The sequence below is a fragment of the Gemmatimonadota bacterium genome (assembly GCA_026706345.1).
Taxonomy (GTDB): domain Bacteria; phylum JAAXHH01; class JAAXHH01; order JAAXHH01; family JAAXHH01; genus JAAXHH01.
Genome location: JAPOYX010000173.1, coordinates 1 through 40,377, shown reverse-complemented (window position 1 = coordinate 40,377; position 40,377 = coordinate 1). Strand labels below are relative to the sequence as shown.

The following is a 40,377-nucleotide window of genomic DNA, read 5'->3' as shown; positions in this document are numbered from 1 at the left end:
CGCGCCCATGTGGGGTATGTCTGCGAGCGGGAAGCAGGTGGCGATCGATCCGCAGACGACCCCGGGCCTCGATTCGATTTCATGCAGATACTCAATCGCCTCCTTCATGGGCGAATGGGCAGTCACCTGGTTCATGCCCCATGCCATGGGGATCTGGTGCAGCGCCATGGTGGGACGCAGTCCCTCCCGCAGGATCCGGACGAGCACGTCGGCGCACTCCCGGCCCCGGGGCGCCATGTCCACCTCGGGGTAGGATTCCCGGCCGATCAGGATGTCGGCCTTTTCGATCATCAGCGGGGTCACGTTGGAGTGTATGTCCAACTGCCCTACGATGGGCAAGTCGCCCACGAGGTCGCGCACGGCCGTGAGGATGAACCCCTCGCCGTCGTCGATGCCTTCGGCCACCATGGCGCCGTGCAGTTCGAGCAGCACGCCGTCTATGGGCCCCGCGTTGCGAAACCCCTCCAGCATCTCGTCGACGATCTCGTCGAAAAGCGCCCGAGGCGTGGGACCGCTCGGATGGGGTTCGGCCACGATCGTGGGGATCAATTCGAACCCGTGTGCTTCCGCGCCTTCGATGAAGCCGCCCGTGGGCTTGTTCGCGCCCCTGAACGCCGACAGGATTTTACTGCCGCGAAGGTCGCCATACCGTTCCTGGTAATTCTTCCGGGTGGTTTCCACGGTCGTGAACGTGCTCGTCTCGTGAGCAATAAGGCCGGTTACTATGCGCATGTTTCTTTCCGTTTCAGGCCCGGTAAATTCCGTAGGCCAGGAGAAGCCAGCCGATAATGAAGGCCACGCCGCCCAGGGGGGGCACGGCGCCCAGCCACCGGATCCCTGCGAGACTCAGCACGTACAGACCTGCCGGAAAACAGCACGGTGCCCGCGATGAACGACCAGCCCGCCGCCGCCGGAATCGCCTCCGGCCAGCGCGTAACCGCCCAGGCCGCGAAAAGGAGGGCGAAGGCGTGGTACATCTGGTACCGGACGGCGGTTTCGAAGACCTCCAGCATTTCGGGGGAAAGCCGGTCCTTCAATCCGTGGGCGCCGAAGGCCCCGGCGACCACGCCCAGGAGCGCCGATACGCTTCCGGTTATCGCAAAGAGTTTGTCCATAGGTGCCTCGGAAGTTCCTTAGAGCCGCCTCATTCCCTACCAGATCGGCGCCAGCCAGCCTCCGTCCACGGGCAGGGCCGTGCCGGTAATCCACTCGGCGTCGTCCGACGCGAAAAAAACGCAGGCCCGGCCGATGTCCTTCGGCAGTCCCAGCCGGGGCAGGGGCGTCTTCTCCAGCGCTTCGGCGACCTGGGCCTCGGTCAGGTAGTCCTGGATGGGCGTTTCGATATAGCCCGGGCAGATCGTGTTGGCGGTTATGCCATGCGACGCCAGTTCGACCGCCGTGTCCCGCGTGAGGTTGACTACACCGGCCTTGGCCGGCGCGTACGCCGGTCCGCCGCCGCCGTGAAAGGCGTGCACGGAAGCGATATTGATGATGCGTCCCGCGCGGGATTCCTTCAAGTGGGGCACGGCCGCCCGCGTGGTCAGGAACAGGGCCCGCAGATTGATGCCCATGATGCGGTCCCAGGTCGCGACCGGGGTCGTCTGGCTGTCGCCCAGGGTGAAAATGCCCGCGTTGTTGACCAGTATGTCCAGGGCTCCGAAGACCTCCAGCGTCCGGTCGACCAGGCGGTTCACGGCCGCTTCGTCCGAGACGTCGGCCTGTACGAAGAGTCCTTCCGAACCCATCGCGTTCAGCTCATCCACGGTAGGCGTCGTCACGTCCTGATCGTGGAACTTGCCTGGCCTGGGCCGTTCGACGATATCGCAGACCACGACGCGGGCGCCTTCCCTGGCCAACTCAATGGATATACCCCGGCCAATTCCGGAACTGCCGCCCGTGACGATAGCGACCCGACTTTCGAGTTTCAAGATGTCCTCTGTTTTTTCTGGCAAGCGATCAGGAATCGTCCTGATTGGATTATAACCAGATCGAAAAACCGAGGCAAGGCCAGTGTTTATAAATGGATTGCATTTTTCAGCACCGGCCTTAGTAATATACCTCCACGCCTGTCCATACCATACCGTCCCATATCATCCCAGGAGGATTCCATGAAGATCACGCACGCCGAACGAACGGCCCTGAACGTGCCGTTCTACGCCCCGCACGTCGATCACGCCATGGCCCGGGCGAACACCCATAACGAGCGCGTCTGGGTGTACCGGCTGGAGACCGACAACGGCCTGGTCAGCATTACCGACGGCCATGGCCCCTCGGAAACCGCCGGCCTGGTCGGCAGGGATCCGTGGACCATCATGTGGGACGACGATATCGGTTTCGGACCGCAGATCGCCGCATTCGACCTGTGCGGGAAGGATGCCGGCGTGCCCGTGCACGCCCTGCTCGGCAACAAGCTGCGGGACCGCTGCCCCCTTTCCTGGTGGGACATCGACATGGCGCCCGAAGACTGGGTCAAAGAGGCGGAAGAGTCCCTTCGGCGCGGCTACACGTCCTTCAAGATGAAGGCGCGGCCATGGCGCGACATCATCGCCCAGATCGACGCAGTGAGCGAAGTCGTCCCGGCCGACTACCGGTTCGACGTGGACTTCAACGGGTTCCTCCTCACCCAGGCGAAAGCGGAACAGATCCTGTCGCAACTCGACCAACGCGTCAATGTCGGCATGTACGAGAGCCCCTTCTACCTGCGGAAAGACCTCAAAGGCGCGCAGATGCTCCGGGAGCGCATTCAGAAGCCCATCGTGGAGCACTTCGGCGACGACGTGTGGCAGACGGAGGTCAGCGACGGATTCGTGATCGGCGGCGGCGCCTCGGGGACGATGCGGCAGGCCGGGTTGACGACCACTTTCGCCGCCCATATCGGATCGGTGCTGTCCCACGCCCAGCTGCCCTACATCACCTGCCACGAACTCTGGCAGACCGACCTGCTGACCGAACGCATCGAGGTCGTGGACGGGTACATGGAGGTGCCGGACAAGCCCGGCCTCGGCGTGGAGGTCGACGAGAAGGCCATCGAGACCTACGCCGTCGACGATGATGAGCCCACGGCGGTCCAGCGCTACCGAAGCAAGAAGCGTATCCTGCGCGTCGTCTGGCCCGGTCTTGCGGGAAAGCAGCGCGTCTGGGAATTCACCGACGAGAGCATCTATCAGCCCGAATTCTATAAGGGGAACCTGCCGGGGTTCGAGACGGGGGTCCATCTCGAGGTGATTGAGGACGACCACAGCGCTGCTTTCGCGAAGAAGCACGAGGAATTGGCCCGGCGGGAGGACGCCGTGGCAAGAGCGCCCAAGGGCATCTAGGAGGGGTCGCGGAGCCGTATGGGCCAGCCAGAGCCGGGACTGGAGCGTTCAGGCGTCAGTCGCCGTTCGTGCGCGGCCGCCTGAACGTTTCCGGAATCACCCGCTGCACGGCCTCGACGACGCGTTCTTCCACTTCGTCCGCGAACCGATTGGGTAGTCCGAAATACACCGTGGCGTCGCCGGCTTCGTACCCTCCCTCCTTCCAGATCCGCCGGGAGGGTATGTAGCCTGGAAAGTCGTTGGCGTACGCGCCCACCCAGAGCTTCGCGGTGTCGTATATTCGCCGCAGCCTGAAGGCATAGTCCGCGACAACCTCCCCCGCCAGGAAGACGATGGCGAGTTCATCGCCGAACGACCAGCCCTGGACGGGGTAGCTCAGCGTTTCCGGGATTGCTTCGCCGTTATCCATGCGGGCGATCCACTTCCGGGCGTGGTATCCCTCGGCGCCTCGTTCCTCCGCCTTGGCCATCCATGCCTCGCGCGACGGGATAGTGTCGTAAGGAAGCGAGGCGTGGACCAGACGGCAGCGGATCCGATCCGAAAGGGGGCGGCCCGGGATGCCGAGCAGGCGGTCCACTTCCCAGGCGATATCTCCACCGTGCCGCCGGGCAAGGGAAAGTCCCGTGCGGGGAAAGGGATTCGCGTTGGCGGCGCACCCGATGGTGACCAGGGCAACGGCGCCCGGTTGGCTCTGGCTGATCCGGTCGGCCGCGAAGCCCGCCCAGTCGCCGCACATGAAGTTGTCCGCGGGACCGAAGGTCGTGCAGTGGCAGGCATAGCTGACCCACACGGCCCGCAGGTTTCCGTCCCGGTCATCGACCCGTATCATGGGCATCACGTGATCCACGGGGCCGATCTGCGCGCGACGGTTCACCGCGAACCCGGCGTGTCCCTCGCTGTAACTCAACCGGGACGGTCTCCGGTTCGACAACGCACGCAGTCCCACCTCCACGAGCCGTTCCATCACCTCTTCCGCGTAGCGGTCGATATGCCGCTGATGCGCGGCCGGAATATCCGTGCTGAACAGCATGGGAGCCGCGCCGGACAGCATGGGCGCGTTGTGGGTGTGGGTATAGCACAGGACGATGCGTTCCCGGTCAATCCCCGCCTGCCTGCGCAGTTCCCGCGCGACGGACTCCGTCATGGATGCGGTCACGCCGCAGTTGTCCAGGGCCAGCAGCAGAACCGGCCGCTCCGCGCCGATTGCCAGGGCGCGGGCGTACAGGGGTGACTTGGTTTTCGCCGTTTCTTCCCTGCGTGCGCCGTAACCGCTCAGGCGCACCGGATAGTCGGGAGTTACATCGACTTCGGACACGCCGACTGAAACCATCTCGCTCATTCGCCCTCCTTTCATTCTGTGCGCGCCGCGAACGTGTCGGCGCGTTAGTACCACTCCGTCCGGTGGGGCGTGCCCGGGAAGAAGACCGCGTCGACCACCAGGGACAGGGCAACACCCATGAGAAAACCGAGGATTACGCCTGTGAAAAACGGCTGGGCGGCGCGATACATCCGGACGCCGCCGATCCGAATCAGCACGATCTGCAGAAGCCAGGCGAGGAAAATCGGCAGAAAGGCGTTGCGGACCACGCCGCCCACGTCCCCGATGGCCATGCCGACCGGGTGAAAAGGCCACCAGGTGAACCAGGCCCGGCCGGCAATGACCAGGCCGTTGATCAACATGCCGGACAGGAGAAACAGCGCTTCCAGGCCGCCGATCTGCGATGCATTCGTCGCCCAGACGATGGTACGTCCGAAGAAGAAAGTGCCCAGGCCGCCGGGCTGGGTGTACAGGTTGTTGGCGCCCACCGTGTGGGCTGAGTGGACCAGGGAGACGACCGAAAGGACGGCGCTGATGCCGATCGCGGCGCAGACCCAGCCGAACAACCCGCGTCCACGCCCTTCCATCCGGCTCTTCAGCCAGGCGATGTGGGAGAATCCGACCATGGTGAAGGTGCGCCAGTTTCGCGCGAATCCGTTGGCCATGCCGAGCACGTTGATGTCGCGCATGGACAGGGACGCCGTTCCGATCATGCCGACCGTGAAGTAGTTGGGCTTCACCGTGAGTTCCGCCATGACCAGCCCCGATTCGGCGACCACCCGGGCCAGCACCAGGTAGAAGGTGAACATGACGACGAGAAAGAGGATGCCCACGGGTATGGAGAGCCCGGCGTTATACAACCACAGTACCGCGAAAGTGGATCCGCCCACGAGCCCGAATAAGGCCCAGCGGCAGGAGAACAACTCCTGTTCCTCGCTCTCGTCCCGGGCGGGCCGCCATGCCGTGCGCCACACCGAAGCCAGGTGCCGCCTCGCGGTCCAGACCAGCCACGCCGCGAAGACGATCACGCCGCCCATGTACTGCATGCCGGTCAGTCCTCCCTGCACTACGCTGCCGCTCGTCGAAAACATCCCCAACCGGCTGAGCAGTCCCTGCTCCAGCACGCCGAACAGCTGGAAGAACCAGAGGCTGAAAAGGATCTCCGCCGGCGCGAAGAAGGCGAAGGAAAGCGCGTAGAGATTCAGGTACAGGGGTATGCCGGGAAAGTAGGGCGCGATTTCCAGGGTGGCCCGCGCGCCCGGATGAATGGGCAGCATGGGCAGCGCGCCCCAGTATGCCGCGCAGTTCCAGGCCATGGCGGAAAAAGTCAGCAGGAGACCCGCCTGAAAGAGGCGGTTGCGGAACAGGCCCTGGGAATTTTGATCCGCGTGCTCTTCCGACACCCCGGTGAGCCGCAGGGCCGCCTCGGCCATGGGGAAGCGCAGGCGTTCATACTCCATCCACTGCCGGCGGAAGATCACCACGATACAGGCGCCGATCAGCAGGAGCGCGGCGAAGAGGCACAGCCACCAGAGGACGGGGGTCATCCAGACCGACCAGGGGATCTGCTGGCCCGGCTGCAGCCCCTCGTAGAATCTCCGGGCCGATTCGTAATCGCTCAGGTAGACCCAGTGGGGCAGGTGGGGCAGGATGAGTTCATCCCACCGGTTTTCCGGCGAGGCGAAGTAGGCGGGCGCCGCGATGGCGGAGACCATGTACCGGGTGACGCCCAGGTCGGGCATCATGGACGCCGCCCAGCCCATGGCGAAGACCGTCAGCAGTTCGGTGCGGGTCAACGCGCGCAGCGGCCAGCAGGCGCGGCAGATCAGGTTGGGGAGGAGAACGAGGGCGAGGAAGGGTACCAGGAAGCCGGACGGCAGGTGGGCGAACAGCATGAAATCGTACCCGCCGCGATCGGCCAGGTACTGCGTGCCGAACCCGATGACGCCCGACAGGAGGAGGCCGATGCCGGCCGCTCTGAGCGTTACCGTCTGGCGGACCGGGGATTCGCCGTCTCTATGGTTCAGGCGCCGTATCCAGCATCTCCTTGTAGATGTCCGCGTAGATCTTGTCCCGGGGCACGCACCCCACGGCGAACTGGCCGAGTTCGTTGTGCTTTCCGCGCATCAGGGCCGTACAGTAGCTGACGGTGATACAACTCTTCTTGCGGATCATTTCGCCGTGCTCGGCCACGTCCTTCGCGAAATCGGGATAGGCCAGCGCGCCTCTTCCGGATCCCATGATGGTCACCCGGTTATCGCGGATGTTGGCCGCGCCGGCATTGACCATGTATTTCTGCAGCCAGCTGTACCCGGTTCCCACGACATTGAGGTCCGGGTGCGCCTGGCTGATCGCCGCGGCCACGCGAAAATGCCTTGCGACGCCGAACAGGGGATGTTCCGGGGCGTCGTAACCGTCTACCGGCGACCTTTCGGCCGGCCGGCCCACGTGGGGATTGTAGTAGGGGCTTCCCATGGTGACGTTGATCATCTGAATCCCGGCGTCCCTGAGCATACCGGCAACCGCGACCGGTTCCGACAGATCCTCCTTCAGGGGATCATCCACATCCACGCCGAAACCGGAGAGAAAGGGAACGGGATAGGGTGACCGGGGTGTACCCGCACCGGTGTCGGGGTCGGTGGCATAGGGTATCCCGTCGTAGACGTTCATCCGGCTGGCCAGCAGCAACGCGTCCTTCGTCTCCTCCCGGATGCGGCCGATCACGTTCCTTACCAGCCGGGTCCTGTTCTCGAGACCGCCGCCGTAGGCGCCGTCCCGAAGCCGTGCGGCCAGCAGTTCGGAGAGCAGGTATCGATGGCACTGCTTGATGTCGACGAAGTCGAAGCCCAGCTTCCAGGCGAGGACCGCGGCGTCGACGAGGGCGTCCTCCACCCGGCCGAGATCGGCATCGGTCAGCACCGGATATTCCGGCGTAACGGGAATCTTCCGTTTTTTGTCCACGAGGGTGACCGGATCGGCGGCGGGATCGTGAAAGGCGATGAGGGGTTTCCGGTAACTGTAACGGCCCGAATGGGTCAGCTGCAGCCCGACCAGGAGATCGTCATCGCGGCCATGGACGGCCCGGTGGGCCTTGCGGGTCTGCGCAAGCAACGCTTCGAAGGACGCGGCGTTGCCGTCGTGCAGCCAGAGCTGGCGGGTATTCGCCCGGGCTTCTTCCAGCACGGCCGTCGCTTCGCCCCAGATCAGTTTTGCGCCACCCTCGCCGAAAAGCCGCCACCGACGGTATACGAGTTCATCGGGCGAACCGTCGAGGTGGCCGTCGCATCCTTCCATGGGGTGCACGGCCATGGAGTTCCCGATGGTGCGTCCGCCGAACCGGACGGGGCGCCAGAGCGGATCGAGGTTTTCGGTCAGCCGGATCTCGTCGTTCAATCCGAGGCGGTCGATATCCTGTTGCAGATCGTCGAGCGAACGGTAACGAAAGTACTTTGGCATGTATTCATCCAGATCTCTGAAATCACCGTGAATTTACGAAGTGGACCGGCGGCGTCATGGAGCGAGCAGGCGCCTGATGTTCAACCGGAGTAGCTTCATGGGACCGAGTACCATCGTTGCAATACCCGTTCCGCTTCCTTGTTTTGCGGGCTGAACTCAATTCTGTCCACGGTAATGCGGGTCGCGTTGGGGTACCATTTCCAGATAAACAACCCCCGGAACCAGGGCAATTGACCGACGGACCTGAACAGGGCCTCGTACGCATTGACCTGCTCGTCCTGGTCGGTCCGGTGGTTGTCCTGTTCTGTTTCTCCGCTCCAGCGCCGCCGCCTCGGCGGCCATTCCCAGGGCCGTATGGTCGACCCGGGCGCGTTTTTGTAGCCGACTTCGGTAAAAAGAACGGGCTTGTCGTGTTCTTCGGCCAACCGGCCGATGCTTTCGATATACGGCTTCCACCCCGCCATGATCTCCGGTACGCCGGGTCCGGACCGGTCCGTCAAGGGGAAATAGGCATTTACGCCGATGTAATCAAGGTGCGGCCACAGCTCGACCACATCATAGTCACGGTACCAGTTCGCCGCATAGGTCAGCCTGCCGGAATAGACCGTCCTAATTTCCTCGATCAGCGCCTTCCAGAAATGCGGCCGGGTCCGTACGGGATTGGACAGTTCGGTGGCGATGCACAGGATCGCCATGTCTTCGGCCTGGGCAAGTTCGGCGTAGTGCAGGATGAAGGTCCGGTAATCCGCTTCCCATTTCAGCCATTCTTCTTCCGAATCGAAATCGATCATGCCGATCCAGCCGTTGTCCACGGGCCTGGTCAGCCAGATGTGCGGCTTGAGCATCAACTGGAATCCCAGTTCCCGCGCCTTCCTGGCCGTAGTCCGCAGCCCATGGTCGGTTTCCCCCCAGAACCGTCCGCGCCGGTTCATCCGTACCGACGGAGTGTTGTGGTTTTCCATCCAGCCGAAGGGCGTGAGCGCGAGCCATTCGATGCCCAGTTCCCGTGCCGCCGGCAGGGCGTCTTCCGGCATTTCCCGGCGGCCGCCCACCCAGGATACGCCCTTGTAGACGTTCTCCAGCGCAAAGGGCGGATCTTGCGCCGCCTCAGGGCGGTTTTCAGCCGATTCGTCCGGGCGGTTTTCGTCTTGCGCCGCCTCAGGGCGGTTTTCGTCTGGTGCCTCCGCGGGATTTACGGACGATGCGACGTTCCCGTCGGCCAAGCCGGACCAGAGGAAGCCGCAGGCCAGCAGGACTGCTGTGGGGTGTCTGGATATCATGATGAAGGAACGACTGCGGTCAGGCGAATTCGTCCGATCCCCTTGTAATGAGGGTGCCGAGGTCCTCGCCCCGGCATATCCGCTCCATGGCGCCGGGGGAATTGAAGTCGAAAACATGTATCGGCAGTTTGTTGTCCCGGGCCAGCAGCACGGCCGTCTGGTCCATCACCTTGAGATCGTGCTGGATGACCGAATCGTAACTGATCACCTTGTATCTTCGGGCATCCGCATCTTCCTGCGGATCGCTCGTGTAGATCCCGTCGGTGCCGTTTTTGGCCGAAAGCAGGACTTCCGTCCGGAGTTCCAGTGCGCGCAGTACCGACGGATAGTCCGTGGTCACGTAAGGATTCCCGGTGCCTGCGGCCAGGAGGACGATGCATCCGTGCTCCAAGTGCCGTATGGCCCGGAGCCGGATGTACGGCTCGGCCACGGTATTGATGGGAATGGCCGTCATGACCCGGACGTCGGCCGCCCCGCGGGAGGTCAGTGCGCCGCGCAGCATCATGCTGTTGATCACGGTCGCGATCATGCCGATATTGTCGGCCTCCGCGCGTTCGATACCCCAGTCCTGGCCCAGTTCGCCCTTGAAGATGTTGCCGCCTCCGGACACGATCCCCACTTCGACCCCCGCGGCGTGCAGTTTCATGACCTCGCTGGCGATGTACTCGATGGCGGCAGGGTCGAATCCCCAGGGACTCTGCCCCGAAAGCGCGCCTCCGCTGAGCTTGACCAATACTCGTTTGTAACGCACGGGTCCTCCTTTACCGATTTGTCGAAATCCGGGAACTGAAGCGGACGGGATAGGCCACCCCGCCCTCCAACCGTTTGTATCGGTCCGGCAAGCTGTCAAGCTGTGATGATGCCCGCTGTCGAACCGAAGGCAGATCGGGCATCGGACCGGTAAGCCCGCCGTTCCGCATCACGCATTCGAGCAGGGGTTCCCATTCCCGGGGCTCGGTCGGTTCGCCGTCCCGTGCGACCCGGTCCTCCACGAACCTGCCCCCTTCATCGCGCCGCCGCCACACCTGCTTGGCGTAAGGCCGGGTCACCTTTCCCTCACTCAGCTTGAATACAGGCCGCGTGCCTGAGGGCGATTCCAGCGCGCATAGCTTGTAGACCCCGCTCAGGGCGGGGGCGTCCGGCGAATTGACCAGTTCGTTACCCACGCCGAAGACATCCGCGGGCACCCCGCGGTCGACCAGTGAAGCGATCTTGTATTCATTCAGGTCGCCGCTGAGCATGATCCTGGTTTCCGTCATTCCCGCCTCGTCCAGGATGTTCCGAACCCGCCTGGCCTGAGCGGCCAGATCGCCGCTGTCAAGACGCACGCCCTTCAGCGTGGGACCGATCCTGGTTGCCAGTCTGGCGGCTTCGACGGGGTCATAGGTGTCCAGCAACAACGTGGTGCTCTCGGGAAACACGCGATGATAGGCGCGGAAGGCCTCCATCTCGCTTTCAAACGTCATCATCCAGGAGTGTGCGGCGGTACCGTAGACGTTGATACCGAACTGCCGTCCCGCCTCCACGTTGGAAGTCCCGATACACCCGCCGATGACCGCCGCGCGCGCCGAAAGCAGGCCCGCCTCGGGGCCGTGGGCCCGGCGGCTGCCGAATTCAACGACCTCCCTGCCCGCCGCGGCTTCGACGATGCGCGCCGCTTTCGTCGCCACCAGAGTCTGGTGGTTTATCGTAGCCAGCAGAAAGGTCTCTACGATCTGGGCTTCGATGATCGGAGCCGTGATCCGCATCAGCGGCTCACCCGCGAAAACCACGGTTCCTTCGGGTACGGCCCAGACATCTCCCGAAAACCGGAACGACGACAGGAAATCGAAAAACGCGCCCGGAATGCGTTTGAACGGCGGCAAGGACTTCAGGTGAGCGATATCGTCCGCCGAAAACCGGAGCGCTGTCAGATAGTCGACAGCCTGACGCAACCCGGCGGCAACGAGCCAGGAACGCCGCGCCGGCAGGTTTCGTACGAATAATTCGAAAGTGGCTCTTTCCCGGCGATCGTTCGCGAAATAGCCGGCCGCCATCGTGAGTTCGTACAGATCGGTTGCCAGCGAAGGCGACCAGTGGATCGGGCAGGAACCCGTCTGGCGCATGTAGATCCGCCCTGAGAAACCCGGCGCCCGGTGCCATGGCGCCGCCCAATGCCGACCGCTATATCTCCGCTTCCAATTCTACTGGTTCGTCGTATGCCACGCCGTCCACTTCGAAGCCGAACAACTGCCGGAACCCCCGCTTGTAGGTATCGTAGTCGGTCAGGGCGCGGAAGTTGTCTGTCGTGATCGTCGGCCAGACCGATTCGACCTCCCGCTGTATCGACGCTTCGAGTTCCACGTCATCGAGGCGGATGCGGCCCTCATCGTCGACTGTCGGCATCCCACCCGGTCCGATATGGTCGTTGAACAACCGCGCCATCTGGTGGATCGGATCCTCGTGCAGGCCTCGTTCCCGCATGATCCGGTACAGCAGGCTGATGTACAGGGGGACGACCGGGATCGCGGCCGATGCCTGGGTAATCACGGCCTTGTTCACCGAAACCACGGCCTGCCCGCCGACGGTCGACTCCAGTTGGCGGCTGACCTCCCTCGTGGTTTCTTCGAGGTGCTCCTTGGCGCGGCCGATGGTCCCGCTCCGGTATATGGCCCAGGTCAGGGCGGGACCAATGTACGAAAAGGGAATGATCCGTGCGCCGTCCGCCAGCAACCCGGCTTCCAGCAGCGCTTTGCTCCAGAGGTGCAGGTCGTCCCCACCCATGACGCCGACGGTCCCCCGGATGCCCTCTTCCGTCGCCGGTTCCACGGTGACCTCGTTGACGATCTCCCGGTTCAGGTCGATGGATTTACCGACATAGGTATCCCCAATGGGCCTGAGTTCGGACTGGTAGGTTTCGCCGGTATCGGGATCCGTGCGTCTCGGAGAGGCCAGGCTGTATATCACCACGTCCACCTGGCCCATGCTGGATTCGATAAGCGCCAGGGTCTTCCGCTTGATATCGTGGGCGTACGCATCGCCGTTTATGTTGATCGACACGAGTGTGTTTTCCTGTGCGTACCGGTGGTATACCGCGGTGTTGTAGAACCCCGGCGTACCGCTTTTGGCACCGCTTCCCTCGCGTTCGTAGAACACACCCACGGTGTCGGCGCCGTACATCACGCCCGCCGCGATCCGCGCCGCCAGCCCGTATCCGGTCGAAGAGCCGATCACCAGAACGCGGAGCGGTCCGGCGCCGTCCTGCCTGCCGGCCTGGGCGGCCCGGGCGGTCCGGATCTGGGAATCGACGTTCGAGGCGCATCCGGCCGGATGCGCCGTGGTACAGATAAACCCGCGGATGCGCGGTTTGACTACGGCCATGGCCATGTGATCTGGTCCCTCCCTGGAGCGAAAACCTATTCGATGGGTACCGGCGTCGCGCGCCGACGGTCAAAAGACATGGCCTCGTCATAACCGCAGGCGCTTGCAAGGGACTTCACCTGGTCGAAATCCCTGCCGATGTCCTCCACGAAGTGGGCATCGGATGCCGTCGTGATGGAGATTCCGCGGCGGGCGCACGCTTCCAGCAGGGGGCGTTCCGGGTAGATTCGGCCCACGGGTTTTCGTATGCCCGCCGAGCTGATTTCGACGCAGAGACCCTCCTGGCCGCTCACCTGCTCGGCAAAGGTTTCGTACAGATCCGAGACATCGCCTTCGGGCATATGCCCCCTCAGCTTGATGAGATCCGGGTGGGACATGGAATCGAAACAGCCGGTCTGCACGGCCTGTCCCAGCAGGCGGAAGTAGTCCCGGTAGGCCTGGTCCACCGACCTCCGGTCCCACTCGTCCGCCATGGAAGCCAGGTCGAATCCCCAGTCGCCGATCCAGTGCACGGAGCCCAGTACGAAATCCCAGGGATACCCCTCGACGATCCGTTCGATTACAGGTTCCTTGCCTTCGATGTAATCCATCTCGATGCCGGTCTTGATGGGCAGTCCCTCACGGCGGGCGGACTGGAGCAGTTCCACGTAATAGTCCATGTCGTAGAAACACAACGCATCGGACCAGGGCCTGTCCACGATGTCCTTCGCCTGCACGAAGTGGTACACGTGTTCCGTGATGGTTATTTCCTGTACGCCATGGTCGGCCGCCGAGGCCGCAAACATATGCATGGTCTCCATGGGATCTGTCCCGTCGGGCCGGTCATCAGGCGACCGTCCGAAGGGATAGTAGTTCTCTACGTGCATGTGGTAGTCGAGCATGGCTCAGCCTCGGAGACGCAGGAAGTATCAAATGCGCAGAAACTGGTTGCGATCGCTGCTAATGATAACCAGTGGCCGGCGCAAAATCAAACCAATTCTGGGTACGGCGTATGGCTTGACAGGGCACCTCCGGTGTTCTAATTTGCCCGGTGGAGTGTCCAGTCAGCCACCCGCGTAACTCATGGCTTTTCCAATGGAACAAATGACCCTTTCCTCCGAATCGCGTCAACCTGCGGCAGTTGCCGGGGACGTGGAATTCCGCGTACGGGAAAACGAGGAACAGGTCCGATGGGACCGGTTGTTCGATAACGACAGTCCCGTGGAGGTCGAGATCGGATGCGGCAAAGGCCGTTTCCTCATCAATTCGGCCATGGCCTATCCGGGTATCAATTACATCGGCATCGAAAGAGCGTTGCGGTATTTCCGCATCATGAAGGAACGGGTGGTGCGGCGGGAACTTACCAACATCCGCCTGCTGCGGGATGACGCCGTGTATTTTGTGGAGAGATTCATACCCGATGAGGCCGTATCGGCCTACCACGTCTACTTCCCCGATCCCTGGCCGAAGAAGCGTCATCGGAAACGCCGTTTGTTCAACGCCCGGTTCCTCGAAGAGATCGTACGCACGCTGGCCGTGGGCGGAACCCTCGATTTCGCCACGGATTACGTCGAATACTACGAGGAGACCCTGGCCCTGCTCGAAACGTCCGACCGTTTGACGGCGCTGAAGGAAATCCCCGAGCGGGTGAGGGAACTGGGCGGCGACCTGACCAATTTCGAGACGAAGTATACAGCCGAGGGCCGGACCATACACCGTGGGGCATACGTAAAATCCTGACCGACCGGCCTACAGGGTCCTCCGGGGAGCCCCTGAAGAAAGGAAACCATCATGCTGCAGGCAGGAGATCCAGCGCCCGAGTTCACGATGGAGGCGGACAAGGGCGGAAGCGTTTCGCTCAAGGACCTCAGGGGAAAAACCGTGGTCCTATACTTCTATCCAAAGGACGACACCCCCGGATGTACCCGGGAGTCCTGCGCCTTCAGGGACCATTACCCGTCGTTTCAGAACCAGGATGTCCGGGTCTTCGGCGTCAGCTGCGACGATATTCCTTCCCACGAAAAGTTCAGCGCGAAGTTCAACCTGCCCTTCCCGCTGCTGAGCGACCCGGACACCTCCGTGTCCACGGCGTACGGCGTGTACAAGGAGAAGACGAACTACGGCCGGAAGTATATGGGGATCGAGCGATCGACTTTCGTCATCGACGGCGACGGCCGGATCTCCAGGATCTTCCGAAACGTGAAGGTGGACGGGCACGTCGAGAAGGTCCTGCACGAAGTGTCCGGCTGAAGGGCACGGACCCCCGCGTCCCGGGACGGACGGACGTGGCCTGGGCGCCGCGGCATGTACCACGGAAGCTGCAGCATGAACCGCTTTCAGGCGGGCCGCGACCTGTGTCATGGAAGCTACAGCATATAGCGTTTGAGGTGCGCCCGCGCCCGGACGAATCCCTCTTCCTCCAGCTCCCACGAACCATAGTACCGCCCGTCCTCGTGCTCGATGCTCAGTATGCCGTCGTAACCGAAATCCTCGAGCCGTTTGACGATGAGCGCCCAGTCGGCCAGCCCCTCGCCGGGTATGCAGTACCGCCAGTAGCCTTCGCCGAAGGCGACGGCAGAATCAAAGGAAGGTTTGATTCTGCCGTAAAGATAGAGCGCTTCCTCGTCGAACACGGTGTCCTTGGCGTGCACGTGGTGGGCCCTGTGGCCGAACTCATTCAGGAAGCGCATCGGATCCACGCCCAGCCTGATCAGGTGCGACGGATCGTAGTTGATGCCGAAAGCGGGCGACGGGCAGGCCTCGAACATGGCGCGAAGCATCTCGGGTGTTGCGCCGATTCGCTCATGGTGGGTCGACCCCCCGGGCCAACCCTCCAGGGCGATGGTCGCCCCCCGGGATTCGGCGAAATCCACGATGTCCGGCATGGTGCGCTTCCACTGCTGGAAGGTCGCATCCCGGCCCTGGGCGGGATCCACGGGGGCCGGCGCCACGTAGAACATGTTGGTTACGCCATGGTCCACCGCGCGCTGGATGGAATCCCGGGAGGCGCCCAGCGCCTGTTCGCGACGGCCGGAATCGTCGCTCAGCAGTTCCGTGCCCGCCACGAGGTCCACCTGGCCGATGGCCACACCGTGCGCTTCGGCGGTCCGGACCATGTCGCCGTCGATCCGGGACACGTCGATCGTATCGAACCCCTTTTCGGCCATCCACGCGCATACCGCTTCGAAGGGCGTATCGTTCAATCGGCCAGTCGTGCGTATACCCACTCTCATCGTGACACTCCTTCAGGTCGGTTAAAACGTCGTTGACACAACCGCCCGTCAATGTATATGAACCTGCTGGGGGGTGCAAGGCAAAGCAGCCCCGCGGATATCGCTGAAACCCGATTCGTTCGCATCGACAGAAAGGCATGTATTGTCCAGGAACGTACGGCTGGCCACGGCATCCCTGATGGCGGCGCTGACCGCCGTGAGCGCCTATATCAACATACCCATCGGCCCCGTGCCGATCACGATGCAGACCTTCTTCGTCATGCTTTCGGGCGCCGTACTGGGCGGCCGCTGGGGCGCCGGCAGCCAGATCGTCTACGTATGCCTCGGGCTGGCCGGCATCCCGGTATTCGCCGGTGGCATGAGCGGCCCGGCGGTCGTGCTCTCCCCCACCTTCGGCTACCTCGTAGGGTTCGTTCTTGGCGCATTCCTGACCGGAAGTTACGTGGATCGTTTCACCCGGAACAGCATCCCCCATCTCGCCGCCGGGATGCTGCTCGGCCATGTCGCCATCTTCGGATGCGGCCTGCTGCATCTGTACGCCTACTTCAACTTCTACGCGGGCGTGGAGACCACCTGGCCCGCCACGCTGGCCGTCGGCCTGCTCCCCTTTATCCCCTCCGGCCTGGTCAAACTCGTCCTCGCGGTGTCCGTCGCCCGCACCCTGTCGAGGTATGTCCGGCTGGAGAGACTGTAGGCTGACCACCCAGGCACTGGCTTTCCCGGACGTATTGATTTCCGTACCCTGCTGTTGACAGGTCATCCCCCGTTTTGTATAGTCTTTAGCCTGCCGGATCCTGCGTTCAGCGGCGGTCCCATCATGCACACATCAACCACAGGTACTGGAATGAAGAAATGGATACGACCGGTCCGGGCCGCACACAAGCGCTTCCCGGCCTTGTTCGCACAGGGCCGTTTCGTCGCCGTCGCGACCTGCCTGCTCGGGTTCTTCCTCTGCTTCCTGCCGGCTGCCGTATTGACCGGCGCCGTCCCCGTGGTCAACTCCATCGGAAAAGAGATGCCGGCGGACGCGGCGCCCCTGGAACAGCAGGTGTTCCGCTACACGCTGGTAGAACCACTGACCTTCGATGTCAGCATCAACATATACGAGGGCCAGGGAGCGCTGACCCTGTTCGAGCGCCTGGTCATGCTCGACAAGAACCTGGAACTGGTCGGGGCGGCGGCAACGTCGTGGAAACAGTCGGCGGACGGTCTGCGCTGGACGTTCAAACTTCGTCCCGACGGAAGATGGAGCGACGGACGCGCCGTAACGGCGCACGACTTCGAATATACCTACAAACGATTTCTCGATCCGGCCGTAGCAAGTCCTTACGCCTTCTTCTACTACGAAATCAAAGGCGCCCGCCCGTTCAACCAGGGCAGTGTGACCGACCCGTCGACCGTGGGCGTGCGGGCCCTGGACGACTTCACTTTGGAGATCGAAACAGAGAAGCCCTGTCCCTACCTGCCCTTCATCGTCGCGTTCACCGGGTCGGGACCGGTGCCCCGGTGGCAGGTGGAAAAACACGGGGTACGATGGAGCGAGGCCGGGAACCTGGTAGCCAACGCGAGCTACACCCTTTCCGAATGGCAGAAGGGCAGGCAGGCCACGCTGACCCTCAATCCCTACTATACCGGTCCCCACAAGGGTTATCTCGAGAAAATCGTCCAGATCTTCACCACCGGACATCCGGGCACCCCGCCCTACGAGAACGACGAGATCGACTACCTCAGGGTCCTGCTGACCGACCTCCCTTTCATTGAGAACCATCCGATCCTGAAATCCGAGCTTACCTACTACGCCTTTCCGGAGACCTGGTACCTGTTCTTCAAGACCCGCGAGCCGCCCTTCGACGATGTCCGGGTGCGGCGCGCGATCAGCCACGCCATCGACCGCGAGGCGATGTGCAAGGTCGTTCTGCGTAATACGGGCGTGCCCGCATACTCCATGTTGCCGCCCAAATTCCCGGGTAGTGCAGACGCGTCCATCCGGGACGTGCAGGCCTACGACACCGAGCGCGCCCGCGCCCTGCTGGCCGAAGCGGGCTACCCGGAAGGCAAGGGTTTTCCACTGATCGATTTCTGGATCGGCAAGACCAACCCACAGATCAGCTACACCGCCCAGGCTATACAGGCGATGCTTGGCAATGCGCTGGGCCTGCGACTCCGCATGCGGGGATCGGAAGACAAGGTATACCGGGACAACATGTACGAGTGGAACATCCCCATGGGCCTGGGGGGGTTCAACGCGGACTATCCCGATCCAAACAACCTGCTCGGCATGGTGTGGCGGTCGCAGCCGAGAGGATTCGGGCGGCAGGACTGGCGCAACGACGACTTCGACCGGCTGATCGACACGGCGGCGGACGAGATGGATCACGAAACACGCATGGGCATGTACCGTGAGGCGGAGCGGCTGCTCGTGGAAGACGTGGGTGGCGCGTTTCTGTACCACAACTTGACGGTGGATCTGCGGAAACCCTATCTCAAAGGGCTCGAAGTCAACAAGTTCGGATACGCCATGTTCTCCTGGATCGGTATCATGCATACGAAAATGTACATCGCCCAACACTGAAGACGCCAACACTGAAGACGCCGGCACTGAAGACGGTCGATCGGAAGGAGCGCGCGGGACTTGAGCGGGGATGGAGTCGTAACCGAAGACATGATACGGCGGTTCCGGGAAGACGGAGCGGTATGCATCCGCCAGGCCTTTGATCCGCACTGGGTGTCCGTCGTGGAAGCCGGCGTGTCGCGCAACCTGGCCGAGCCAAGCGACTACGCGGGCACTCTGAAGGCGGGCGAAGAAGACCGGGGCGGATTCTTCGACGACTACTGCAACTGGCAACGGATTCCCGAGTACCGCGACTTCGTGTTCCACTCGCCCGCGGGCGCCATGACGGCGCGGCTCATGGGATCCGGTAGTTCGGTGTTCTATCACGAGCACCTGCTGGTCAAGTGGCCCGGGACGCTTAAGCGGACGCCCTGGCACCACGACCAGCCCTATTACCCGGTGAACGGCCGCCAGAACGTCTCGCTGTGGATGCCGCTCGACCCGGTGACAGAAGCGGCCTGCGTACAGTTCGTCCGGGGATCGCACAACTGGAACCGCTGGTTCGTGCCCCGCAAGTTCGCCACGGAAAGCAACTACGCCCTCGAGGACGCCGCGGCGAAGCCCATGCTGGGAGACAGGCCATTCGAAGACGTGCCGCCCATCGACGAACACCCGGAGGACTACGATATCCTGGCGTGGGACATGGAGCCCGGCGACGTCATCGCCTTTCATATGTGTTCGCTTCACGGCGCGGCGGGCAACCAATCTCTTACCGGGGCGCGCCGCGTCCTGGCCACGCGCTGGCTCGGAGACGACGCCCGGTTCACCACCCGGCCCTGGGAGATTTCTCCCACGGTTACCGGCGGCCTGGTTCCGGGAGATCCCATGGCCTGTGAGCTGTTCCCACGGGTATGGCCGGTTTGACGGAGAGACGGCAATGAACCATCGATTGACGAGCGGGCAGATCAACTCCTACCGCAAAAACGGATTCCTCATCATCGAGGACTTTCTGGATGCCGGAGAACTGGAGACCTGGCGGACGGCGGTAGATGAAGCGGTCGCGCTGCGCGACCGGAACCGGTTGCCCGAAGGATCCTTTCACCTTGACAGGAAGGTAACGGCGAAGGACGAAGCCGTATTCCGGCAGCGGACCAACCTGTGGATGGATCATGACGGAGTCCGCGCACTGATGCTGGACAGCCGGCTGGGCAGGACGGCGGCCGACCTGGAAGGGATCGACGGCATTCGCATCTGGCACGATCAGGCCCTGATCAAGCTGCCCTGGGCGAATCCCACCACCTGGCACCAGGACAATACCAAGTGGTCCTTCGCGTCGGAACACGCCATCACCATCTGGGTCGCCCTGGACGATGTGACGATCCAGAATGGCTGCATGTTCTTCATGCCGGGTTCACACATAGCGCGGCGGGACGATTTCCCGGCGGCAGGGAACCAGGTGGGGGCCATGTTCGAAGCCTACCCCGATCTCGGCCGGCAGGAACCCGTGCCCGTCGTCATGCCTGCGGGCGGATGTTCCTTTCACAACGGACTGATCGTGCACGCCGCCAATGCGAACATGACGCCCTATCCCCGGCGGGCTTTTACCTGTGCCTACATGCCCGACCACAGCACGTTCAACGGCATACCCAACGTGCTTCCGAATCGGATCCTGGATACCATCGAAGTCGGAGACCCGCTGGATGATGAAGACCAGAATCCGCTTATTTACTCAAATGATGTTTCCTGAAAGAGCCGCCCAGACCGTGTGTGAGGAGGTATATTGATGAATAGGTACACCGTCCTGTCGCTCTTCTGCCTGGTTCTTCTTACGGCGATAGTCGCCGGCACGTCGAAGGCGCAGGACTTCGAATACTGGCCCGGTACCCAGTACGATGCTTCGGTTCCCACGGCGATGGAGATCCTGGGCTATCATATAGGCGATCGCATCACTTCCCACGCGGGACTGATGAAGTACCTGGAAGCGCTCGAGTCGGCCTTGCCCGGCCAGGTGCGCATACTGGAGTACGCCCGGTCCTGGGAAGGGCGCAAGCTCGTGTACGCCTTCGTGGGCTCGCCGGAACGAATAGGCGCGCTGGAGGATGTCAGCGACGGCATGAAGCGGCTGGCCGACCCCAGAATAACATCCCGCGCCAGCGCCGACAGCCTGATCGCTTCGCTGCCGGCGATCGTCAACCTGAGCTACAGTGTCCACGGGAACGAGATTTCCCCCGGGGATGCAGCGCTGTTCACGGCCTACCACCTGCTGGCGGCCCGTAACGACCCGGTCGTGGACCGTATTCTCGAAGAGACGATCGTGATGATCGACCCGGTCCAAAATCCGGACGGACGGGACCGGTTCGTCCATAATTTCGAGATCGCCGAAGGCCTGGAACCGAACGCCAGTCCGCTCGCGGCCGAGCACAACGAACCGTGGCCCGGGGGGCGTACCAACCATTACTACTTCGACCTGAATCGCGACTGGATCTCATTGAACCATCCCGAGACCCTGGGCAGGGTGAAGGTGCTGCAGGACTACTTCCCGCCCGTTTTCGTCGACCTCCACGAAATGGGTTCCAATACCACCTACTACTTCGCGCCCGAAGCGGTACCCTACAACCCGCACCTGGCCCGGGATCAGCGGGAGAGTCTCCAGTTGTTCGGCAGGAACAACGCTAAATGGTTCGATCACTACGGGTTCTCCTACTTCACTCGGGAGATTTTCGATGCATTCTACCCCGGTTACGGCGCCAGTTGGCCGTCCTACTACGGCAGCGTGGCCATGACCTACGAGCAGGCATCGGCCAGGGGACTCGTCGTCCGCAGAAGCGATGCGTCGGTGATGCACTTCAGGGACACGGTCCGGCATCACTTCGTCGCCTCCATCGCCACCAGCGAGACGGCCGCGATCAACCGGGAGAAACTCCTGGAGGACTTCTATGCCTACCGGGAGTCGGCCATCCGGGAAGGCCGCAGCGAGAACATCAAATCCTACGTCCTGCCACGCAGGCCGGACGGCAATACCTCGGGCGTGGACAAGCTCGCCTGGCTCATGGCCTATCACGGCGTGGAGGTACACCAGACCGGATCGGACTTCCGGTCGGGCGGCGAAACCTATCCCGCGGGCAGCTACGTCATTTCTCTCGCACAGCCCGCCAAGCGACTGGTGCGCACGCTCATGGACGTGCACGTACCCATGAGTGACGACTTCATCGAGGAACAGGAACGGCGCCGGAGCAAGGGCATGGGCGACCAGATCTACGACGTGACCGCGTGGTCCTTTCCGCTGATGTACAACGTGGAAGCCGTGGCCGTGGACAGGGCGGTCGAGGGAGATCTCACCCTGGTCGATCCCGTCATGATTCCGCCGGGATCGATCGACGGAGGCAGGGCGAAAGTCGCCTACCTGGTCCCGTGGGGCACTCAGGCCGCCGGACGATTGCTGGCTGCGTCGCTCAGGGCGGGACTTCGGGCGTTCAGCACCGACCTGCCCTTCGTGCAGGGCGACCGGCGCTATCCGTCCGGCACGTTGATCTTCAAGGTCAAGGAGAACCCGGATCACCTGCATGACACGTTGGCGGGAATCGCCGCGACTTCGGGTGCGGAGGTCATCGCGACAGACACCGGCTGGGTCGATGAAGGTCCCAATTTCGGCAGCAACAACGTGGTCTTCATGCGAGCGCCCCGCATCGCCCTCGCATGGGACCGGCCCACCCGCGCCTACAATGCCGGCGCCACCCGTTTCGTCGTCGAACGCCAGATCGGGTACCCGGTAACGGTCATCCGGACGCGCCAGCTTGCCTTCGCCGAACTGAGAGACTTCGACGTCCTGCTGCTGCCGGATCCCGGGTTCGGCGCCTCCTATGGCGACGCGCTCGGCGATCGGGGAACCCGGCGGATCAGGGACTGGGTGCGCGCGGGAGGCACGGTGGTCGGCCTGGGCGCCGGCGCCACGGCTTACCTTGCGGCCGAGACGACCGGCCTGCTGTCGACGACCCGGGAAGACGAGGCCGACGGCGAGAGTGATTCGGGCAATGACGATTCAGGCAATGGAGGTGCTTCCGGACGCATTTTCGAGACGGAAGATGAATACCTTCAGGCGTTGAATCCCGACGATTCCGCGCCGCCGTCCACCCAGGGCGTACTGCTCAGGGCCGGGCTCGATCCGGATCACTGGCTCGCGGCGGGGCGGGACGAGACCGTGCACGCCCTCGTCAGCGGCAGTTCGATCTTTGCTCCGCTCAAGCTGGACGAAGGCAGCAACGTGGCGGTTTACCTCGGACCGGAGGAAGTCCTGGCCAGCGGATTCGCCTGGGAAGGCAGTACGATGCAACTGGCCTACAAGCCCCTGCTCATGGCACAGCGAAACGGCCGCGGACTCGCCATCGGGTTCACGGCCGACCCGAATTTCAGGGCCTATATGGATGGCCTGAATATCCTGTTTATGAATGCGATCTTCCGCGGTCCGGCCCACGCTGGAGCGGCTGTGACGGAGTAGCCCGACCGGGACGGCCGCGAGGGTAGCAGCGCATCCGAAGCGACTGGTGCGACACGGGCGAACGCCACTTCGTGGCAACCGGCAGGTCTCCACGAAACAGAAAGGCGGTTGAAGGGATGTCTTCCATTCCCATGCGGAACACCCCGCCGGACCATGGCATAAGGGTTCCATACGAAACCCATTCGGCGTTTATTGCGAAACTGTTCGTCGCGGCCGGCATGGGCGGCGATGAAGCGGGACTGATGGGCAGGATTCTCGCTACGGCCGACAGGCGCTGCGTGTACAGTCACGGAACGCAGCAGGCGCTTGGATACCTGCCGAAGCTTCGCGCCGGCGAAGTCAATCCGTGTCCCAACGTGACCACGGTTCGCGAATCGGAGACCGTGGTGGTGCTCGACGGGGACGGGGGCATGGGGTACGGGCCGTCCCACCGGGGCATGGAGACCGCCATCCAAAAGGCGCTGGCCCATGGTCTCGGCGCGGCGGCCACGCGCAACCACTACCACTTCGGCGCGGCCGGAAACTACTCCCGCATGGCCCTCGAGCACGGGTGCGTGGGATGGGCGCTGTCCACCCACCGCGTCGCCCTCGACCCCGAAAACGTGATCATGTCCGCAAGCGGCGGCTCGCCCATGAGCCTGGCCTTCCCGACACGGAACCAGCCACCCCTGGTGCTCGACATGGCCGCGGTTTTCATGGGATACAAGGATGAGCTGTTCCAGGAGTACTACGCCCTGTTCGCCAAGAGCCTGGGCCTCGCGGTTGCTTTGCAGGCACTCGGGGGCATACTGGCCGGCATCTGGAGGCCCGAATTCCAACCTCCCCGTTCAAAATGGGAGTCCAACCAGGGCGCTTTCCTGTTGGCGATGAAAATCGATCACTTCATGGATCTGGACGAGTTCGAACGATCGCTGGACGACTTCGTATCGAAGGCCAGAAAAATGCGACCCTTCCCGGGCATGCCTCACGCGGAACTGCCCGGCGGCATGGAGTGGCGGTGGGAAAAGGAGAACGCGGAGAAAGGCGTGCCGCTGAGCGACGATCACCGCCTCAGGCTGGAGGAGATCGCACGCACGCTTGACGTAGAGCACCCCTACGAGACCTTCGAATCCACGCGATTCTGAATCGACTTCGAACGCGGGAACACCGTTCGAATCAGATCAACAGCCTGGACGTGCCCGCGAAACCTGACTTCAGGCGGGCGTCTAATCGAACCAGGTTTCGTGCACGCGAAGCCATTTCAGTCCGTTCGGCATGGCGTTGTCGCGCCGGAAGACCACGGTGCTGTGCCGCGCGGTAGTTTCCCCGCCCTCTTCCTGCCATTCCTCGTATTCGGCGACCACGAGCGCGTGGTCTTCTTCCAGTATCCGGACATGGTCGATCCAGATTCGAATGCCTGGCCGTCCGGCGTGGGCTTCGTAAAGGCCTTTCAATAGCGGCGCGCGCTCCACTTTCCTGCCCTGGGGCATGACGATTACAAAGCTTTCACCCAGCGCCGAACCGATGCGGCTGAAGGCTTCGTCCGTCCTGGGGGAGCGCCCGTTAAACCAGTCTTCGAAGCACCGGTGCATCGTATCGATTTCGTCTCGGCATGCTTTCTGAATCCCCATGAATGATCCCATCGTCCAGTTGCGCGGTAACTGTGGTATTTGTAAATAGCTGAAATTTATGAAATTATGTGTTTTACTTCGCCGGCAGGGATTCAGCGTCCCACCTTGAAGCCGACCATGACGTAGATCGCTGTCGTGCTCATGCCCTTGTCGAGCCGTATGTATCTTCCTTCAATGCCCACGAAGGCCAGGCCAAGGGGTACGCCGATCAATACACCCGGTTGCGCGTAATAGGTATTTGTCGTCCTGGTAATGACCGTCCTGGTATCGTCTTCCACGATCACCGTCTCCTCTGAATCCTGCGCCCGTCCTATTCCGGCCATGGCGCGGACGAGAATGGGAGACGACACGAGCGTCACGCCCACGTCCACCCCGTATAGCAGCAGGGATTTCTCACCGTCGTCTTCGGTTGTCGTAAGATGATAGGTCGCCCTCGCTCCGGCGTGAACCGTCCTGATTCCGGTCGGCAGGTTTAAGATAACACTGCCTCCCCCACCCCTTTCGTATTCTTCCAGGGCCTGACCGCCGTGAAAGCTGAACTCCGCGCCCTGGGCGCGGGCCGATTCCGCACCCGCAAGTACGAAGAGCACGCACAGGGCAAGGCCGATTGGTCGAGAAAACCCCATGTTCAATATCTCCAAATACAGCATCCCGAGAGCACGAAATGTCAACTCGTCAAACGATCCTGAATCAATCCGGAACTACGCAAGGTAGTACGTAACATCGGAACTTCTATAGGACCGACAGATAATAAAACCGATTTATCAGGTTGTCCACCGTTGTTGCACCCGGATTCTCATGGAATACGAACTGGAGTCATACTTCTGCAGATGCCATACACTTAGAACTCGTACGCCGTTTCCAGTGACTGTCCCTGCTCGATTGCGCGGCGCGACCTGGATTCCTTCTCACCGAGATCCCCTATCTTCTGAATGACGTCAGGCAGCGCCTCACTCGGAAAGGCCATCACGCCGTTTACGTCGGCGGCAACTACGTCGCCGGGGGTGATCTCGATCCCACCGCAGACCACGGGCACGTTTGCGGCCACGGGGCGGATCACCGAACCGGGCCCGTACAGGCAGGTTCCGGCCGCGTAGACGGGCAATCCGACCTCTTCCATTCCCTCAATATCCCGGCAACCGCCGTCGGTCACCAGGCCGGCCAGGCCCTGTTGTCGACAGGCCAGTACGATCACGTCGCCGAACATGCTGAGTACTTCCCGTGTGCCGCTGGCCGTCACCCAGATCGATCCGGGCTCCGCCTCGTCCACGGAACGAAAGACATAGGACCGGATATCGTCCCTCGTCGTGGGCAGGCTGCTCTCTTCGTACTTTGTCGTCACGGCCGGTCCAACGATCGTGCCCCTGGCAGGGATCATCGGACGGATGCCGCGAGACATGGCCAGGCTTGTGCGCTCGTAACCCAGCCTGATCAACGCGTCCATAATCAGGGGCGTAGGCGCTTCCTTAAGCGCCTGAAAAGGATCTTCCGCGCTCCCCCGATTCCGATTTTCCTCCTGCGCGGCTAAGACGCCGCCGAAGCCGCCGAGACTGCCCGCGGCGGTTACGGCCGCCCCGCTTCTCAAAAACCTTCTGCGAGACAGACTTCGGTTAATTGAAGACATCATGATCTCCTGTGCAATGCTTGAACGAATCGGTGACGGGGAACGATTCCAGTCTGTTCCCGCAGTCGATGCCATTACGCGATTAAACTGTTGATACCACGGAAATCCGCACCTATTATATCTCTGATTCCGAAACAGATGGAACGATTCTGCAGAAACCCTATGGTCTCCACACGGCTTGACTGAAACAACATGCTTTGCCTATTCGCAACGCGGAGTGCGCGATGAAATACCTTACCTATTCCGGGAATAACATCATCCAAGCCGAACTGCCGGAAGATGCGTCGGTGTTCTTTCCGCCGCCGCCGCTTCCCGGAATTCCGAACAAAGACATACCGAACCGGGTCCGGGCGGCCTTCGAATCCCCCCTTGACATGCCGCCCCTTGAAGAACTGGTCGACGTGAACAGCCGGATCCTGATCGCTTTCGACGACAACTGCCAGCCCTTTCCGGCTACCGCGCCGCCCGATATCCGCCAGCTCGCCATCGAGACCCTGCTGGAGATGCTCTACGGTTACGGGGTGAAGCAGGAGAATATCCAGCTCATGTGCGCGGTCGCGCTGCACCGCAAGATGAAGACATACGAAATGGCCACCATGCTGGGCAAGCGGATCATGAAGGCCTTCCATCCCCACCAACTGGTCAATTTCGACGCCGAAGACCCGGACGACATCGTCGTGCTGGGCACGACCGACCACGGCGAGCCGGTGGAGACGAGCCGAAAGGTCATCGAAAGCGACCTCGTCATCTACGTGGATTCCATCCAGATCCCGCTGAACGGGGGACACAAGTCCGTGGCCGTCGGCCTGGGCACCTACAACAGCATCGCGCCGCACCACGCGCCCCAGATGACCGCGGAGAATCCCCACGTCATGCAGCCGGAAGGTTCCGAGATGCACGGATCCATCGAGCGCATCAGCCGGGTCATCCTGAAACACACGCGCATCATGGTCCTCGAGGCGGCCATGAACAACGCGTCCTATCCTCCCATGATGCGCTATCTCAGCAAACCGCCGGATCGGTGCAACCTGGTCGAGAAAGTCCTGAAAGCGACGGCGCCGACGTCCATGAAACTGCTGCCCGAGGCGGTGCGCTTCCAGGTTTTCAAGGGCATCCGGAGCGCCTACAGTCCGGTAGAAATCAACGCTGGTTCCATAGACGCCGTCCACGAACCGACCCTGCAGACCCTGAAGGACCAGCTCCTGGTGACGACCGATCACCAGCACGACACGCTGGTTTTCGGCCTGCCTGATCTAAGCCCCTACTCCGTCGGTACGCGCATCAACCCTGTCCTGGTTCTGAGCGACGTGCTCGGTTACGTCTTCAACTGGTTCTACAACAAACCCTTCGTCAAGCCGGGCGGTGTGGTCATCATCCTGAACCCGGTCTTCGAGTTCTTCCATCCCGAGTACCACGTCGCCTATGAGAAGTTCTGGAACGAGGTGCTGCCCGAGACCCAGGATCCCTTCGAGATGCAATCGGCGTTCCAGGAGAAATTCGCCCGGGATCCGCATATGATCGACTGCTACCGGAACCGTTTCGCCCACCACGGTTTCCATCCCTTCACCGTGTGGTACTGGGCGACCTATCCGCTGAAATACCTGTCCAGGGTGATCCTGGCCGGACCGAAGACCGACTTTGCGGCCAAACGGCTGGGTGTTTCCTGGGCGCCCGACTTGGAACACGCCCTTGGACAAGCCCGCGAAGTCACCGGCGGCGACGACGTGGTGGCGCTCACCATCCCGCCCTTCATGTACATGCAGGTGAACGACGGGGCGCCGGGCTAAGACAGCGCGCTCCGCAGTTTTTCCACCAGGCCGGGCGGCGGCTTCGACGGCAGCCTGACGACCGCGCGGTTCAACGCGCTTTCGTAAATCCCCAGAATCACCCCGAAATCACTCAGCGCCGAACCGATGTTCAGCGGATGAATGGCGCCGTCATCCTCGATCCAATCGATCATGGCTTCGGTCATTGCCGCCTGGCCCAGGATGTCCTCCTCGGCGTAGACATGTTCTCCGCACGCGTATTTGCCGTCGATCCTGGACTCCCAGCCGTGCATGGTCCAGTGCAAAAAGCCCTTGTTCCCGTACACCGCGATCCGCTTGTGGACGTTTACGGGTCCATCCAGGACGCGCGGAGCGAGTCCGCCACAGCGAAGCAGGGCGCTCAGGCCGTTGTCATAGTTGATGACGGCCGTACATTGATCGGGCGCATAGTGATGTCTCGTCGTCTCCTGAAGTCCCCCGCTGCACGATACCTGCCCGAAGACATCGATGGGGACTGCGTCCGGGTTGAAGGCGCTGATCCCCTGCAATGCGTGGGTACCCTGGTAGGCCAGGTTCATGCCCGCGCTGGCCTCGATGAAGCGTAGCTTCCCGATGGCGCCGTCGCGTACCTGTTGCTGTAGCATGCTGCGGCGCGGATGGAAGTGCAACTGGTGGTTGACGGCGATCTTCACACGGGCGGACCGGGAGAAGGCCTGAATCGCCAGGAAGTCCTCGCCCTGAATGGCGAGGGGTTTTTCTACCAGTACGCCCGGCACGCCCGTCTCCTCCGCCGCTTCGAAGATCTCCAGGCGTACCGACGGCGGCGTGTTTACGTGGACCAGGTCCGGCTTCTCCTGTTTGAACATCTCGCGGTAGTCAGTGTACCTCGCGGGCACGGCGAACGCCGATCCGAAGGCATCGAGCTTGTCCCGCCGCCGGCTCGACACGGCGACGAGCCGGCCGCGGTTTACGTGTCGATAGGCCTCCGCCAGGCCCTTTGCCCGGCCGCCGCTGACCCCGATGATTGCGCTCTTGGTCATGTCAGTGCCGGCCTCGTCTGTACAATGATACGCTCCCAGGATCGATCATCCGCGCATACGTGTCCGAGATGAAACGCACCCTGGTTTGATCATCCGCGCATGCGCGCACCGTTTGGTACCCGCTCTGGATGGTACGCACCGCGGATGGTCGACCGGATGGTCCGCCGGACATCAGGACCAGGGGTGAATGACGACCTTTGCGCATTCGCCGGTTGCCTGCTTCTCCCATGCGCGCTGTATCTCCTCTATGGGAAACAGGTGGGTGATGAAACGATCCAGTTTCTTTGAATTTCGAGCGATAATGCCCATGATGTCGTGCGCGCCCTTCATGTTGTAATGCCAGGACCCCAGGAGCTCGATCCCCTTGCGGAGCATATCGGGACTGACAACCAGCCGCGTGTCTTCGCCGCTCTCGCCGACGAAGGCGAGGCTTCCTCTCCTGCGCAGGGCGTCGATACAAAGCCTGTGCGCGGCCGGTGAACCGGAACAGTCGATTGCCTTGTCCACGCCAATACCGGCGGTCAGATCGCGTATGCGTTCCATCGCGTGTTCGTCCCGGGGGTCGATGACATGTGAAGCGCCCAGTTCCTTCGCTTTCGCCGTCCTGTACGGATGGGATTCCACGGCGAGGACCTCGGCGCCCACGTGGCCTGCGCAGATCACCCCGCCCAGGCCTACCGGTCCCATGCCGGTTATCAAGACGGTCTCTCCGCCTCGCACCTTGAGGCGGTCCAGCGCGCCGTAGGTCGGTCCCAGTCCACAGCAGGCCATGGCGCCGTGCTCATAGGGCATGCCCTCGGGAATGGGCGTCAGCAGCCAGTCCGGTTTGAGCATGTACTGCGCCACGGTCGCACTGCCTTCGGCCGAACCGGTAAATTCCTCAAAGTCCACGGAGTTTTGACAATGTATGTAATCCCCGGACCGGCAAAGCGCGCAACCGCCGCAGGGATACCCGGGCATGACCACAACCCGGTCTCCTGCTTTCACCCGGCAGGGCTGCGCGACCTCGACCACCTCGCCGGACGCTTCGTGACCAAGGAAGCTCTCCGGGTTGCCTGCCGAAAATCCCTTGAACTCATTGCAGAGCGGCGCCGCATGAATCTTGATCAGTACCCAGTTTTCCTTCGGTTCGGGGACTGCGGCTTCCACGATTCCGCCCTGTTCTTTGCCGAGTATTACCGCTCTTTTCATGGGTCAACGTCTCTGGTGCGAAACCGGAAATCGAACGGAAGCCAGTGCTCGAACAGGGTATGTGATCCGTAAGCCGGAATATAACGCCCGTCCGATCTTGACGCAACAAAGCGCAGGTTGTTACTTGGTAAGTCAATGAGCAGACTCTACCACAACGAATCCGGGCGGGTTATACCTTCGCTATGCGAGGAACTCACACGGTACAGGCGGGTCCGCGCAATCCTGGACCTTCCGACAACCGAATCCGAAGGGATCCTGTTCGTGCTGGCCCGGCCCCATCGGACCGGCGACAATCCACTGAATTTAACCATCAACGGGGTTCGCCTGCAGGCCATCCATCCCAAATCCGATCTCCATTACCGCTGGTATGAACAGTCCTTAAAGGCCGAACACCTGCGCGAAGGGGACAACACGGTGGAACTGTGGACCGAAGACAGCGCGATGACGGGATGGTCGCTCGCGCTGGAGGCCGGCGGCGCCCCATCGCGCTGTGCGCTGACCGACGATGGAGGTGCGCACTGGCGCTCGAACCGCATGGGATACCTGAATGCGGTGCAGGGGAACTACTGCGTCCGCATCCGGCTGCGGGAAGGGCGGGACGACCCGGCGCCGGACATGACTTGGGAATCTGCCGATCATCCCAGGGCACAGTCGCTTCGCGATCTCATTCCCCGCCGGATAGGGAACGGCGTCGATCGGCTTACCCAGGTGCGCGAGCTGTCTTCCTGGCTGGCTTCGAGCTGGGAGCATTCGGGGTCCCGCCGTGCCACGGTATACGCGCCGTGGGACGCGGAGACCATACTCGCATGGGGCGCCGGCCAGCGCGGTCACAACGACGAACAGCCCATCACCATGTGCGTGCACTACGCCGTAGCCTTCGTCAGCGCCTGCCAGGTACTGCGTATTCCGGCGCGCTGCGCGGTTCTGATGGGCACGCCGAACGGATACGACGGCCATTTCGTGGCGGAGGTATGGTTCGAGGAATACCAGAAATGGGTGATGGTCGATCCGAATACCGACGCAATCCTGCTTCGCAACGGGCAGCCCCTTTCTATCGAGGAGATTCAGGAACTGGGAGACGGACTGGAACCCTATGTCGAATGGGGAAGAGGCACGCGGTACCAACGGACCTTTTCCCACATGCGGCACTTCATACGGAGTAACCTGCTGCGTGGCGTGTGTTTCCGACACAGGAGCGTCTGGCCGCGGACCGACTTCCTGTCCCGTCCCGAACATTCGCCGCCGGGCCACGGTTCCGTGTCCTACTGCGAGACCGATCTCGTGTGGAAGGAATCGGACCTGGAATCCGGTTTCGGGATGTTCCGGTTCTTCGCTCCGGCAGACTATTTTACCGCTCCGCCCGGCAGGGCCGCCTATGCCTGATCTGATTACGAGCGAGGAAATGCTCGTCGACCGCATGACGACTCCGTCGCAACCGGTTGTCCAGGCCGTATCGGAACTGGACGGCGATGTGCTGATCCTGGGCGTTGGCGGGAAGATGGGACCGACCCTCGCAGAACTCCTGGTTCGCGCCGGAGCCCGGCGCGTGATCGGGGTGTCCCGATTCAGTGACACGCGGGTCAGGACGCACCTCGAAAGCGTGGGGGTGGAAACCATCCGGGCGGACCTGCTCGACGAATCGGACCTGGAGCATCTGCCGGATGCGCCCAATGTCCTCTTTCTCGCAGGGTTCAAGTTTGGCGCCACGGGCAACGCCCCGGCGACCTGGGCTATGAACGCGTGGCTGCCCGGCCGGATCATGCAGCGCTATGCCCGGTCGCGCGTAATCTACGTCAGTTCCGGAAACGTTTACGCCTATACGCGGATCACGGCCGGCGGCGCCGACGAGGACGGCGAGACCGAACCGGTGGGCGAGTATGCCCAATCGCGTCTCGGCGGGGAACGCATCGCCGAACACCTGTGTCTCGAACAGGGTACTCCGCTGCTCATCGTCCGGCTGTTTTACGCGACGGAGTTGCGGTATGGCATCATTCACGATCTGGGCAGAAAGGTTCAGGCCGGCGCTCCGATCAATCTTTCCATGGGACACGTGAACCAGATCTGGCAGGGAGACGCGAACAGCTACCTGGCGCGCATGTTTCGCCTCTGCAGCAGTCCCGCCACGATCCTGAACATGACGGGACCCGACGTGCTTTCCGTCCGGGAACTGGCTGCTTCGCTGGGCCGAAGGCTGGACCGGGAGCCTCGTCTGGAAGGCAAGGAAAGCGACACAGCCCTGCTGGGTAACGCCGCCAGTTTGTTTGACAAGCTGGGCAGACCGGAAATAGCTGTTGATCAACTCGTGGACTGGGTAGCCCACTGGATCCGAATCGGGGGACGCAGCCTGGACAAGCCCACGGGATACGAATCGCGCACCGGGAGCTTCTGAGCAATGAATGAGGTTATGCCGCCGTCCGTCAGAAAAGCCCTGCGGCGGGGCGTGGTGATCCCCGCCCATCCCCTGGCGGTCACGGCGGAGCGGCAGTTGGATGAGCGCCGCCAACGAGCCCTTTCGCGCTACTACATCGCGGCCGGCGCCGGTGGACTTGCCGTGGGCGTTCACACGACGCAGTTTGAAATCCGGGATCCGGCGTACGGGCTCTACGAACCGGTGCTCGGATTGGCCGCGGATGTCATGGATCGGGAGGCGCCGTCGGACTTCATCCGAATCGCCGGGATCTGCGGCCGGACCGCGCAGGCGGTCACAGAGGCGGAGACGGCCCGATCCCTCGGCTACCATGTGGGCCTGCTCAGTCTGACCGCCATGAAGGGCGCGACAGACGACGAACTCATCTCGCACTGCCGGGCCGTGGCGGATATCATCCCCGTCATGGGTTTCTACCTGCAGCCCGCCGTCGGCGGACTCCTGCTGAGTTACGGATTCTGGCGACGGTTCGTCGAGCTGGAAGGCGTCGTAGCCATCAAGATCGCGGCGTTCAACCGGTACCACACGTTGGACGTCATACGGGCGCTGGCCGAATCGGGCAGGCACGAAGATGTTACGCTCTATACCGGCAACGACGACAACATCGTCATGGATCTCCTGACGGAGCACGTGTTTCAGTGCGGCGATTCGCGCAGGTCGGTTCGCTTCAAAGGCGGGCTGCTGGGCCACTGGGCGGTCTGGACGAGAAAAGCGGTGGAGATGCTGAACGCGTGTCATGCCGCTTCGGCCACCGGTGAGCCCGTGCCTCAGCACCTTTTGACGCGCGCCATCGAAGTCACGGACTGCAACGCGGCTTTCTTCGATCCGGCCCACGATTTTGCCGGATGTATCCCGGGCGTCCACGAGGTGCTGCGCCGACAGGGACTGCTCGAGGGTACCTGGTGTCTCAATCCGGACGAGACCCTTTCGCCCGGCCAATTCGCGGAAATAGACCGGGTATACCGCGCTTACCCCGATCTTAACGACGATCAGTTCGTCGCCGAACATCTGCACGCGTGGTTGAGATGAGTCCTGTTCGTAACACCTGATTTCATCCAACGGGAAACGGAGCGGAACATGAAGATAACCCGGGTGGAAGCCATCCCGATCGAAGTGCCGCTGAAGCAAGGCCTGACCACGAAAACCGCCCATGGCGAACACATCGTCTCTCCTTATGTCATCCTCCGGATCCACACGGACGAGGGATTGGCCGGGCTGGGCGAGGCCACGGTCGCGCCGCGCTGGAGCGGGGAAACATCCGCCTCTTGTACGACAGCGATCCGGGACCTGGTGGACCCCGCGCTCAAAGGTGAGGATCCGGTGGAAGTGAACCGGCTCTGCGGGATCATGGACGAGGTTATCAAGCTGAATCCCTTTACGAAGGCGGCCGTGGAGATGGCGTTGTGGGACCTGGCGGGAAAGCGCGCCGGCGTGCCGCTCTACCAACTGCTGGGCGGCAAGGTCCGGCGGGAGATTCCCATGAAGATGGTGGTCGGCGCCTTCGACGTGCCGACTTCCGTTGCCCTGGCGGAAAAGTTCCTGCAGTGGGGCGTGCAATGCCTCAAGGTCAAGGTCGGACTGGACCCCGACGAGGACCTCGAACGCGTACGCGCAATACGCGCGCTCGCCGGCCCCGACATCAGGATCGGCATCGACGCGAACTGTGGATGGCCGCCGGCCGTCGCGCGCCGCATGCTGCGTCTTCTCGAACCGCTGGATATCCTGTTCGCGGAACAGCCATCCGCACCGCAGTTCGACGATGAAGCGGCCCTGATCCGAACGGGCACCACCATCCCCCTCATGGCCGACGAGAGCGTCTTCACGCTGTTCGATGCCATGCAGACGGCCTTGCTCAGGTCCGCGGATATCATCAGCGTGTATCCGGGGAAGAACGGGGGTATCGGCCAGACGCTGGGTATCTCGTCCGTGGCCAGGGCGGCGGGCATGCGGTGTCACATGGGAAGCAATCTCGAACTGGGGATCGGCACGGCGGCCATGCTCCACGTGGCCGCCAGCGTGGAAGCCATCGACAGCGAGACCTATCCTGGAGACCTGCTCGGCCCGCTGTACCACGAAGGCGATATGATCGAGACGCCGCTGGAACTCGGGCCTGTCACCGCGAAGGTGCCCGATGGTCCGGGTCTCGGCGTCAAACTGGATGAAGCGCAGGTCGAGCGGTGGAAGGACGCGTAACGCCCGGTCCGCACGACAGAACATGCTAATGCGCGGTACACATGATGAACGTGTTTAGACGCATGCGGCACCTCCCCGGGAGCAATATCAAACCACAGAAAGGACATCCATGGCTGACGATCGTAAATACAGAGTCTGTGTGGTGGGCTTGAGCGGCATCGGGGCGGGAAGCCCCCCGGTCGACGGCGAACACGGGATGGGCCATGAAATGCCCAACCGCCACGTGCCGGCCTATGCCCTCCTGCCGTTTACCGAGGTGGTCGGTGTCTGCGACCTGAAAGAAGATCTCCTGCAGGACACCCTAAGGGATTGGTCGGGTACTTTCCCGGGTCTGCGGGGTTTCACGGACTACAGGGAGATGCTGGAAGCCTGCAAACCCGATATACTGAGCGTGGTCACATCGGACCACCGCCACGCGGACATCGTTGTGGACGGCGTCGCCGCGGGTGTTCGGGGCATATATTGCGAAAAACCGATTGCGACCTCGCTGGCGGATGCCGACCGCATGATCGCCGCGGTGGAAAGCCGGAACGTGCCCATGACCATCAACCACACCCGGCGATGGGGAGCGGTATACCGGGAAGTCAAGCAACTGCTCGATGAAGGCGCGATCGGCGAGTTGAAACGCATCGTGCTGAACTTCGGCGGCCCTCGGGCCATTCTATTCCGAAACGGCACCCACATGATCGACATGACCTGCTATCTCGCGGGATCCGAACCCGCGTGGGTTTTCGCCGAACTGGACGAAGGCTACGAAGACTACTGGCCCTACCAGGGCGACGGCGGCAGGAACGCGGACCTGGAACCGGGCTGCTCCGGCTACATCCATTTCAAGAATGGCGTGCGGGCCTTATACAACGGTTCGAAGGGCAGGGAATGCCGGGGAGGATACCAGTTGGACGGCACCGACGGATGGATGTTCGTCCACGAGGACTACTACGAGATCGATACCGGACACGGCATCCAGACCGTCGCACCGAAGGGCCCGACCCACTATTACTCCGTGGCAGCTATCCGGGACCTCGTCCACGTCATGGAAAACGGCGGCGCAACCATTTCTCCGCCCCGGGCTGCCCGGGATACCCTGGAGATCATCCTGGGGTTCCTCGCGTCGCAGAAGCGCGGGAACGTACGTATCGATTTTCCGCTGGACGAAAACACGGTATAACCTGCCATGAGCGTTCGCATCGCCATAGACACGGGCGGCACGTTTACCGATCTCGTCCTGTCCGATCCTGACACGGGCCGCCTGGTATTCCACAAGGTGCCGAGTACGCCGGCCGATCCGAGCCGGGCGCTGGTGGAAGGCGTCAAGGGACTCGTCGACAGGGCCGGATACGCCAGTGCGGATATCCGGTTCCTGATACACGGTACCACAGTGGCCACCAACACCATCCTGCAGCGTAAAGGCGCCCGCACCGCCTTCATTACCACCGAAGGGTTCCGGGACGTGCTCCACATTCAGCGGCAGGACCGGCCCCACCTGTATAACATGCGTGTCCGCCGGACTCCCGCCCTCGTACCCCGGTCCATGCGGTATGAGCTTCCGGAACGAACGCTGTACGACGGATCGGAAGCCCTGCCCGTCGATCAGGATCGACTGAACGAACTGATCGAAGCGTTCGGGGACGAAGGGATCGAAGCGGTCGGCGTGGGGCTGCTGCACAGCCACATCGATCCCGGGCATGAGCGGTCGGTCGGCGATATGCTTCGGCATGGGCTGCCGGGCACCACGGTTTGTCTATCTTCCGATATGAGCCGGGAGGAGGGTGAATACGAACGGTTCAGCACCTGTGCCATGAACGCCTACGTGCAGCCGGTGATGTCGAACTACCTCAAGCGGGTGAACGATGCCCTGTCCGAGTCATCCGTCGCGTCGCCGCTTTACGTCATGAAGTCCAATGGCGGAGTCACTTCTGCCGGGCAGGCCGCCGATCACTGCGTGCATACGATCCTGTCGGGGCCGGCCGGCGGCGTGGTGGCCGGTGTGGAAATCGGCCGCCGGATCGACCGGCCCAACCTGATAACGGCCGACATGGGAGGTACGAGCTTTGACGTGGCCATGATTCACGAAGGCACCATTGCCTTCGCTAAGAACGCGGAGATCGACGGTCTGGCCCTGAAGGCGCCCATGATGGACATCCACACGATCGGCGCGGGGGGAGGAAGCATCGCATGGATCGATTCGGGCGGCGCTCTGCGGGTGGGGCCGCGGTCCGCGGGAGCCGCGCCGGGCCCCGCCTGCTACCAGACCGGCGGTACAGAACCCACCGTGACGGACGCGAACCTCGTGCTGGGCCGTCTCTCGACGGACAGCCTGCTGGGTGGCGCCATCACCCTGGACCCGTCGGCCGCGCGGCGGGTGATCGAGGAGAAGATCGCCGCGCAGTTGCAGTGCACGGTGGAAGAGGCCGCCGAAGGCATAATCCGGGTCATTAACGCCTCCATGACGGCGGCCATCCGCAAGCTCACCGTGGAGCGCGGGTACGATCCCCGCCTCTTCGCCCTGGTACCCTTCGGAGGCGCGGGACCGCTTCACGGCGCCGAACTCGCCCGGGAACTGGGCATACGCGACGTGATCATACCGCTCGCTCCCGGGGTCGCCTCGGCCGAGGGCCTGGTTTTCTCGAACCTGCGGACGGACCGGATCCAGACCCACGTGGAACTGCTGGACCGGATTGAAACAGAAGCATTCGAGGAGATGCTGGAGAACCTGGCCGGGCAAGCGATAAGGGACCTCTCGACTTCGACGGAGGGCCTGAAGCCGGTCACCACCCGGCGCGCGGGACTCAGGTACTCGGGACAGGGATATGACATTCCGATCGACCTGCCAGACGGTCCCGTTGACTTGTCTTCCCTCGAATCCGCGTTTCACACCGAGCACGAAAGGCAGTACGGATTCGCCCGGTGCGACCAGCGGGTCCAACTCGTCAACGTCTGGGTCTCCGCGGAACTGCCGATAGCGGACGACCGACGCAGACCCGCGGAACGCACCGCATCGGATCCGCCCGCACCTCGCTTAATTCGCCCCGTCTACTTCAGCGGAAACTGGGTCGATACGCCCGTCTACAGCAGAAACGATTTGCACCCGGGCCAGCAAATCGTCGGTCCGGCCGTCATAGAACAACTCGATTCCACGACGCTGATCGGACCCGCGCAACACGCGTGTATCGATGCGTGGGAACAGATCGCCATCACGGGCCTGGGAGCCTCATGAAGACCGACCCCATTACCCTGGAACTGATGCGTAACCGGTGGACAGGCATCGCGGAAGAAATGTGCGCTGCGCTCATCCGCACCAGCTACTCGACCAATATCAAGGACCGGCGTGACTGCTCCGCGGCCATCGTGCAGCCTTCGGGGGAGATCCTGGCCCAGGCCGAATCGGGCGTGCCGCTTCACCTGGGTGTCATGCCGGGCGTGGTGCGGTCCATCCTGGCGGAGTATCCCGTCTCCGACATGCGACCGGGCGATGTATACATCACGAACCTGCCCTATCCCGAAGGGCCGGGACACCTTCCCGACGTCTCCCTCGTGTCCGCTATTTTCCGCGACGGACGCCCCGTTGCCCTCGCGGCCTCCACCGCCCACCACGTGGATATGGGCGGATTCGCGCCCGGTAGCATGCCCTTCGGGGTGACGGAAATCTACCAGGAAGGACTCCAGATCCCTCCGATGGCGATTTTCAAGTCGGGACGCCTCGATGAGGAGATCTACAAGCTGATCAACCAGAACGTGCGGACGCAATTCGAAGTGCGGGGAGACCTGATGGCCCAGTTCGCCTGCGCCCAGATCGGCCAGCAGCGGGTCACTGAGCTCATGTCCCGGGAATCGCCTGAAGAAGTCCTCCGGTACATGGACGAAATCCAGGACTACGCCGAACGACGGATGCGCGCGGGCATCCGGTCGCTGCCCGACGGTGCGTATTCCTTCGAGGACTACCTGGACGACGACGGTGTCACCGACACGCCGGTGAAGATCGCGGTCACCCTGACCGTCTCAGGAGACGAACTGCGCGCCGATTTCTCCGGATGCAGCGACCAGGTCCTGGGGCCCCTCAACGCGCGGCTTCCCGCGGCAGCTTCCTGCATCAGCTACGTGTGCAAGGCGGTGATCGATCCGGACCTGCCCGCCTGCGCCGGGGCATACAGGCCCCTGGACATCTTCGCACCCGAGGGCTCCATCCTGCAGGCCACCTACCCGGCGGCCATCGGAAATGCCAACATCCTGACGGACCAGCGGGTCGTTGACGTGCTGATGGGCGCGTTGTACCAGGCGGCGCCCGACCGCGTGTGCGCGGCCTGCAGCGGGGAGATGAACCTGGTCAATATCGGCGGGATCGATCCGGCTACGGGGGATTACTACAACTACGTGGAAACCTACGCGGGCGGGCAGGGCGCCATGTTTGACCTCGACGGCGAAGACGGCGTGCACACCCACCTTACCAACACGCGCAACGCGCCGGTTGAGATCATGGAACGCACCTACCCGCTGCGGGTCGAGCGGTACGGACTGATCCCGGACACCGAGGGACCGGGGCGCCAGCGCGGCGGCTGCGGGATGATGCGGGAACTTAAATGCCTGGGCGAGCGCACCATCATCACGCTGAGCTCCGACCGCCGCAGGTTCACCCCCTGGGGGCTCGAAGGCGGCGGTAACGCGACGGGCGCCCACTGTTACGTGATCGACGCGCACGGCGGTGAAAGGGAAATACCCACCAAGACGCACGCCGAACTGTACAGGAACGAGATCCTGCGGATCGAGACCCCCGGCGGTGGAGGCTGGGGAGACCCGGCCGAACGGGAAGCGGATAAGGTGGAAGAGGACGTCCGGAACGGGCTGGTAAGTCCGGAAAGGGCGGGCGAACACTACCATTGCGCGAAGGACCGGAAACCAGCGCGTTGATGGGATCTGGCCGTCCGGTTTCAGGCGAACCCGAATTGAGGTGCTGGGATATGGCAACCGGTCGGAATGGCGCAAAACCGCGGCGTATCGCCATTGTCGGCGGCGGGGTATCGGGGCTCGGGGCCGCATGGGCGCTGCATCACCACCCGGACCGGTTCGATTTCCGGCTGTACGAGGCCCGGGACCAGGTCGGTGGAAACGCGATTACGGCCGACATGCCGCAGGATGACGGCAGCACCGTTCCCTTCGACATATCCGTCACCGCGCTGATACCGTCTGTATATCAGCACATCCTGTTGTTGATGCAGCAGTTCGGCATCGAATTACTCGATACCCGGTTCAACTACAGCGTGAAATACTACGGCCGGGTCTACGCTCACGATTTCGACTCCGACATCAGACGGCAACTGCAGCCCGAGATCGCCAGGTTTCAGCGGGTCCTGAAGCGTCTGCACTGGTTCGGCCGGCTGACCCGTTCCCGGTCGAGGCTGCTGAACGCCCTCAACCCGTTCAGTTACATCACCATGAGGACGGTGCTCAACCTGGGCGGTTTTTCCGGAGACTTCAGGTACAAGATCCTGAAGCCCATGTTCGTCAACTTCCTGATGGCCACGAACGTGTTCGACATGCCGGC

General features: G+C 62.5%; 34 protein-coding genes and 1 pseudogene. 18 read left to right on the top strand and 17 right to left on the bottom strand.

Annotation, left to right across the window (positions count from 1 at the left end):
• The 3 genes and pseudogenes from OXG98_11695 to OXG98_11685 all read right to left on the bottom strand — a co-directional run.
• On the bottom strand, window positions 1–732 hold a 732-nt coding region (locus OXG98_11695), incomplete at its 3' end, for a M81 family metallopeptidase (protein ID MCY3772665.1).
• A gap of 13 nt (window positions 733–745) precedes the next feature.
• Window positions 746–1,115, bottom strand: a pseudogene (locus OXG98_11690) (DUF423 domain-containing protein).
• Window positions 1,116–1,151: 36 nt separating this feature from the next.
• Window positions 1,152–1,928 carry a glucose 1-dehydrogenase gene (locus tag OXG98_11685; GenBank protein MCY3772664.1) on the bottom strand — a complete coding sequence of 259 codons (777 nt, stop codon included), beginning with the start codon at window positions 1,926–1,928 and terminating at the stop codon, window positions 1,152–1,154.
• Between the two features lie 180 nt (window positions 1,929–2,108).
• Here OXG98_11685 and OXG98_11680 point away from each other — a divergent pair, with 180 nt between their 5' ends.
• The gene (locus tag OXG98_11680) at window positions 2,109–3,317 is read left to right on the top strand and encodes a hypothetical protein (protein MCY3772663.1); all 1,209 of its coding nucleotides are present in this window, start codon (window positions 2,109–2,111) and stop codon (window positions 3,315–3,317) included.
• Window positions 3,318–3,372: 55 nt separating this feature from the next.
• Here the strand turns inward: OXG98_11680 and OXG98_11675 are convergent, their stop codons facing one another.
• From OXG98_11675 to OXG98_11640, 8 genes are all read right to left on the bottom strand, one after another.
• Window positions 3,373–4,656: a neutral/alkaline non-lysosomal ceramidase N-terminal domain-containing protein gene (locus OXG98_11675; GenBank protein MCY3772662.1), complete on the bottom strand. Its 1,284-nt coding sequence runs from the start codon at window positions 4,654–4,656 to the stop codon at window positions 3,373–3,375.
• A 44-nt stretch (window positions 4,657–4,700) separates the two neighbouring features.
• Window positions 4,701–6,530, bottom strand: a complete 1,830-nt coding sequence (locus OXG98_11670) for a hypothetical protein (GenBank protein ID MCY3772661.1) — start codon at window positions 6,528–6,530, stop codon at window positions 4,701–4,703.
• 121 nt (window positions 6,531–6,651) lie between these two features.
• On the bottom strand, window positions 6,652–8,091 hold the full coding sequence (locus OXG98_11665; GenBank protein MCY3772660.1) for an NADH:flavin oxidoreductase: 1,440 nt from the start codon (window positions 8,089–8,091) through the stop codon (window positions 6,652–6,654).
• 95 nt (window positions 8,092–8,186) lie between these two features.
• Window positions 8,187–9,371, bottom strand: a complete 1,185-nt coding sequence (locus OXG98_11660; protein MCY3772659.1) for a hypothetical protein — start codon at window positions 9,369–9,371, stop codon at window positions 8,187–8,189.
• A 19-nt stretch (window positions 9,372–9,390) separates the two neighbouring features.
• Window positions 9,391–10,122, bottom strand: a complete 732-nt coding sequence (pyrH, locus tag OXG98_11655; protein ID MCY3772658.1) for a UMP kinase — start codon at window positions 10,120–10,122, stop codon at window positions 9,391–9,393.
• A gap of 10 nt (window positions 10,123–10,132) precedes the next feature.
• Entirely contained in the window at window positions 10,133–11,476 is a 1,344-nt protein-coding gene (locus OXG98_11650) for a nicotinate phosphoribosyltransferase (GenBank protein MCY3772657.1), read from the bottom strand.
• Window positions 11,477–11,534: 58 nt separating this feature from the next.
• On the bottom strand, window positions 11,535–12,737 hold the full coding sequence (locus tag OXG98_11645) for a trans-2-enoyl-CoA reductase family protein (GenBank protein MCY3772656.1): 1,203 nt from the start codon (window positions 12,735–12,737) through the stop codon (window positions 11,535–11,537).
• A gap of 29 nt (window positions 12,738–12,766) precedes the next feature.
• A complete protein-coding gene (locus tag OXG98_11640; protein MCY3772655.1) occupies window positions 12,767–13,612 on the bottom strand; it encodes a histidinol-phosphatase HisJ family protein in 846 nt (281 codons plus the stop codon).
• 193 nt (window positions 13,613–13,805) lie between these two features.
• Here OXG98_11640 and trmB point away from each other — a divergent pair, with 193 nt between their 5' ends.
• On the top strand, window positions 13,806–14,450 hold the full coding sequence (gene trmB, locus OXG98_11635) for a tRNA (guanosine(46)-N7)-methyltransferase TrmB (GenBank protein MCY3772654.1): 645 nt from the start codon (window positions 13,806–13,808) through the stop codon (window positions 14,448–14,450).
• Between the two features lie 51 nt (window positions 14,451–14,501).
• Window positions 14,502–14,960, top strand: coding sequence for a thioredoxin-dependent thiol peroxidase (gene bcp, locus OXG98_11630; GenBank protein MCY3772653.1), 459 nt, complete (start codon window positions 14,502–14,504; stop codon window positions 14,958–14,960).
• Window positions 14,961–15,076: 116 nt separating this feature from the next.
• Here the strand turns inward: bcp and OXG98_11625 are convergent, their stop codons facing one another.
• Window positions 15,077–15,943 carry a sugar phosphate isomerase/epimerase gene (locus OXG98_11625; protein ID MCY3772652.1) on the bottom strand — a complete coding sequence of 289 codons (867 nt, stop codon included), beginning with the start codon at window positions 15,941–15,943 and terminating at the stop codon, window positions 15,077–15,079.
• A 142-nt stretch (window positions 15,944–16,085) separates the two neighbouring features.
• Between OXG98_11625 and OXG98_11620 the strand changes: the two genes are divergently transcribed.
• From OXG98_11620 to OXG98_11595, 6 genes are all read left to right on the top strand, one after another.
• Entirely contained in the window at window positions 16,086–16,637 is a 552-nt protein-coding gene (locus OXG98_11620; GenBank protein ID MCY3772651.1) for a biotin transporter BioY, read from the top strand.
• A 150-nt stretch (window positions 16,638–16,787) separates the two neighbouring features.
• Window positions 16,788–18,515, top strand: a complete 1,728-nt coding sequence (locus OXG98_11615; protein ID MCY3772650.1) for a peptide ABC transporter substrate-binding protein — start codon at window positions 16,788–16,790, stop codon at window positions 18,513–18,515.
• A gap of 60 nt (window positions 18,516–18,575) precedes the next feature.
• Window positions 18,576–19,418, top strand: a complete 843-nt coding sequence (locus OXG98_11610; GenBank protein MCY3772649.1) for a phytanoyl-CoA dioxygenase family protein — start codon at window positions 18,576–18,578, stop codon at window positions 19,416–19,418.
• A gap of 13 nt (window positions 19,419–19,431) precedes the next feature.
• Window positions 19,432–20,241 (top strand): phytanoyl-CoA dioxygenase family protein, encoded by an 810-nt coding sequence (locus OXG98_11605; protein ID MCY3772648.1) that lies wholly within the window; start codon window positions 19,432–19,434, stop codon window positions 20,239–20,241.
• Window positions 20,242–20,277: 36 nt separating this feature from the next.
• Window positions 20,278–22,989, top strand: coding sequence for a M14 family zinc carboxypeptidase (locus tag OXG98_11600; GenBank protein MCY3772647.1), 2,712 nt, complete (start codon window positions 20,278–20,280; stop codon window positions 22,987–22,989).
• 116 nt (window positions 22,990–23,105) lie between these two features.
• Window positions 23,106–24,113, top strand: a complete 1,008-nt coding sequence (locus OXG98_11595) for an Ldh family oxidoreductase (GenBank protein MCY3772646.1) — start codon at window positions 23,106–23,108, stop codon at window positions 24,111–24,113.
• 81 nt (window positions 24,114–24,194) lie between these two features.
• On the opposite strand, the gene OXG98_11590 is transcribed toward OXG98_11595, so the two are convergent.
• The 3 genes from OXG98_11590 to OXG98_11580 all read right to left on the bottom strand — a co-directional run bounded on the left by OXG98_11590 (window position 24,195) and on the right by OXG98_11580 (window position 26,223).
• Window positions 24,195–24,599, bottom strand: a complete 405-nt coding sequence (locus tag OXG98_11590; GenBank protein MCY3772645.1) for a DUF4440 domain-containing protein — start codon at window positions 24,597–24,599, stop codon at window positions 24,195–24,197.
• A 92-nt stretch (window positions 24,600–24,691) separates the two neighbouring features.
• Entirely contained in the window at window positions 24,692–25,225 is a 534-nt protein-coding gene (locus OXG98_11585; GenBank protein MCY3772644.1) for a hypothetical protein, read from the bottom strand.
• A 215-nt stretch (window positions 25,226–25,440) separates the two neighbouring features.
• Entirely contained in the window at window positions 25,441–26,223 is a 783-nt protein-coding gene (locus OXG98_11580) for a hypothetical protein (protein MCY3772643.1), read from the bottom strand.
• Window positions 26,224–26,447: 224 nt separating this feature from the next.
• Between OXG98_11580 and OXG98_11575 the strand changes: the two genes are divergently transcribed.
• The gene (locus OXG98_11575) at window positions 26,448–28,010 is read left to right on the top strand and encodes a lactate racemase domain-containing protein (protein ID MCY3772642.1); all 1,563 of its coding nucleotides are present in this window, start codon (window positions 26,448–26,450) and stop codon (window positions 28,008–28,010) included.
• Here the strand turns inward: OXG98_11575 and OXG98_11570 are convergent.
• A complete protein-coding gene (locus OXG98_11570; GenBank protein ID MCY3772641.1) occupies window positions 28,007–29,029 on the bottom strand; it encodes a Gfo/Idh/MocA family oxidoreductase in 1,023 nt (340 codons plus the stop codon). The genes OXG98_11575 and OXG98_11570 overlap by 4 nt on opposite strands.
• A 171-nt stretch (window positions 29,030–29,200) precedes the next feature.
• Window positions 29,201–30,220 carry a zinc-binding dehydrogenase gene (locus OXG98_11565; GenBank protein MCY3772640.1) on the bottom strand — a complete coding sequence of 340 codons (1,020 nt, stop codon included), beginning with the start codon at window positions 30,218–30,220 and terminating at the stop codon, window positions 29,201–29,203.
• A gap of 135 nt (window positions 30,221–30,355) precedes the next feature.
• On the opposite strand from OXG98_11565, the gene OXG98_11560 reads away from it, so the two are divergent.
• The 8 genes from OXG98_11560 to OXG98_11525 form a co-directional block, all read left to right on the top strand.
• Entirely contained in the window at window positions 30,356–31,603 is a 1,248-nt protein-coding gene (locus tag OXG98_11560; protein ID MCY3772639.1) for a transglutaminase-like domain-containing protein, read from the top strand.
• On the top strand, window positions 31,596–32,609 hold the full coding sequence (locus OXG98_11555; GenBank protein ID MCY3772638.1) for an NAD-dependent epimerase/dehydratase family protein: 1,014 nt from the start codon (window positions 31,596–31,598) through the stop codon (window positions 32,607–32,609). Before OXG98_11560 ends, OXG98_11555 begins: the two co-directional genes overlap by 8 nt.
• A 3-nt stretch (window positions 32,610–32,612) precedes the next feature.
• Complete coding sequence (locus OXG98_11550) at window positions 32,613–33,674, top strand: dihydrodipicolinate synthase family protein (protein MCY3772637.1); 1,062 nt, start codon at window positions 32,613–32,615, stop codon at window positions 33,672–33,674.
• A 48-nt stretch (window positions 33,675–33,722) separates the two neighbouring features.
• Window positions 33,723–34,838 (top strand): mandelate racemase/muconate lactonizing protein, encoded by a 1,116-nt coding sequence (locus OXG98_11545; GenBank protein MCY3772636.1) that lies wholly within the window; start codon window positions 33,723–33,725, stop codon window positions 34,836–34,838.
• Between the two features lie 109 nt (window positions 34,839–34,947).
• Window positions 34,948–36,006, top strand: a complete 1,059-nt coding sequence (locus tag OXG98_11540; GenBank protein ID MCY3772635.1) for a Gfo/Idh/MocA family oxidoreductase — start codon at window positions 34,948–34,950, stop codon at window positions 36,004–36,006.
• 6 nt (window positions 36,007–36,012) lie between these two features.
• Window positions 36,013–38,055 carry a hydantoinase/oxoprolinase family protein gene (locus OXG98_11535; protein ID MCY3772634.1) on the top strand — a complete coding sequence of 681 codons (2,043 nt, stop codon included), beginning with the start codon at window positions 36,013–36,015 and terminating at the stop codon, window positions 38,053–38,055.
• Entirely contained in the window at window positions 38,052–39,743 is a 1,692-nt protein-coding gene (locus OXG98_11530; protein ID MCY3772633.1) for a hydantoinase B/oxoprolinase family protein, read from the top strand. Before OXG98_11535 ends, OXG98_11530 begins: the two co-directional genes overlap by 4 nt.
• A gap of 50 nt (window positions 39,744–39,793) precedes the next feature.
• The coding region (locus OXG98_11525) for an NAD(P)-binding protein (protein ID MCY3772632.1) at window positions 39,794–40,377 on the top strand (584 nt) is incomplete at its 3' end.

Excerpts from the sequence above, each read along its gene's own strand:
- OXG98_11680 (MCY3772663.1), top strand. The coding sequence starts at position 2,109 with ATGAAGATCACGCACGCCGAACGAACGGCCCTGAACGTGCCGTTCTAC.
- OXG98_11675 (MCY3772662.1), bottom strand. The coding sequence starts at position 4,656 with ATGAGCGAGATGGTTTCAGTCGGCGTGTCCGAAGTCGATGTAACTCCC.
- OXG98_11670 (MCY3772661.1), bottom strand. The coding sequence starts at position 6,530 with ATGCTGTTCGCCCACCTGCCGTCCGGCTTCCTGGTACCCTTCCTCGCC.
- OXG98_11665 (MCY3772660.1), bottom strand. The coding sequence starts at position 8,091 with ATGCCAAAGTACTTTCGTTACCGTTCGCTCGACGATCTGCAACAGGAT.
- OXG98_11660 (MCY3772659.1), bottom strand. The coding sequence starts at position 9,371 with ATGATATCCAGACACCCCACAGCAGTCCTGCTGGCCTGCGGCTTCCTC.
- OXG98_11650 (MCY3772657.1), bottom strand. The coding sequence starts at position 11,476 with ATGCGCCAGACGGGTTCCTGCCCGATCCACTGGTCGCCTTCGCTGGCA.
- OXG98_11645 (MCY3772656.1), bottom strand. The coding sequence starts at position 12,737 with ATGGCCATGGCCGTAGTCAAACCGCGCATCCGCGGGTTTATCTGTACC.
- OXG98_11640 (MCY3772655.1), bottom strand. The coding sequence starts at position 13,612 with ATGCTCGACTACCACATGCACGTAGAGAACTACTATCCCTTCGGACGG.
- trmB (MCY3772654.1), top strand. The coding sequence starts at position 13,806 with ATGGAACAAATGACCCTTTCCTCCGAATCGCGTCAACCTGCGGCAGTT.
- bcp (MCY3772653.1), top strand. The coding sequence starts at position 14,502 with ATGCTGCAGGCAGGAGATCCAGCGCCCGAGTTCACGATGGAGGCGGAC.
- OXG98_11625 (MCY3772652.1), bottom strand. The coding sequence starts at position 15,943 with ATGAGAGTGGGTATACGCACGACTGGCCGATTGAACGATACGCCCTTC.
- OXG98_11615 (MCY3772650.1), top strand. The coding sequence starts at position 16,788 with ATGAAGAAATGGATACGACCGGTCCGGGCCGCACACAAGCGCTTCCCG.
- OXG98_11605 (MCY3772648.1), top strand. The coding sequence starts at position 19,432 with ATGAACCATCGATTGACGAGCGGGCAGATCAACTCCTACCGCAAAAAC.
- OXG98_11600 (MCY3772647.1), top strand. The coding sequence starts at position 20,278 with ATGAATAGGTACACCGTCCTGTCGCTCTTCTGCCTGGTTCTTCTTACG.
- OXG98_11595 (MCY3772646.1), top strand. The coding sequence starts at position 23,106 with ATGTCTTCCATTCCCATGCGGAACACCCCGCCGGACCATGGCATAAGG.
- OXG98_11590 (MCY3772645.1), bottom strand. The coding sequence starts at position 24,599 with ATGGGGATTCAGAAAGCATGCCGAGACGAAATCGATACGATGCACCGG.
- OXG98_11585 (MCY3772644.1), bottom strand. The coding sequence starts at position 25,225 with ATGGGGTTTTCTCGACCAATCGGCCTTGCCCTGTGCGTGCTCTTCGTA.
- OXG98_11580 (MCY3772643.1), bottom strand. The coding sequence starts at position 26,223 with ATGTCTTCAATTAACCGAAGTCTGTCTCGCAGAAGGTTTTTGAGAAGC.
- OXG98_11575 (MCY3772642.1), top strand. The coding sequence starts at position 26,448 with ATGAAATACCTTACCTATTCCGGGAATAACATCATCCAAGCCGAACTG.
- OXG98_11570 (MCY3772641.1), bottom strand. The coding sequence starts at position 29,029 with ATGACCAAGAGCGCAATCATCGGGGTCAGCGGCGGCCGGGCAAAGGGC.
- OXG98_11565 (MCY3772640.1), bottom strand. The coding sequence starts at position 30,220 with ATGAAAAGAGCGGTAATACTCGGCAAAGAACAGGGCGGAATCGTGGAA.
- OXG98_11560 (MCY3772639.1), top strand. The coding sequence starts at position 30,356 with ATGAGCAGACTCTACCACAACGAATCCGGGCGGGTTATACCTTCGCTA.
- OXG98_11555 (MCY3772638.1), top strand. The coding sequence starts at position 31,596 with ATGCCTGATCTGATTACGAGCGAGGAAATGCTCGTCGACCGCATGACG.
- OXG98_11550 (MCY3772637.1), top strand. The coding sequence starts at position 32,613 with ATGAATGAGGTTATGCCGCCGTCCGTCAGAAAAGCCCTGCGGCGGGGC.
- OXG98_11545 (MCY3772636.1), top strand. The coding sequence starts at position 33,723 with ATGAAGATAACCCGGGTGGAAGCCATCCCGATCGAAGTGCCGCTGAAG.
- OXG98_11540 (MCY3772635.1), top strand. The coding sequence starts at position 34,948 with ATGGCTGACGATCGTAAATACAGAGTCTGTGTGGTGGGCTTGAGCGGC.
- OXG98_11535 (MCY3772634.1), top strand. The coding sequence starts at position 36,013 with ATGAGCGTTCGCATCGCCATAGACACGGGCGGCACGTTTACCGATCTC.
- OXG98_11530 (MCY3772633.1), top strand. The coding sequence starts at position 38,052 with ATGAAGACCGACCCCATTACCCTGGAACTGATGCGTAACCGGTGGACA.